Source organism: Xenorhabdus budapestensis (assembly GCF_002632465.1).
Classification (GTDB): domain Bacteria; phylum Pseudomonadota; class Gammaproteobacteria; order Enterobacterales; family Enterobacteriaceae; genus Xenorhabdus; species Xenorhabdus budapestensis.
The window spans coordinates 1-57,671 of sequence record NZ_NIBS01000002.1 but is presented as its reverse complement, the minus strand read 5'-3'; the positions used below and the strand labels follow the sequence as shown (position 1 = coordinate 57,671).

The following is a 57,671-nucleotide window of genomic DNA, read 5'->3' as shown; positions in this document are numbered from 1 at the left end:
GTCCAGAAGTTATCAGTAAATCTAATGCGGTTGGATTGATGCAGATTAAGGCCTCTACAGCAGGGCGGGATGCCTATCGATTGAAAGGAAAATCGGGGCAACCGACGATACGAGAGCTGAAAGATCCTAAAACTAACATTGATCTTGGCACTGCTTACATCAGTATCTTGAAAAAGCAGCATTTGGAAGGGATTATCCATCCTGAAACTTTATATTATGCGACAATAGTCGCTTATGTTAATGGTGCAGGGGCATTACTGAGAACATTTGATTCCAATCGTACTCTGGCGATTAATAAAATTAACCGAATGACTCCGGATGAATTTTATCAATATGTTCAGAATAATCACCCCGCACCGCAAGCACCTCGTTATTTATGGAAAGTGAAGAATGTTTATCGTGCCTTAGAGTAGTGTGATTTTTGGCATGTTTTGAGTATTTATTGTGTTGATGAGATTGACAGAAAACTTCAGTTTTGTTCTATTTTTTCTGTAAGTAGAAAATGCAGTTTATTACTTGTGTTCTGTTAACATATATAAAGAATAATCAGATGTGGTTATTAACGATATGTCGAGGATTTACCTTCGAAGATATTAATATCTTTGGGCTTCAAGAGTTCTGTAGAGTAACAGAGATGGAAGCATATAAAAATAATTTCTAAGTAAGTATATAAGTATATTAAATTATTATATTAGGCCATTTATTCCCGAGAATTGGGGGTAGAAATAAGAGAGACTATGTTAGTTAAACATAGTTATTGGAATAAAATAATTTAATTATCTTACTATCAACAATCATTGATTAGGAAAACCAATGTCATTAAAACAAGAAAAAAGAAGGCCTGAGTTTATTCAACATTGGACACAAAATGAAGAGGAAGAGGGGCCGGCATATCCTGATAGCGATGAAATATTCACTATAGGCTCTGCTCTTGGTGAATCTCTGGGACTAAAGAAAATAGGTATTCATCATGAACGTGTATTGCCGGGTCGCAGAACGTCCTATCCTCACGCAGAGAAAGATGAAGAAGAGTTTGTATATGTCCTCAAAGGAACTCCCGATGTATGGATTAATGGAAAGTTATATCGATTAGAACCTGGGGATGCGGTTGGGTTTCCTGCGGGTACAGGAATTTGTCATACAGTAATTAATAATACTGATTCAGAAGTCAGGTTACTGGTTGTAGGAGAGAAAAGTAAACCTGAACATAAAATTTGGTATCCACTGAACCTGGAATATCAAAAAACTATAAGTAGGGGATGGGATTTTCCTCCTGAGCAGGTCTTTGGTGAGCATGATGGTAAACCCGATAAAAATAGATAAATTATGTTACATTGTTATCCCTAAACCATCTGCTACGCAGGTGGTTTTTTACATAGGTATAGCTCCATGTAACCAGAATGAATTCTGCCAGTAAAAGATAACATGAAAGAGGAAATTTTGAATATGACGTTCATACTATAGTTACCTGATTAAACTATGATGGTGAATGTATGTTTGATGATTTGCTTGATTGGTCAATAAGAAACTACTCTGCGATAGCATCAATATTGTCTGCTTTGACTGCATTTCTTGGCGGAATTTGGGTAATGCTTAAAAATTTCTATAGCAGTTTAAATTTCTTGAGAAATAGGAGAATCACAAACAATATTGATTATCTTGAAAAATATGACGAATATCTGAGTCAGGAAGATAAAAAATATATCAAAAACATTATTACTTCTGAGATTATGTTTAAAGTAACCAGGATTAAATCAAAGGAACTCCGACATCTGGTCATAAAGCTCGTTGCTCTCGGTATTGAATCAGGTTATATATTTGATATTAGAAGATTGAAAAGATATGTGATAGTAAATGCTGATATTGCAAAGATAAAAATTGACGCTTCTTATGTGATAACTTATTGGATTGAAAAGTTAATATCTATCATTATTTTTGCTTTAATGATTTTCATCGTTTTTAAAATACTATATATCGATAATCAAAATATCTCCAGTTGGGAGTTTATAGCAATGATATGCCTCGTTATCATCTTAGAGTTGTTAGGCATTTGCTTTTTAACATTGAGTGTATCTCCCAGACGAATAAAGAAAATAAATACGGAATTAGCTAAACATAAGTTGAATAATTAATGTTCAATGGTTGAAGTTGAGAAATCATAATGAAATTTGCTGCTTTATTTGGCGAAAAGAATTGTGTTAATAGAATGACAATACTTATGTTGTTCTTTTTATTTGTTGCTAAATGATATGGGTGATAACATCCCCTCCCGAGTTAAGGCGGTGTACATGAGTCGTTTGTAATTTTGTGTACTTAACTATGTACATAACTTGCATGGTGCAGCAAGTGCCCGTAATTAACGTATTGAACTTTAAGGTAAAATATTTCATGCAAGTGATCTTTCGTGTGGGTCACCACTGTAGATAAGGATTTTAAATGCCTATAATTACTCTTCCTGACGGTAGTCAGCGTCAATTTGAGCATGCTGTCTCTGTGATGGATGTTGCTCGCGATATCGGGGCTGGGTTGGCAAAAGCGTGTATTGCTGGTCGTGTTAATGGCGAATTGGTGGATGCATGTGAGTTAATCGAAACCGATTCCACTCTTGCTATCATCACCAGTAAAGATGAAGAAGGTCTGGAAATCATCCGCCATTCATGCGCTCATTTGTTGGGGCACGCAATCAAGCAGCTGTGGCCTAATACGAAAATGGCAATTGGCCCTGTGATTGACAACGGTTTCTATTATGATATCGATTTGGATCGCTCTTTGACGCAGGAAGATATTGAGCTGCTTGAGAAACGCATGTTGGAACTTGCCAAGAAAGACTATGATGTTATCAAGAAAAGCGTCACTTGGCAGGAAGCTCGTGATACTTTTGTGGCTCGTGGTGAAGAGTATAAAATCCAGATTTTGGATGAAAATATCAGCCATGATGATCACCCAGGTCTGTATCATCATGAAGAATACGTGGATATGTGCCGCGGCCCTCACGTACCTAACATGCGTTTCTGTCATCATTTCAAATTGCAGAAAGTTGCAGGTGCATATTGGCGCGGCAACAGCGATAACAAAATGTTGCAACGTATTTATGGTACTGCATGGACGGATAAAAAACAGCTTAACGCTTATTTGTTGCGTCTGGAGGAAGCTGCAAAACGTGACCATCGTAAAATTGGTAAGCAGCTTGATTTATACCATATGCAGGAAGAAGCGCCGGGTATGGCATTCTGGCACAATGACGGCTGGACCATTTTCCGTGAGCTGGAAACTTTTGTTCGTGTCAAATTGAAAGAGTACCAATATCAGGAAGTCAAAGGCCCATTCATGATGGACCGCATCCTGTGGGAAAAAACCGGGCACTGGGAAAACTATAAAGAGAACATGTTCACCACATCATCGGAAAACCGTGAATACTGCGTAAAGCCGATGAATTGCCCTGGTCACGTCCAGATTTTCAACCAAGGGTTAAAATCCTACCGTGATCTGCCTCTGCGTATGGCTGAGTTCGGCAGTTGCCATCGTAATGAGCCTTCAGGTGCGTTACATGGTTTGATGCGTGTTCGCGGTTTTACTCAGGATGATGCTCATATCTTCTGTACGGAAGAGCAGATCCTGCAAGAAGTCAGTAACTGCATCAAAATGATTTATGATGTATACGCTACATTCGGTTTTGAGAAGATTGTTGTTAAGCTATCGACTCGGCCGGAAAAACGCATTGGTACTGAAAAACAGTGGGATGAAGCGGAAACTGATCTCGCAGAAGCACTGAAAATGAATGGTATTGAATTTGAATACCAGCCTGGTGAAGGTGCGTTTTATGGTCCTAAAATTGAATTTACTTTGTATGATTGTTTGGATCGTGCGTGGCAATGTGGTACTGTGCAGCTAGATTTTTCACTGCCAGCGCGTTTGAGCGCGTCATATGTCGGTGAAAATAATGAACGTAAGGTTCCTGTAATGATCCACCGTGCTGTTCTTGGTTCCCTTGAACGGTTCATTGGTATCCTGACAGAAGAATATGCTGGGTTCTTCCCAACATGGCTGGCACCTCAGCAGGTGGTTGTCATGAATATTACGGATGGTCAGTCAGATTATGTACAGGAATTGGTTAAAAAACTTCAAAATGCAGGCATTCGTGCAAAAGCAGACTTGAGAAACGAGAAGATTGGCTTTAAAATTCGCGAACACACTCTGCGTCGAGTGCCTTACATGCTTGTCTGTGGTGATAAAGAGGTCGAGTCAGGAAGAGTTTCCGTTCGTACCCGCCGAGGCAAGGATTTAGGTAGCATAGATGTCAGCGAGTTTACAGAGAAACTGCTGGCAGAAATACGCAGTCGTAATCTTCGTCAATTGGAGGAATAAAGTATTAAAGGCGGAAAAAGAATTCAACCGGCGCGCCCAAATCGCATTAATGAAGAGATTCGCGCCTCTGAAGTTCGTTTAACTGGGTTAGATGGCGAACAGATTGGTATTGTCAGTCTGAGAGAAGCTCTTGAAAAAGCTGAGGAAGCTGGTGTTGATTTGGTGGAAATCAGCCCAAATGCCGAACCGCCGGTTTGTCGTATCATGGATTACGGCAAGTTCCTCTATGAGAAGAGTAAGTCAATCAAAGAACAGAAAAAGAAACAAAAGGTTATTCAGGTCAAGGAAATTAAATTCCGTCCTGGTACAGATGAAGGCGACTATCAGGTCAAACTACGCAACCTGGTTCGTTTTCTGGAAGATGGCGATAAAGCCAAAATCACTCTGCGTTTCCGTGGACGTGAAATGGCGCATCAGCAGATTGGTATCGAAATGCTTAACCGCATTCGTGGCGATCTGAGTGAACTGGCTGTAGTCGAATCCTTCCCATCGAAAATCGAAGGCCGCCAGATGATCATGGTGCTCGCTCCTAAGAAGAAATAGTCAGGCAGACAAGTAATAGGTTCTAACCAGTTTGGATGGGGCCTATTCGCCTTACTAGTTCGTTGTAATTAACAATGCGAAGTGGATATTAAAATGCCAAAGATTAAAACAGTACGCGGCGCAGCTAAACGCTTCAAGAAAACTGCAAGTGGCGGTTTCAAGCGTAAGCACGCTAACCTTCGTCACATTCTGACTAAAAAATCAACTAAGCGTAAACGTCATTTACGTCCAAAAGGCATGGTCTCCAAAGGTGATCTGGGCCTGGTTGTTGCTTGTTTGCCATACGCATAAGCAATTTTTTAGATTAGAACTCAGAGACGATAGGAGAAGTATATGGCTCGCGTAAAACGTGGTGTTATTGCCCGTGCACGTCACAAGAAAATTTTGAAACAAGCGAAAGGTTACTACGGTGCTCGTTCGCGCGTTTATCGTGTTGCTTTCCAGGCTGTTATAAAAGCTGGTCAGTACGCTTACCGTGACCGTCGTCAGCGTAAACGTCAATTCCGTCAACTGTGGATTGCTCGTATCAACGCTGCTGCACGTCAAAACGGTATGTCTTACAGCCGTTTCATCAACGGCCTGAAAAAGGCTTCGATTGAAATCGACCGTAAGATTCTGGCTGATATCGCTGTATTCGACAAAGTAGCATTTGCTGCTCTGGTTGAAAAAGCGAAGGGCGCTCTGGCATAAGTCAGGTTAGAAGAGGGAGCAACGCTCCCTCTTTTACTTTTTTCAAAAATATGCTTAGTATTAGCCAAGTTTGCTAATCAGGCTAAAATAGTCGGGTTAGGAAGCATATAGGAGAGAATAAAAATGATAAAATTAGCCTTTTTTCGTTTCTTTTTTTACTTTACCACCTGAAATCAGGGGGCTTTGCGCGTAATAAAAGAAACGAAAAACAGCGCTTGAGCCTCCAGTGTGGAGGCTTTTTTATTTCTATGACCTCATTAAGAGATATACACATATTGATGAAGGCATAGTCGATAACAACTAAAAGGCCATCTGGCCGAAGGAAGAGGAAAACGATGTCACATCTTACTGAGCTGGTTGCGAAGGCAAAAGCAGCCGTAGAAGAAGCCCAGGATGTTGCCGCGTTGGATTTGGTGCGAGTTGAATACCTGGGAAAAAAAGGCCATTTAACTCTCCAGATGTCATCGTTGCGTGACTTGCCTGCCGAGGAACGTCCAGCAGCAGGGGCTGTTATTAATCAGGCAAAACAAGAAGTCCAGGAAGCTTTGAATGCACGTAAGGATAAATTGGAAGCGGATGTTCTGAATGCTCGTTTGGCAGTAGAAAAAATTGATGTTTCATTGCCTGGCCGTCGTATGGAAAATGGCGGATTACATCCTGTCACTCGCACAATTGAACGCATCGAAACTTTCTTTGGTGAGCTAGGTTTTTCTGTTGAGTCAGGCCCGGAAATTGAAGATGACTATCATAACTTTGATGCCCTGAATATTCCTTTGCATCATCCGTCTCGTGCTGATCATGATACTTTCTGGTTTGATGCAACGCGTTTGTTGCGCACGCAAACCTCAGGGGTACAAATCCGCACAATGAAAGATCGTCAGCCACCGATCCGCATTATTGCTCCTGGCCGTGTATACCGGAATGATTATGATCAGACACACTCGCCAATGTTTCATCAGATAGAAGGGTTGATTGTTGATAAAAATATCAGCTTCACCAATCTGAAAGGTACGCTGCATGATTTTTTGAACAACTTTTTTGAAGAAGATATGCAAGTTCGTTTCCGTCCGTCTTATTTTCCATTTACTGAGCCATCCGCAGAAGTTGATGTGATGGGGAAAAACGGCAAATGGTTGGAAGTATTAGGCTGTGGCATGGTGCATCCGAACGTATTGCGTAATGTCGGTATTGATCCTGAAGTTTATTCTGGCTTTGCCTTTGGTATGGGAATGGAACGCTTGACTATGCTGCGTTACGGCGTGACTGATCTGCGTGCTTTCTTCGAAAATGATTTGCGCTTCCTTAAACAGTTTAAATAAGGCGGGAATATCTCATGAAATTCAGTGAACTCTGGTTACGCGAGTGGGCGAACCCTGCCATCAGCAGTGAAGAATTGTCTGATCAAATTACCATGGCAGGTTTGGAAGTGGATGGTGTTGAAAAAGTCGCGGGTCAATTCCACGGTGTTTTTGTTGGTGAAGTTGTTGAGTGTGCTCAGCATCCGAATGCGGATAAATTGCGCGTTACAAAAGTCAATGTAGGCGGCGACCGCCTGTTGGATATTGTCTGTGGTGCGCCGAATTGCCGTCAAGGGCTTCGTGTAGCTGTTGCTACTGTTGGCGCTGTACTACCAGGTGATTTCAAAATAAAAGCTGCCAAATTACGTGGTGAGCCATCAGAAGGTATGCTCTGTTCATTCTCCGAACTGGGAATTACCAGTGATCAGGATGGCATCATTGAACTGCCTGCGGATGCGCCAATTGGCACCGATTTACGTGATTACATGAAACTGGATGATAATGCGATTGAAATTAGCATTACACCTAACCGCGCTGATTGCTTGAGCATTCAGGGCGTTGCACGTGATGTTGCGGTTATCAATAAACTGTCAATGGTTCAGCCAGAGATCGAATCTGTTAAACCATCTACGGATGCAACATTCTCTATCCGTGTTGATGCACCAGAGGCTTGCCCACGTTACCTCGGACGCGTTATCAAGAATGTTAATATTAAGGCAGTGACACCATTATGGATGCGTGAAAAGCTGCGTCGTGGTGGTATTCGTTCTATTGATCCTGCTGTTGATGTGACCAATTATGTGTTGCTTGAATTGGGTCAACCATTGCACGCATTCGATTTAGAACGTCTCAGCGGCTCAATTATTGTGCGCATGGCAGAGCAGGGTGAAAAATTAACACTGCTAGATGGTAATCACGCGGAACTTTCTGCTGATACTCTCGTCATTGCCGATGAAAAGCAACCACTTGCAATCGCAGGAATTTTTGGCGGCGAATATTCTGGTGTTAATGCTGAAACCCAGCATATTCTGCTGGAATCTGCTTTCTTTGCACCACTAGTAATTACAGGTCGTGCCCGTCGTTATGGTTTGCATACAGATGCTTCTCATCGTTTTGAACGAGGTGTTGATCCACAGCTTCAATACAAAGCGATGGAATATGCGACTCAGTTATTGATTGCTATTTGTGGCGGGGAAGCTGGCGAGATCATCGATGTTACCAGTGAATCTCATCTGCCGAAGCCAGCAACTATCATTCTGACTCGCCGCAAATTGGATCGTTTGGTTGGTCATCATATTGCTGATGAACAAGTAACAGATATTCTGACACGTTTAGGTTGCCAGGTAACAAAGCATAATGATTGCTGGGAAGCAGTTGCACCAAGCTGGCGTTTCGATATGCAGATTGAAGAAGATCTGGTTGAAGAAGTTGCTCGTATTTATGGTTATAACAATATCCCTGATGTACCCATATGTGCTGATCTGGTGATGACTTCACATCGTGAAGCGGACTTATCCCTGAAACGTGTGAAAACCATGCTGGTGGATAAAGGTTATCAAGAAGCTATTACCTATAGCTTTGTTGATCCTAAGATCCAGCAATATTTGCACCCACAGCAAGAAGCGTTGCTCCTGCCAAATCCAATTTCAGCTGATATGTCTGCAATGCGTCTGTCTTTGTTGACAGGATTATTGACTACTGTTGTGTATAATCAGAATCGTCAACAGAATAGAGTTCGATTATTTGAAACAGGTCTACGTTTTGTGCCTGATGAAAGCGCAGAATATGGGATTCGGCAGGAATTGATGCTTGGCGGTGTAATCGCCGGAAATTGTTTTGATGAACACTGGTTGATTGAAAAACAAGCAGTTGACTTTTTTGATCTGAAAGGTGATTTAGAATCCGTTTTAGAACTGACGGGTAAACTATCCGAGATTTCCTTTAAAGCAGAAGAACATCCTGCTTTGCATCCCGGACAAAGTGCTGGGATTTATCTGGGAAATAATTATATTGGTTATATTGGGGTTGTTCATCCAGAGCTGGAACGTAAACTTGACTTGAATGGCCGCACCGTGATATTCGAATTGTTGTGGGCCAATCTTGCGGACCGCATAATTCCTGAAATGAAGGAAGTTTCTCGCTTCCCATCCAATCGCCGTGATATCGCGATAGTTGTGCCTGAAAATGTAGCCGCAGAAGATATTCTGGTTGAATGTAAGAAAGTTGGCATAAATCATATAGTTGGCATAAACTTATTTGACGTGTATTGTGGTAAAGGTGTCGCGGAAGGCTATAAAAGCCTTGCTATTAGCTTAATCTTGCAGGATACCTCGCGTACACTGGAAGAAGAAGAGATTGCTGCGACCGTTAACAAATGCGTTGCTGCATTAGAACAGCGATTCCAAGCATCCTTGAGGGACTGAACTTATGGCGCTTACTAAAGCTGAAATGTCAGAAAATCTGTTTGAAAAACTGGGTATTAGCAAACGTGACGCTAAAGATCTAGTGGAAATGTTCTTTGAAGAAGTGCGTCGTTCTTTGGAGAATGGGGAGCAGGTTAAATTATCTGGATTTGGCAACTTTGATTTGAGAGATAAAAATCAACGTCCAGGTCGTAACCCGAAGACTGGTGAGGATATTCCAATTACTGCTCGCCGAGTTGTCACTTTTCGTCCGGGGCAGAAGTTGAAAAGTCGGGTAGAAAGAGTTTTACCAAAAGAATAATGCATAAAAAGACCGCTATTAAGCGGTCTTTTTCTTATTTTCCATTCTGAATAATTTCACTCTCCATGTTACCTACATACTCTTTATCGACACTTTCTATCTCTGAGCTGATCACACGCCAGAAAAAACGTGATTATCGGATGATGGTACTCTTATCCGCCTTGTCAATTGTGTTGTTTATTTTATCACTGTGCGCAGGGGAAATATGGTTCTGGCCCGATCAATGGTTGTCTGATCCTGCACGGCTTTTTGTTTGGCAATTAAGATTACCCAGAGCACTGGCGGTGTTTGCCGTTGGTGCAAGTTTGGCGGCGTCTGGTGCAGTTATGCAGGCACTATTTGAGAATCCATTGGCTGAACCCGGACTATTGGGAATTAGTAATGGCGCGGGAGTGGTGGTTGTTTTTCTGATCCTTGTTTTTCATGGTATTGCTCCATTGTGGATATTAAGTATCGGTGCAGTTTTAGGAGCATTACTTATGACCACGATTTTATTGGCTTTCTCTAAAAGGCATTGGGTGACTAATGCACGTTTATTATTAATTGGCGTTGCTTTCGGTGTTGTATTCGGAGCCATGATGACATGGATGGTTTATTTCAGCACCAGTCTGGACTTGCGCCAATTAATGTACTGGATGATGGGTAGTTTTAGCGGTATTGATTGGCGGCAAATATGGCAAGTGATCGTATTGATCCCTGTTATTTTCTGGTTAAGTAGAACCGGGAAGATACTTAATTATCTTTCCCTGGGGGAATTGCAGGCGCAACAATTGGGAATATCTCATAATAAATGGCGTAATTTATTTGTATCGGCTGTGGGATTATTGGTTGGTTTAAGTGTTGCCCTTGCCGGAGCGATCAGTTTTATCGGTTTGGTGCTTCCCCATATTCTGAGGTTGATTGGTCTTACGGATCATAAGACTTTACTACCAACCTGCACATTGGCGGGAGGGAGTTGCTTGTTATTGGCAGATTTAATTTCTCGTTTATCTTTATCCCATGCTGAAATACCGATCGGTGTTGTCACAGTAACATTAGGAGCTCCCATTTTTATCTGGCTGTTATTAAAAACACCTCGGACATAGCTACATGTTAATCATAGCTACATGTTAATCATAACTACATGTTAATCATAATCATGCATTAATAAGTGACCTAATAGATTACGGAAAAGCACGAAGAGAATAACAAAGAAATAAAAGAGTAGAGAAGATAGCATGATTCATCGACCGCTTTTAGTATTGGATAATATCACCGTCAGTAACAGGCTGGCTTCACTGTCTGCATCAGTGAAAGCTGGCGAGAAAGTTCACTTAGTTGGGTTGAACGGTTCAGGAAAAAGCACTTTGCTTGCAGCAATTGCCGGAGTTTTGCCTCACGGTGGCAGTATTTATATCAATGGCAAAGAATTGCGTGATTATCGACAAAGTGAATTAGCGCAATGTCGGGCATGGTTTTCTCAGTCCGCTTCAGCTCCTGTTATGCCTGTTTTTCAATATTTGGATATGTATCGTCCTGAATTAGCACGATTGCCTGAAGGAGAAGAGGTGTTATATGAACTTTGTCGGCAACTGAAATTAACCACATTACTGTCTTCAACAATTGGGCAGTTATCGGGAGGAGAATGGCAACGGGTCAGGTTGGCTGGTGCTTTTTTGCAGGTATGGCCTGAATTGAATCCGGCTGGAAAATTATTACTTCTTGATGAACCAACTAATAACCTTGATATCACTCAACAAGCTATTTTAGATAAATTAATTAATCAGTTTTGTACATTAGGTGGTTCTGTTTTATTGAGTAGTCATGATCTTAATCATACTTACGAACAAGCTAGTAATGTATGGTTACTTTTACGAGGTAAATTATTTATGTATGGTATTACACAGGATATTATGAATGAAATAAATTTATCTGAAATTTTTGAAATAAACATTAGACATATCCAAAATAATAACTATAAATTATGGAGGGTCAATCATGATTAATTTTCATAAAAACAATCACTTTAATTGATTGTTTTTCAATAATCTATTGATTGCCATGATTTTATTTGCTTGTTATTATTTTTTTAATGGATATTTTCTACTATAAAATAAATCAGGCTACACAAGGCGATTATGGATAATTCTTTACCATTCTCTCGTCCATCAATTGGAAATGAAGAGATAGAAGCAGTAGAAAAAGTTTTACGTTCAGGTTGGATTACAACAGGGCCACAAAACCAGCAATTAGAACAGGATTTTGTTCGTATGTTTGGTTGCAGGCATGCGATAGCTTTGAACTCTGCTACGGCGGGAATGCATTTAGCCTTGCTGTCGTTAGGTATTGGATCTGGTGATGAAGTAATAACGCCTTCCCAAACCTGGGTTTCTACTGTCAATATGATTTGCCTGTTAGGTGCAGAGCCAGTTATGGTCGATGTGGATCGTGATACTCTGATGGTTAATGCCAAAACGATTAAACAGTCTATTACGCCGAGAACTAAAGCAATTATCCCTGTCCACTACGCAGGTGCGCCCTGTGATCTTGATGCCCTGCGTGCGGTTGCAAAAGAAGCTGATATCCCCTTGATTGAAGATGCCGCTCATGCAGTGGGAACCCGCTATAAGAATGAATGGGTTGGTGAACGAGGAACGGCTATTTTTTCTTTCCACGCCATCAAAAATATGACATGTGCGGAAGGCGGCATGTTGGTTACAGATAGTGATGAACTTGCGCAGCGAGTTCGTTGTTTGAAATTTCATGGGTTGGCCGTTGATGCCTTTGATCGGCAGATCCAAGGCAGGAAACCTCAGGCAGAAGTTATTGAACCGGGCTTCAAATATAACTTATCAGATATTCATGCGGCAGTGGCGGTTGTCCAGCTAAGTAAATTGGCATCTATGAATGCCCGCCGCCGGGAGCTGGCAGCACGATATTCTTCTGCTTTAAAAGATACCCCTTTACAGATGTTGAGTGTGCCTGAATATGAACATCGGCACTCTCATCATTTATTCATGGTACGTGTTGATCAAAGTATTTGCGGTATTGACCGCGATGCTTTCATGACACGCTTAAAAGAACGCAATATCGGCACGGGATTACATTTCAGAGCGGCACATACACAAAAATATTATCGGCAACGTTATCCAGCTCTGTCTCTGCCCGAATCTGAGTGGAATTCGGCAACACTTTGTTCGTTACCCCTTTTTCCGGATATGAACAATGATGATGTAGATCGTGTCGTGAATGCCGTGTTGGAAATTCTTGCGGAGTGTAGATAGTGGTGTTTGAAAAAATAAAAAAAGTTTCGGTTGTTATTCCGGTTTATAACGAAGAAGAAAGCTTGCCCCAATTATTGGAAAGGACGATATCTGCATGTCAACAACTTGAGCAGAAGTATGAATTAATTTTAGTCGATGATGGTAGCCGCGATAGCTCCGCCGACATTTTGACTAAAGCGGCTGAAGATCTTAAAAATCATGTCATTGCAATTTTGTTGAACCGTAATTATGGGCAGCACTCTGCAATTATGGCGGGATTCCATCAGGCCGATGGTGATCTTATCATCACCCTTGATGCAGATTTACAAAATCCACCGGAAGAGATCCCCCGTTTAGTGAGAACAGCTGAAGAGGGATATGATGTTGTCGGTACACGCCGTGCCAATCGTCAGGATTCTTGGTTTCGTAAAACCGCCTCTAAGATTATTAATGCAATGATCACGAAAGCAACGGGGCGTTCAATGGGGGATTACGGCTGTATGTTACGGGCATATCGCCGCCATATTGTGCGAGCAATGTTGCAGTGTCATGAACGCAGCACATTCATTCCTATTCTGGCTAACACATTCGCCCGCAAAACAATCGAAATTGATGTAGCTCATGCAGAGCGTGAATTCGGTGATTCTAAATACAGCTTTATGAAGCTGATAAACCTGATGTACGACTTGTTAACTTGTCTGACAACCGCACCGTTACGGTTATTGAGTGTTGTAGGAAGCATTATTGCTGTGACAGGTTTCCTGCTGGCCGTGTTGCTGATCGCTTTGCGCCTTATCTTTGGCTCTATATGGGCTGCTGAGGGAGTGTTTACTTTATTTGCCATCCTTTTCATGTTTATTGGTGCACAGTTCGTTGCGATGGGGTTACTCGGAGAATATATCGGCCGGATATATAACGATGTTCGTGCACGTCCACGCTATTTTATTCAAAAAGTGGTTGGAGCTAAAAATCCAACAGTAATTAAGGAAGAAAAAAAATGAAAGCCGTTATTTTTGCCTATCATGATATTGGTTGTGTCGGGCTTAATGCATTAGTGAGAGCGGGGTTTGATATTCAAGCTGTTTTTACGCATGTCGATAATCCGAATGAAAATAATTTTTTCTCTTCTGTGGCCCATATTGGTGCGAATATGGGCTTACCTGTATTTGCTCCGGAGAATGTGAATCATCCACTCTGGATTGAACGTATTAGTGAAATGCAGCCGGATGTTATTTTCTCATTTTATTATCGCGATCTGCTCAGTCAGGATATTTTATCACTGGCAACAAAAGGAGCATTTAACTTACATGGTTCTTTATTACCTAAATATCGTGGTCGTGCTCCTGTTAACTGGGCGATATTAAATGGTGAGACAGAAACAGGTGTAACACTGCATAAAATGGTAGCTAAGGCAGATGCCGGAGATATTGTTGCTCAACAGGCAGTACAGATTGAGAAAACAGACACTTCATTGGATATTCATGGCAAAATTCGTGAAGCCGCAGTTGAGCTATTGAATAATATTCTGCCTCAGATAAAGGCGAATAATTACTCATCTATTCCGCAGGATGAAAATCAGGCAACCTATTTTGGTCGCAGGACAGCAGAGGATGGGGAAATTTTCTGGCATAAATCTGCCGAAGAGATTAATGACCTCGTCCGGGCGGTGACAGAACCCTATCCAGGTGCATTTACTTTCCTTGGTGAGCGTAAAATTACTATTTGGCGCTCACACCCAATTAATAAAGTTCATGATAAACAGCCAGGAACCGTGATTTCTACGGATCCACTGCTTATTGCGTGTGGAGAAGGGGCATTAGAGATTGTCAGTGGACAGAGTGAATCTGGTATTTATGTGCAGGGTAGCCGACTCGCTTTAGAAATGGGGATTATGGCAGCTATTCGGCTTGGGCCAAAAGTCACAACACAAATCAGCCTTCGTAAACGTGTTTTGATTCTGGGGGTTAACGGATTTATCGGTAATCATCTGACAGAACGTCTGTTGAGCGATGGTAATTATGATATCTATGGAATGGATATTGGCTCTTCTGCCATTGAGCGTTTTATTGGTAACCCAAATTTTCATTTTATTGAAGGAGATGTCAGCATTCACACAGAATGGATCGAATACCACATTAAAAAATGTGATGTTGTGCTGCCATTAGTGGCGATAGCTACACCTATCGAATATACCCGTAACCCGTTGCGTGTTTTTGAGTTGGACTTTGAAGAAAACCTGAAAATTGTTCGCTATTGTGTGAAATACAATAAACGGATTATTTTTCCGTCCACTTCTGAAGTTTATGGCATGTGTGATGATAAGGAATTCGATGAGGATACTTCTCGTTTAATTGTAGGGCCAATCAACAAACAGCGTTGGATCTATTCAGTTTCTAAGCAATTGCTTGATCGTGTTATTTGGGCATACGGTGAAAAAGCCGGTTTGAAATTTACTTTGTTTCGACCATTTAACTGGATGGGGCCAAGGTTAGACAATTTGAACTCAGCCCGTATTGGGAGTTCAAGGGCAATTACTCAGTTAATTTTAAATCTGGTGGAAGGTTCCCCCATTAAGTTGATTGACGGGGGAGAGCAAAAACGCTGTTTCACCGATATTCATGATGGAATTGAAGCGTTATTCAGAATTATTGAGAACCAGAATGGCTTGTGTGATGGTCAGATTATCAATATTGGTAATCCGATGAATGAGGCCAGTATTCGTCAATTAGCTGAAATATTGCTGAATAGCTTTGAAAAACATGAGCTACGTGGATATTTTCCTCCGTTTGCCGGATTCAAGAAAATCGAAAGTAGTAGTTATTATGGTCAGGGGTATCAGGATGTTGAACACCGTAAGCCCAGCATTAAAAACGCGGAACATCTGTTGAGATGGAAACCCACGATCAATATGGAACAAACCATTGATGAGACATTGGATTTCTTCTTGCGTGATGCTGTGAAAGAGCTAAAAAGGAAGAAAGAATATGCAGGGCATATATGATGCAAAAAGTTGGCTTGAGGATTGATGTAGATACTTATCAGGGCACCAGGGAAGGTGTGCCGCAATTACTTAAAACTTTACGGCGTCATCATATTCAGGCTAGTTTCTTTTTCAGCGTTGGCCCAGACAATATGGGACGGCATTTGTGGCGTCTGTTAAAGCCTAAATTTTTGTGGAAAATGTTGAGATCAAATGCCGTATCTCTTTATGGTCTGAATATTCTATTAGCTGGTACAGCCTGGCCGGGAAAGAAAATTGCAAAAGATTTAGGTTATCTGATGAAAAAAACCCTGGATGCAGGCCATGAAGTTGGTCTGCATGCTTGGGATCATCAGGGTTGGCAGGCAAAAGCAGGACATTGGTCAGAATCAGAACTGGCAGAACAAATACAACTTGGTATTAATGCCCTGGAAAAGGCGACAGGACACTCCGTAACATGCTCTGCTGTTGCTGGCTGGCGGGCAGATGAGCGTGTACTGGCAGTCAAACAGCAATTTGGTTTTGACTACAACAGTGATTGTCGTGGAACACATCCATTCAGGCCATTGTTGCCGGATGGGAGCTTAGGTACTGTTCAAATTCCTGTGACATTACCGACTTATGACGAAGTTGTCGGAACGCAAGTCAGTGATGCGGATTTTAATCACTTTATTCTTGATGCAATCAAAAATGCTCAGGGTGTTCCTGTCTATACCATTCATACAGAAGTTGAAGGAATGTCCAAAGCGCCGCAGTTCGAGGAACTATTGGATATGCTCCACCAGCAAGATATTCAGTTTTGCAAGTTATGTGATTTATTACCAGAAAATAGAAACACCTTGCCTGTTGGGAGAATTATCCGTTCAGATTTTCCTGGTCGTGAAAGCTGGTTAGGTTGCCAACAAGAGGTATAAAACAAATATGTCGAATACTTGGACGAGTAGAGCCGGGGCCGTTCTGATGGCTCTTTTTTTTATCTTTACTTACCTTATCCCTCTGAATAGCCGTCTTTTGTGGCAACCAGACGAGACACGATATGCTGAAATCAGTCGGGAAATGTTACAACGTGGAGATTGGATAGTTCCTTATTTTTTAGATATCCGTTATTTTGAAAAACCAGTGGCTGGATATTGGATAAATAATATTAGCCAATGGATCTTTGGGGATAATAATTTTGCAGTGCGTTTTGGTGCTGTATTCAGCATTATAATTAGTGCATTTCTTCTTTATCGGTTAGCTATGATGATGTGGCAGTCTCGCCAGACTGCATTTATTGCTAGTTTGATTTATCTCTCCATGTTTATTGTCTTTTCTGTCGGCACTTATAGTGTTCTTGATCCAATGTTTTCACTATGGATCACGGCAGGAATAGTGAGCTGTTATTGGGCATTAAAGGCCAGTAGTCGCCGTGAACGGATTTGGGCTTGGTCTGTACTAGGTATAACCTGCGGCATGGCGTTTTTGACAAAAGGTTTTCTGGCATTGGCTCTGCCGGTAATATCCATGATACCGATCACGATATACCAGAAACGTTTTTTGGAAATGGTTCGTTTTGGCCTGCTTGCAATTATTTGTGCTGTTTTGATCAGTCTGCCGTGGGTGATCGCAATTGCTTTGCGAGAGCCTGATTATTGGCATTATTTTTTCTGGGTAGAACATATACAGCGTTTTGCTTCTGATCATGCACAGCATTCCGCCCCATTCTGGTATTACCTGCCGGTATTGATTTTAGGTGTTATTCCGTGGCTAGGATTATTACCTGGTGCTTTGCTCAAGAGTTGGCAAGAGAAGAAAAATCATCCTGAGATGTTCTTTCTGTTTTGCTGGTTTTGTGTCCCATTGCTATTTTTTAGCATTTCTAAAGGAAAACTGCCGACTTACATTCTGCCATTTATCGGGCCATTAGCGTTGATGATGGCAAAGTATGCTATTGATAACATGAAGAATGGCAATATGAAGACATTAAAGCTCAATGGGTTGATAAATGTTTTCATTGGATTGATAGCAATACTGGCGCTTGTATTTCTGGAAATTGTTTCCAGTCGTCCTCTTTACCAACCCAATGAATGGGTTAAATGGGTGATAGGGATTTTCACTTTTGGATTTTGGGGGATAGTGGGCTATTTCTGTTTTATACACAATGGCAAACGTTGGCAATGGGCTGCCGCTTGTTCAATTGTGCTGAGTTTATCAATAGGTAGTGCATTACCAGATAAGACAATTGATTCTAAACTACCGCAGGATTTTATCAGGCAAAATGAAAAAGAGCTGGCTGAAAGTAAGTATATTTTGTCTACATCGGTTGGTTTAGGAGCCGCAGTTGCGTGGGAATTGAAACGCAGTGATATTTACTTATTTCAAAACAAGGGTGAATTGAAGTACGGATTGAATTATCCAGATAGTCGCAATAGGTATATAACACAGGAACAATTTCCCTCATGGTTGACCAGTGCACGGAAAGAGGGACAGGTTGCAATTGTTTTCTTATTGCCTACAAAAGAGAGGCTTCCTGAGTTGCCTGAACCTGATTTGATACAGCGTAAATATCGTTTTGTCCTTGTGATTTATAAGAAGCAACCGTGATATGAACAGTAGTATAGGGTTATTGATACTGGTTAGTTTACTAACTTGTGCAGGACAAATTTGTCAGAAACAAGCTGTTACCAGTTGGGGCAAAAAAGATGTCCCCTATAAACTGGCAATTGTAGTGGCATGGCTGATTGGTGCTATTCTTCTGTTGGGTATAGGAATGATATTCTGGCTACATTTGTTGCAAGCTCTACCACTGAGTATTGCTTATCCTATGCTGAGTATTAATTTTGTACTGGTAACGTTGATCGGACAATTTCTGTATCATGAAAAAGCCGGGATAAGACACTGGATAGGTGTGTTTTTAATTATGTTGGGAATTTTATTGATGAGCTTAAATCAATGAAAGGGTATTTTTGGGGAGTGGCAAGCGTCCTGCTAATTACTGTTGCTCAACTATTATTGAAGTGGGGAGTCGTACAATTACCTGAGCTTTCTTTATCATCTGCACATTGGTTAGATATCGATTGGCTTTGGTTGCATCATAAACCTTTATTGATGGTGATGGTGGGATTAGTGAGTTACGCATTATCCATGTTCAGTTGGTTTTTTGCTTTGAAATACCTGCCGTTGAATAAAGCCTATCCGCTTATCAGTTTGAGCTATGTTTTTGTTTATTTATTGGCGGTACTATTACCCTGGTTTAATGAAAATATCTCACTACTGAAAACAATAGGGATCCTGTTAATTTCATTGGGAGTTTGGTTTATTAGCAGACCAGAAGGCAGAGAGGCTGATTGATGATTATAAGAATAAGACATTTATGCTTGTTACTGAGCTTATTTCTGATTGGGTGTTCCAATCCTATTTCGAAGTCAAACTTACCTCCATTGCGAGCAGCACTTTCTGATCCGATTATTGTTATTACACAGTTAAAAGAGCAGCTTACACAATGGCAGGGTACACCTTATCGTTACGGTGGCATGGATCGGCGAGGTGTTGATTGTTCTGGTTTTGTTTATCGTACTTTTTATGATCGTTTTAATATCCTGCTTCCACGGACAACGAGTGAACAGACCCAATTGGGTACACGGATTAATAAAAAGGATCTAATGCCGGGTGATCTGGTTTTTTTCAAAACCGGTAGCGGTGATAATGGGTTACACGTTGGTATTTATGATATCAACAATGAATTTATTCACGCATCGACCAGTAAAGGTGTAATGCGTTCCTCTCTTGATAATATCTATTGGCGTCGTGTTTTTTGGCAGGCCCGCAGAATATGATCCCAGTCTGAGTCACCAATTGAATTAATACATTATGATATCCTAACACACTGTTTTTGCTTTGTTCGGAGACAAATAATGTCCACATTACGCTTACTGCTGTCTGATTCCCACGATCCCTGGTTTAATCTCGCTGTTGAAGAGTGTATTTTCCGTCAAATGTCGCCAGAGCAACGTGTTTTGTTCTTATGGCGTAATACAAATACTGTTGTTATAGGGCGGGCTCAGAATCCGTGGAAAGAGTGTAATACACGGCGTATGGAACAAGATGGTATAAAACTGGCTCGACGTAGTAGTGGCGGTGGGGCAGTTTTTCATGATCTGGGGAATACGTGTTTTACCTTTATGGCGGGTAAGCCAGAATATGACAAAACGGTTTCTACTCAAATCATTCTGGATGGATTAAAAAAATCCGGTATTCATGCGATAGCTTCTGGTCGTAATGATCTGGTTTTGCCTTTATCGGATGGGGAACGCAAAATTTCTGGGTCGGCGTATCGTGAAACTAAGGACAGAGGTTTTCATCACGGCACATTACTGATTAATGCAGATTTGAATCGCCTTGTGGATTATCTCAACCCTGATCCTAAAAAGTTACAGGCAAAAGGTATTCCTTCTATCCGTTCCAGAGTGACAAACTTGTCAGAATTATTGCCGGATATTACACATGAAAAAGTGTGCGAAGGGATTATAGAGGCATTTTCTGAATATTTTGGCGAAGTTGTGCAACCAGAGCTTATTTCTCCACAAGCTTTACCGGATTTATCGGGCTTTGTTGATATTTTTAGCAAGCAAAGTAGTTGGGAATGGAATTTTGGTCAGGCACCTGCATTTAGTCATACACTGGATACCCGATTTCGTTGGGGTGGTATTGAATTACATGTTGATATTGAACGTGGAATTATCAATCGTTGTCAGATTTTTACTGATAGTTTAGAACCTGCCCCATTCGAATTATTAGCAGAAGAACTGATTGGTGTACTGTATCAGCCGGATGCCGTTGGGCAAGTGATCCAGCGCATCAAAGAACAAAATCCTTTGTTGGATATGGAATTGCAGCAATTTGCTCATTGGTTGGTTGATGCGCTGAAATAAAAAATAATTTAGGGGATTTAACAATAAAAAATGGTCAACGACAGGGACGTTGACCAGAAAAGGGGGACACTTACTATAAACACATTTTGTAAATCGGGATTGGACGATTAGTTATCGGTTGTCATTATTCGAACACCTATTTTTCCAATGGCTTACTTTTCACAATGATTTATTCTTCACAATATAAAAATGCCTTCAGCTCAGGTAATTGCCCATTCTCTCTGAACTTAGCCGGTGTTGTATTGAAGTGTTTCTTAAATATCCGGGTAAATGTAGCCTGAGAACTAAAACCATATTGCAGGGCAATATCCAGGATAGGTAAATCATCTTCACGTAAGGATTTAGCGGCTTCATGGAGCCGGCGCCGACGTACATATTGACCAAGTGTGCAACCTTTCAGCTCTTTAAAGATCCGCTGTAAGTGCCATTTCGAATAACCACTTTTATGTGCAATGGCATCTATTTTGATGCTTTCAGTCAGTTGAAGTTGGTTTTCTAACCATTTAACAATATCGTTAATAACACTTTCTAACATATTCACCTCCCACTGGAGTGGGGCTTGTGCTAAAAGAGACCGATATATAAATAATGATTAATATTATCGAAAGGCTCATTTTAAGAATTTATTTTATACCGTATATGCAAAATGTGCGATTTTGAATCAATGAATATTAACTATCGTTATTTTCTGAATTACTGAGTGTTCTTAAAGGGCATGGATGGTATAAAAAAATATTGGTTAGTCAGATAGAATCGACAATTGCACTCAGCATTGGGTGCTTTTTTATTTTATATGCACTGGTAATAGCTGGAATAACAGGATTGTTATTTTTAGATGTTAATTACCTACACAATCGTGTATCTGAAGGCTCACTCACAGAAACTTTTCAGGAACTTTCACTATTTATAATTGCAAGCTTGCTGTTTCATGAAGCTGTACACAATCTGAAACTAAGAGCATCACTTATCCTGATAGCGGGTTTTTTTAGTTGTTTGTTGATTAGAGAATTGGATGCGTGCTTTGATAAAATTTTTCATGGAGCATGGTCATGGTTCGCGATCCCTTTGGCTGTGGTTTGCATTGTATATGCTTGTACACAAAGACAGAAACCGCTTGTTGGGCTTGTTTATTTTACTCGCCACCAAAGCTACGGGATGATGGTTTGTGGTTTATTGTGTGTGCTGGTGTTTTCCCGTTTGTTCGGTATGGGAGCACTATGGCAAGGATTGATGGATGAGCACTTTAATCGCACAGTCAAAAACATGGTAGAAGAGGGCTGTGAAATGTTAGGTTATGTCTTATGCTTGATTGCTACACTCTGGTATTTACCTGCCGCCCGACAGCAACGTATGGCTGACGTTAAATAATCTTTACCTCAGTAAATTGTGGGTATAATTATTTCAGAATCATATAAATTCAAGCCCGGTTTTTTGGATTGGGGAAAAGAAAATTTAATAGAGCGGATGGACTAAGAGTTGAGGACTGGACGCTTGAGTAAGGGACTTATCAAAATGGGATAAGTCAATAAGGGCATAATTCTTTGAATTATGCCCTATTCGCTTAATCTTGATTTTCGATTAAAGATGGATCACGGTCATATTCAACTTTCTTAGCATATAGCATCAGCTTTTTAGGTATTCAGACATGGCCATTATTGCCGGAGGTAAACTTGTGGTTGGTAAGTTTCGGGATGCTGGGTTACGCCTAAATCAGCCCGATACCATTGTTTAAGGATATCATCCCGCAGGACATCCTGTGGTGTGCCGGATGCGACTAACTTTCCTTGATGTAATAGGATAATTTTATCCGCATAGAGTGCAGCCAGATTTAGATCGTGCAATACACAGCAGACAGCAAGAGGGCGTTGACGGGTCAGGTTATGAACGAGTCGCAATGTATGCTGTTGGTGGTAAAGATCCAATGCTGAAGTTGGTTCATCCAAAAACAGACAGGACTTTGTTGGCTCTGGATGCCAGAGTTGAGCCAGAGTCCTTGCCAATTGAACACGTTGCTGTTCTCCGCCAGAGAGTTGCTGATAATTCCGATACCTCAGTTTTTCACACTTTGTTAAGGCAATTGCATCATCAATCGCGATTTTCTTATGAGCGTTTTCATGGGGGACTCGCCCCATTGCAATAATTTCTTCCACGCTGAAAGGAAAATAAAGCGAACTGTATTGCCGCATTACTGCACGGATCCGGGCAAGTTTTTGGGTTGGCCATTGGGGTAAGGGGATTCCTTGTAACAGGCATTCGCCACTGTTTGGTAAAACATAACCTGTTAACAGCCGTAATAGCGTGGATTTGCCTGCGCCATTGGGACCAATAATTGCAACAACCTCTCCTTGATGGATAGAGAGCGAAACCTCTTTGATGATTTGGCGCTGCCCAATGAAGTAGTTCAGATTTTTGGCTTCAAGTAAACTTTTTGACATTATCGGCTCCATTACAAACGGCCTTTTGATGGTTTAAGGATTAACCCTAAGAAATAAGGGGCACCAATTAAACCGGTAATAAGACCGACCGGCATTTCGGCGGGAGCAACTAACGTTCTGGCTAATGTATCCGCAGTTAACAAAAGACATGCACCACCCATTGCTGATATTGGTAGTAACCAGGAATGATCACCACCAAACCGCAATCTGGCAAGGTGGGGAATAACCAGACCAATAAAACCGATAACACCACTCAACGCGACCGCACAGCCAATCAGCAAGGCACTAAGCAGTAGTAATTGAAACTTAGTTTGTTGGACATTAATGCCTAAATAGTGGGCTTCTTCATCACCCAATTGTAGTAGATTGAGTTTTCGAGACTGACTGAGTGCTAACAGGCTGACAGGAATAATAATAGAAGCGGCAATAACTAGTGTCGGCCATTCAATCTGGCTTAGTGAACCCATCATCCAAATGGTAAATTGACGTAATTGCTGGTCATTACTGATATAGCTCAATACACCGATAAATGACATGCACAGTGCATTAATGGCGATACCTGCAAGCAGCAATTTCGATAAATTGCCGTGGCTATATTTATTTAACGAAAAGATCAGCAATGAGACTAATAAACTACCACCAAAAGCTGCAACAACATGACCGTATAACGCAATACTTTCAGGTAACATATTGCCTGGTAAAGAGAAAGGCAAAAAGGTGGGCACAACAATGATTATTGCCACAGTCAGTGCTGCACCACTGCTGATCCCTAATAATCCGGGATCAGCAAGAGGATTACGAAATAATCCCTGCATTATGGCACCGGAAACAGCCAGCGCACCGCCAATCAGAATCGCCAATAGAATACGTGGTAGCCGGATATTTAACCAGATTTGCCACTGTGGGTCATCCAAAGAGGATTCCCACAGCGTTTTAAAAGAAAGAGGCAATGCCCCCATATTGGCTGAACTGATTACCAGAATAAATAGCAATACGCCCAGTAACATCAAACCAAAGCTGGGGGATTGGGTACGACTCATTGCACTTTCTCCGCAGCCTCACGGACTTGTTTCATAACTTCCGGGGTGTGGATACCGAATCCGAGCAAACTCATTTCATCCACAACGACAACCTGTTTTTTCTTTCCTGCCGGAGTAAAGTTCAAGCCCGGAAGTTGCCACAGTTTATCCACACCACCCAGCGTTTTCAGTCCCTCGGTGCTGACCAGCAGCAAATCAGGCTGGCTGGCGATAACACCTTCCTGAGATAAAGGGCGGTATCCTTTAAATCCCTGCATGGCATTTTTGGCACCAATGGCATGAATAATCTTATCCGCAGCGGTTTGTTGGCCGGCTGCCATTGGCATAATCCCTCCGTGACTCATAACAAACATCACTTTTGTGGGAATGTTTGACGTGGTGATTGCAGCCAATTGTTGTTGATATTGAGTGATTAGCTCTTCACCACGTTTTTCCTGATTGACCGCCTTGGCGACGGTCTTGATTTTTTCAGGAACGGCTTCTAACGAGGCTTTGCTGGTCACTTTAATAACTTTTACACCGGAATCTTCGACTTGCTTGAGTGCCAGAGAAGGTTGGGCCAATTCACTAGTGAGCATCAGTGACGGGCGCATAGACAAAATCCCTTCTGAATTCAGCATTCGCATATACCCCACATCTGGCAATGAAAGTATTTCTTTAGGGTTCTGACTGGTACTATCCCTGGCAACAACATGCTGTCCTTCGCCAAGTGCAAAAACGATTTCAGACACATCACCGCCAATTGTGACAATACGTTCAGCGGAGAACGCACTGGAGGAGATGGTAAGCATAAAGGTTAGAAGCCACTTTTTCATGCTACACAAGTTTCCTTTTCTGGTTGCAGTTTAGGTAGTGCGGCAATTTGTTCACGCCATTGTGTTTGCTCAGGAGTACCTTCGGTACGCTGACCATACAGTTGGGCGATTTGGTTACCATCCGCATCGAACAACTCAAGGCTGGTGACGAAACCATCTGTTGTTGGCTTGCGTGTGATCCAGCTTTCAGCAATAGCACTTTCAATCAGGTGCAACGTGAAGTTACGATTAAAAATATTAGCCCATTTCTGGGAAGAGTTTTCTTCCTGATATGGCATCAGACGCTCAAGTTTACCAGTAAAGATCTGGATACAACCGCGATTTCCGACGAAGATCATAATTTCATTTTGGTCTTTGTGTGCAACTTCAAGGATCTGAGTCAGGGCAGAATTCTCTACACGGTAAGCCAAATCATCTTTAACAGCATTGAAAATCTGCTGACGATTCAGATTATGACGTTTCATCATGATGAAGAACTGGTGAACGTCGGTCATTGCACGCCACTCTTCATCCAATTGTGTTTTCAGCTCTTCAGTCACTTTTGCATATTCAGAGACTTCTTCAGGTTTCACTTCCAGCACTGGGTTTTCATCTGTCTGATATTTTTCAATCAGGGCTTCCCATGCAGCCATATCAGTATTTGCGGTTGTATACACTTTATGCAAAGCATCGCCTTGACGATCAAAGAACTGGATGCTGTGACGCATACCATTTTTCGCAGGTTCTACCAGAGAAAAAACACTGTTCCAATGCTCAAAGAACATACGTAAATCTAGTTCACGCGGGTTTAGGATCAGACCAACATGCTGGCTGAACTTCGTGTTTTCGTAACGGCCAACCTGTTCATGAACAGCAAAGTCATTGCGGGTAATGGCCTTGGTTTCACCGACTGTTGCCAGTTCTTGTAGCAGGGTAGGAGCATCAACGTTCAAACGTTTTGCGTCGATACCGACACGACTGTGCAGTAATTCTCCTTCACTGATATTAAGATAAGCGGCTAAGTCGCGTGCATATTTAGCTTTATTATCCGCTTTTGCCTGTAGGTAACGTTCATAAAGTGACTGATTCACAGATACTAGCTCCTTAAAAAAACTGCGTTAAAGGTTAAGAATTAGTGTTGTTATTCTTTACCACTGATAGCTGACAAACAGTTTGGCATTACGGCCACTCTGCGGTGCACCCAGTGATGAGTAATATTGCTTGTCGAAAGCGTTGCCGAGTACGACAGAGGTCGTTACACCTTTTAGCTGGTCTTCACCGTGGTAACTGATGTAAAAATCATTGACGCCATAGCCTGCATATTGGGTAACTTTTTGTCCACGTTCATTTTTGTTACCATTAATGCCTTTGAACTGGGTACGTTGAGTAAACTTACCGATCCAACCAATAGAAAAACCGCTACTGGAAAGAGGAATATCTAGTGTGCTGGTCACCGTATCAGGGCTGAGGGCATCAATAGTTTTGCCAGTTTGTTCATTTCTGCCTGTAGTGCGGTTGTAAGCCAGATCCCACGAGAACCAATCAGTGTTATATGTCATCGATACATCCCAACCCCAAATTTTTGCTTTGGGGATATTCAGGGAAGTCGTAAATCCTTTCCTAAACTCTACGGAAGTGGTGATATAGTCTTTTGCTTTGGTATCAAAATAGCTGGCTTTGAATTTCAGGCCATCATTGTTGGTAAACAGTTCATCGAAACGTAACCCGAAGCCATATTCCAGAGTTTCATTGCTTTCAGGGCGTAAGTTAGGATTAGGTTTCCAGTAATTATTTGGAAAATGTTTGGAATCGTTATACATCTCTCCCATTGTCGGTGAACGGAATGCCTGAGAGTAAGAAGCAAACAGCATTGACCAATCTGTTGGGGTGATACTGATAGCACCTTTTGATGACCATTTATCGGCATTGATATCTTTATATTTATCATTTGATGCTTTGTAATTGTCGTAACGTGTACCGATGATAAATGAAATTGGTAAGTCACGAATGGTTATCTCATCTTGCAACCAACCAGATGCAAAACGGATGTCCGCATTCGGAAATCCATTTATATAATTGCTGCTTGGTTTTTGTTTCTGTTTATATATTTCGCTACCATAAGTAAATTGATGTGCAGCAAAGGAGTTAGCATTCAAGTGCGAACGGTTTTCCAATTTTATACCGTAAGTTTCCTGTTTACGGCCTTCAAAACCATTTTTCTCACTCTTAGCATCAATACTAATGTTGGAATAGTAAATATCTGTTCTGAAATTTAACCAGTTATATTCTGCCGGATTCAACTTGTAAGTCAGTTGCGCATCACGTTGTGTTGTGGTGCGATCAGCCTGTTCTGTTTTATCTGCTGTTTTGACAGATTGTGGGTTCAGTGGCTCATTGGCCTTATTGCGATAATAACGAAGTTCGCCACCAATTGATTGGCTGTCATCAATTTGCCATGTCCCTTTGGTCAGTACATTGCCGATAATTTCATCATTCTGGCCTTTTACCCCGCCGCCATAACGAATATTGCCAACATCACGGGTGCTGAAACTAAATAGACCATCAAGATTATCGGTTTTACCAAATGCGGCTCCGCCGAATCCCCAACTGTGATCCCCAGTTCCGGCACGACTAAAAACACGAAAACCGCTATTTTGCCCTGCCTGTAAGAGATCTGCTGCATCAACCGTCTGATAGGCAATAACTCCACCTAATGCGCTACTGCCATAGAGTAGGGCAGATGGGCCTCGGACAACTTCAACTTGTTTAATCAGTGAGGGATCAAGGAAAATACCATTAATGTGCCCGGTATCAGTACCTTGACGAACACCATCAACCAGCATTAAAACACCTTTTTGAGAGTAACCACGCATACTGATATCTTGCCCGTTAGCACGCCCGTAATCCGCAGTATTAATCCCGGGGATCTTGCTCAGCAAGTCATTTGCATTGCCTGCAACTTTACTGCTGGCTGAGTTACCTTCAATAACTGTTACTATCATAGGTGCTTCAAAACTGTCGCGCTGATTCCCTGTGGCATAAACTGTCAGCGTATCTTTATGAGGTTTACTTTTTTCTGCTGGGGCTGTTTTATCAGTTGGGATGGTTACTGCGTGAGCAGAAGACAACCCTGTCAGAATGACAATACTTAATGCAGACAATTTTAGGTTTGGTGGTTGAATTCGGGTCATATAGGTTATCTCCATAATTTTGCTGTGTTTTAAAGCACATGAATGGTTTTGAAACACTCATATATCGTTTTAATCACCATGAGATGCATCCCGGTGAATTCTCTGAATTGTTATTAAGTCAGAGTAAAGTTATCGGTTTGTGTAGAATCACGATGTAACGCAAGAAGGATCTGTTGTTGCAAAGGATTGATGTGGTAACACAGGCAATCAGTTAATTTTTTCATAACCAATATGAACAATAATTATTATAATATTGAGAATAATTATCGTTTCTGATTTGATTAACTTCAAGCTATTTTTTTATGTAGGTATAACTGACTCAATAGATTGGTTTTGTATGATTTTTCAAAAGGGGGCTGGCTCCTACTCTCATCGTGAACAGAAGCCAGTAAAAACGATATTCAGAACCGACTTTCAACTGCTTCGGCCAGAATATTAAGGAATTGTTCAGTATCTTGCCAACTGAGGCATGGATCAGTAATCGATTGCCCGTAGGTCAGAGGTTCTCCCTGCATGATTTTTTGAGAACCTTCAACTAAAAAACTTTCTGCCATAACACCCGCGATAGCCGTTGAACCAGACTGAAGCTGTTGGCTGATATTTCTGGCTATATCCAGTTGTCGGCGGTGAACTTTCTGACAGTTTCCGTGACTGCAATCTACAATCAAGCGTTCTGGTAAGTCGAATTCACGTAATTTCTGACAAACTTCTGTAATATCTTCAGCACTGTAATTCGGTTTTTTCCCGCCACGCATAATGATATGGCCATAAGGATTTCCACTGGTCTGATAGATGGTCATCTGTCCATCTTTATCTGGTGACAAGAACATATGTCCGGCACGTGATGCTCGTATCGCATCAATAGCAATATGAATATTGCCGTCAGTACCATTTTTAAATCCGACCGGACATGACAATGCGGAAGCCATTTCCCGGTGGATTTGGCTTTCTGTTGTTCTTGCACCGATTGCTCCCCAGCTAATTAAATCTGCAATATATTGCCCGATGACCATATCCAAAAATTCTGTGGCGGTGGGCATTCCCAATTCATTGATATCAATTAATAACTTACGGGCGAGTGAGATCCCTTTATTGACCTGACAGGAGCCATCTAACATAGGGTCTGAAATCAAACCTTTCCAGCCAACAACAGTACGAGGCTTTTCGAAGTAGGTTCGCATTACGATTTCCAGACTGTGCTGATATTTTTCACGTAATACGTGCAGACGCGAGGCATAATCAAAAGCGGCATCAACATCATGAATAGAACAGGGGCCAATGATGACCAGCAAACGTTGATCGTTGCCTGTCAGAATAGCTTCAATACGTCTGCGTGATACCGTCACATTTTGTAATGTTTTTTCTGATATGGGGTATTGTTCAGAAAGTGTTTTAGGTGTTATTAATCTGTCAATTGGGTGGGTTCTTAACTCATCTGTTTTGGGCATATACTTTCTCGAATTCTACTTCATCTTAGGACGCAGTCTGGCGTAATTGAAATTACAATAACTCAACCTCCAGCAAATTCAACAGACAATAATTACAATTATATGAGAAATCGCGAGTATAAGATTGTAATAGTGTTCTGAGATATGCTGGTATTTCCGGGATCAGAACATGCGCCGTTTCAATCCCATAATGTCAATAATTTTGGTTGAAATTTCTTCGACAGAATAATTGGTGGTATTTAAATAATTAATTTTGTTTTTGCGGAATAGAGCTTCAACCTCAGCAATTTCGATCCGACATTGCCGTAATGAAGCATAACGACTATTTTCTCTCCGTTCTTCCCGGATAGCAGCCAGCCTTTCCGGGCTTATTGTCAATCCGAATAATTTCTGCTGGAAAGGTTTTAGATCGGCAGGCAATTGCAGATTATCCATATCATCAGCGGTGAAAGGATAGTTTGCGGCTTGAATGCCGAATTGCATGGCAAGATAGAGGCTGGTGGGTGTTTTTCCACAGCGGGATACACCCAGAATAATCACCTGAGCCTGATCGAGATTGCGTAATGAAACCCCATCATCGTGTGCGAGGGTATAATCAATGGCTGCGATACGGGCATCATATTGACTCAGATTTTTCTTAGATAAACCGTGAGTACGGTGTAATTCAGGTTTGGGTTTCAGTCCGATTTCTTGCTGCAATGGTGCTACGAGAGTCTGGACAATATCCAAGCAAAAACCTTCACTGCTGGTGATAATATTTTTAACTTCACTGGAAATGATGGAATAAAAAACTAGTGGCCTGATTTGTGTTGCCTGATAGATGGTATTTATCTGGCTCCTGGTTTCTTCTGCTCTTATTTTGTTGGTTACAAAGGGTAAGGTATAAGACGTGATAGTAATTGGGAATTGGGACAATACAGCATGACCCAAAACTTCTGCCGTAATTGCTGTGCCATCGGAAATGAAAAATACACTGTGTTCCAGAGTTTCATTGTCCTGAGTCTGAGGGAGTTGGATCTCTATCATTGTGTTTTTCTTTTCTTGTTGAGTTTATAGGGTATTATCAAAATATTAGCTGAATCGTTTTTATTACAAATTACAGCTATAGCTTACGTTCCAAATTATACGCGTAAAAAAATAATATTGTTGGGTTGATCGATTCACCTTTCAATATGTAGCAAAACATTGTGCTAGGCTATTTCCTGTTGTAAAAAACAGCCTTAATTTTCTGATTTGTACCTCCGAATGTAAAAAGGATAGTTTCAATGTCCAATAATGGCCTCACCCCATGTAATGTGCTTTGGTATAACCAATTAGGCATGAATGATGTTAATCGGGTCGGTGGTAAAAACGCCTCTCTTGGCGAAATGATCACTAATCTGGCTGATCTTGGTGTATCTGTCCCCAATGGTTTCGCTACGACTGCACAGGCATTTAATGATTTTCTGGAACAAAGCGGTGTTAACCAGCGTATTTATCAATTACTGGATGAAATTAATGTTGATGATGTTAATCAATTAGCTAAGGCAGGCGTACAGATCCGTCAGTGGGTGATTGATACACCATTTACGGCACAACTGGAAAAAGATATCCGGGATGCTTACTTACAATTGTCTGAAGGTGAGTCGGATGCTTCTTTCGCTGTCCGCTCCTCTGCGACTGCTGAGGATATGCCGGATGCTTCTTTTGCCGGGCAGCAAGAGACTTTTTTAAATGTGCAGGGCATTGATGCCGTGATGATTGCCATTAAACATGTCTTTGCATCTCTCTTCAACGATCGTGCCATCTCCTACCGTGTCCATCAAGGCTATGACCACCGTGGTGTTGCATTATCAGCCGGGGTACAGCGTATGGTGCGTTCCGATCTGGCATCATCAGGTGTGATGTTTACGATTGATACTGAGTCTGGTTTTGATCAAGTCGTGTTTATTACATCTGCCTATGGTTTGGGTGAGATGGTTGTTCAGGGAGCAGTGAACCCTGATGAGTTTTACGTCCATAAACCTACATTAAAAAATAACCACCCTGCGATCGTCCGTCGCAATTTGGGCTCCAAAAAAATACGTATGGTCTATGCAGACAGCAAAGAGCATGGTCAGCAGGTACGTACAGAAGATGTCTCTGAGGAGTTACGCAATCGTTTCTCTCTTACTGACAGTGAAGTTGAAGCATTGGCAAGGCAAGCCTTACTGATTGAAAAACATTATGGTCGGCCGATGGATATTGAGTGGGCGAAAGACGGGTACAATGGCAAGCTATATATTGTACAGGCACGTCCTGAGACAGTCCGTTCAAATCAGCAGGTGATGGAACGTTATCAACTGAATGAACAGGGTCGTGTGTTGGTGGAGGGCCGTGCGATTGGGCACAAAATCGGTGTTGGTACGGTTAAAGTTATCCACAATCTCAGCGAAATGGATCGTATCCAGGCAGGGGATGTATTGGTGACAGACATGACCGATCCAGATTGGGAACCAATCATGAAAAAAGCGGCGGCGATTGTTACCAATCGTGGAGGTCGTACTTGTCATGCTGCTATTATTGCTCGTGAATTGGGTATTCCTGCGGTAGTGGGTTGTGGTGACGCGACAGAACGCTTAAAAGAAGGTGAACAAGTGACTGTTTCTTGCTCTGAAGGGGATACCGGTTTCGTTTATCAGAATAAACTGGATTTCAGCATCCAAAGTTCTCAGGTTGATGAACTGCCAAAGTTGGATGTCAAGATCATGATGAATGTAGGCAATCCGGATCGGGCGTTTGATTTTGCCTGCCTGCCGAATGAAGGTGTAGGTCTGGCACGTTTGGAATTCATTATAAACCGCATGATTGGTGTTCATCCCCGAGCCCTGATTGAGTTTTCCGAACAATCCTCTGAACTACAGGAACAGATTAAATTATTAATGGCAGGTTATGATGATCCTGTTGAGTTTTATGTCGGACGTTTGACGGAAGGTATTGCGACGTTGGCAGCTGCATTTTGGCCTAAGCGTGTTATTGTACGTTTGTCTGACTTTAAATCTAATGAGTATGCGAACTTAGTTGGCGGTGATTTATACGAACCACACGAAGAAAACCCGATGCTTGGTTTCCGTGGTGCTGGTCGCTATGTTTCTGACAATTTCCGTCAATGTTTTGCTCTGGAATGTGAAGCGGTCAAACGAGTGCGTAATGTTATGGGGTTAACTAACGTCGAAGTGATGATCCCATTTGTACGTACAGTAGCACAGGCTGAAGCTGTAATTTCAGAATTGGCATTACAGGGTTTGAAACGTGGTGAGAATGGGTTGAAAGTCATCATGATGTGTGAAATTCCATCAAATGCATTATTAGCGGAACAATTCCTTGAGTATTTTGATGGTTTTTCTATCGGCTCAAATGATATGACTCAATTAGCATTAGGATTAGATCGTGATTCGGGTGTCGTATCTGAATTATTTGATGAGCGTAATGATGCAGTGAAACAATTACTTTCTATGGCAATTCAGGCAGCTAAGCGACAAGGTAAATATGTTGGTATTTGTGGTCAAGGGCCTTCTGATCATGAAGATTTCGCTGAATGGCTAATGAAAGAAGGGATTGACAGTTTATCATTGAATCCTGATACCGTTGTAAAAACCTGGATTTCTTTAGCAGGAAATGATTAATCACAGCTTATTCAGGTATGAAATAAAAAGCCTGTTAAAAATATTTTCAGGCTTTTTGTTCTTTGTAGCATAATCTTTTTTAACATGGGCGATATATTATATATAGAGATAATGGAAATTTTTCCCCCCAAAAAAAAAGCCTATCATGGGCTGACAGGCAAAGACTACACACAGCAATATATATTACTTCACTTATCCCAATTTGTGGCGTATACAAACTAGGACAGCAATTCATGGGAAACATTGTTTCGATGAAAAGAATATTAATTTAATAAGTGAGTTTATTCATTAAGAATTCTCTTAATAAATCAGAATTAGAAAAACAAAACTAAAAAACAACTTTTTTGTAACAAATTTTTGAAGGATTTATTTACTGGCGGGATGAGTTTCTATAGAAATAAGATTATATGTTTACTTTAATGATAATTGCGCGGAAAAATCATATTCCGCGCTATCGTTTATTATTGTATATGGTCTTTTTTGAAATATTGTTCTATATGTTCTGTTTTATTTTCAGGTTTAGGAATCTCATCCATCCAGGCCAGCAATAAGCTATAAGAAACAGCTAATACCACCGGGCCGATAAATAATCCAATCACACCCAGTGAAAGTATACCTCCGATAACACCGGTAAGAATTAAAACCATAGGTAAATCGGCACCGAGGCGAATAAGGAAAGGGCGAAGAACCCCATCCATCGTGACCAGAATTAAACTCCAGACAACTAAAATAGTTCCCCAGGTTGTTTCTCCTGTCCAATAAAGCCAAACAATGGATGGGATAAGGACGAGTAAAGGGCCTAATTGAGCAACACAGAGTACAAACATTATGACTGTTAGGATCATTGCATAAGGTATACCTGCGATTGCTAACCCAATTCCGCCTGCGATAGCCTGTATGAGTGCTGTAACAACCACACCTAAAGCAACAGCACGGATGGAGCGAGCAGCCAGTAGTACAACAGCATCACCACGTTTGCCTGCCAGTCGGATGGCGAAATGGCGAATGCCCAGCATGACGTGTTCACCTTTCCAATAAAGCAGGACACTGAACAGTACCATGAGTGCTAAGTGAAACAGAAAACGGCCTGCATTGGCGGCCTGAGCAAAAAACCATGTTGCTGCTTTACCAATATAAGGAGGAATTTTGGCCAGAAGCATGTTACTGCCCTCAGCAATGGTGTCTTGCCATTTAAGATATAAGTCATTACCAATGAACGGGATTTTATTGAGCCATTCCAATTGAGGCAGATGTATATTGGATGGAGATGTTGCCCATGCAATTAGTGGTGCGCTGTTTTCCAGCAGGCTGCTAACCAGCAAGGCAATGGGGATAACAAATAATAAAATCAATAATAGTGTCATGATGGAAACTGCGATCCAGCGTTTTTCCCATAAACGTTGTTGTATTTTTTCCATTAATGGCCAAGTTGCGATAACCACCATTCCTGACCAGATGAATCCCAAAATAAATGGACTCAAAACCCAAAAGCTGGTCGTAATGAGTAGTAAAATGAAGAACAGTACAAATAGCAGTTTGGGTAAATCGTGGTGTGGTTGCGATTTTTCCATGAAATGATTTCTCTCGGCAATTGAAAATATTGTCAGAATCAACAATGGTAAATAAATATAACGTTATTTCACAGATTGCTCAAAATTGTTAAATATTGTGATATTGTTGAAAAACTGCCTGTTCAGATCCCTGTCTGAATTGACGATTAAAGTAGTATATAAATAAAGCAATGTGGACACTTATTAGAAAAAGGGGCAATGAGCCAATGATCCCACGTATACCACAAGCCCCCCAAGTCAGTGAACTGGTAAAGGAATATTTGACTGTATTAAAGGAAACTGGTTTTACTGGCGATACTGCCAGCAATTACGCAGATAGACTGACTATGGCGACAGATAATAGTATTTATCAGTTGTTACCACAAGCGGTTATCTTTCCGCGTTCCAGTGCCGATGTCGCATTGTTGGCGAGGATTGCAGGAGAAGAACGCTTCCGTTCTCTGACATTCACCCCCCGAGGTGGGGGAACGGGTACGAATGGTCAAGCCCTCAACAATGGTATTGTTGTAGATATGTCCCGGTATATGAAAAGAATTCTGGAAATTAATCCAGAACAAGGCTGGGTTAAAGTTGAAGCAGGTGTTATTAAAGATCAACTCAATCAATACCTAAAACCTTTCGGTTATTTTTTCTCTCCTGAATTATCAACCAGTAATCGTGCTACGTTAGGCGGGATGATCAATACCGACGCATCCGGTCAGGGGTCGTTAGTGTATGGTAAAACGTCAGATCATGTACTTGGTGTCCGTGCTGTTTTATTGGGAGGAGAAATACTTGATACCCGCCCTATGAGCACAACACTGGCGGAATCGATTGCGGAAGAAAAATCGGTTATCGGCCATGTCTATAAAACGGTACTTGAGCGTTGTCGTGAGCAACGGGAATTAATTATTGAGAAGTTCCCGAAACTCAATCGATTTCTGACAGGTTATGATTTGCGTCATGTTTATAGTGATGATATGCAAGCATTTGACCTGACGCGCATATTAACGGGATCTGAAGGCACTCTGGCCTTTATTACCGAAGCAACACTGGATATTACGCCATTGCCGAAAGTCAGACGGCTCGTGAATGTAAAATATGATTCTTTCGATTCAGCCCTGCGTAATGCTCCGTTTATGGTTGAAGCCAAAGCGCTTTCTGTTGAAACAGTAGACTCAAAAGTTCTCAACCTCGCACGTGAAGATATTATTTGGCATTCAGTGAAAGAATTGATTGCTGATGTTCCAGACAGAGATATGCAAGGCTTGAATATCGTTGAATTCAGCGGAGACGATGAACAGCAAATCGATCAACAGATTAACTCTCTCTGCTTGCGTCTTGATGAATTGATGGTAAACAATCAGGCAGGTGTTATCGGTTACCAGACTTGCCACCACTTGGATGATATTGAACGCATTTATGCCATGCGAAAAAAATCTGTCGGATTGTTGGGTAACAGTAAAGGTGCAGCTAAACCTATCCCGTTTGTTGAAGACACTTGTGTACCTCCTGAACATCTTGCTGATTATATTGTCGAATTTCGTCAGCTTCTTGATAGCTATCAACTTGATTATGGTATGTTTGGTCATGTGGATGCTGGAGTTTTGCATGTTCGGCCTGCATTGGATATGTGCGATCCTCAGCAAGAAATTCTTATGAAGCAGATTTCCGATGATATAGTCCACTTGACGGCTAAATATGGCGGGTTGTTATGGGGAGAGCATGGCAAAGGTTTTCGGGCAGAGTACAGTCCGGCTTTTTTTGGTGAAGTCCTGTATGATGAATTACGTCGGGTAAAAGCGGCATTTGATCCACTCAACAGGTTGAATCCGGGAAAAATTTGTCTGCCAATGGGAATAGACGGCCCGATGATGCAGGTCGATGCCGCTAAGCGTGGTACTTATGACAGAATTATTCCTGTTAATGTCAGAAGCACATTCCGCGGAGCAATGGAATGTAATGGCAATGGCCTGTGCTTCAACTTTGATGTAAAAAGCCCGATGTGCCCTTCAATGAAAATCAGCCAGCATCGCATTCATTCGCCTAAAGGTAGAGCAACCCTTGTCAGGGAGTGGTTGCGGCTTCTAACGGAGCAAGGTGTTGAACCTAAGTTATTAGAACAAGGATTTGATCAGGCCCGATCCGGTTTACATGGAGTAAGCTTGCGTGGATTGATTGAGAAAACGCGTCATAGCTGGAAAGCATGGCGGGGAGAGTATGATTTTTCCCATGAAGTAAAAGAGGCGATGTCGGGTTGTCTGGCATGTAAAGCCTGTTCAACACAATGCCCGATTAAGATTGATGTACCATCATTTCGCTCCCGGTTTTTGGCTCTGTATCACAGCCGTTATTTACGCCCGTTGCGTGATCATATTGTTGCCAATGTTGAAAGCAGTACCCCGTTAATGGCAAAGGCTCCTCGGGTATTTAACTTTTTCTTGCGGCAGCCATGGCTACAAAAACTCAGTCAACATACTATTGGTATGGTTGATTTGCCACAGCTTTCCTATCCGACATTACAGCAGCAATTCGTAAGTCATTATGCAGCCCGGACGACATTAGAACAGCTCGAAACGTTATCTCCAACCCAGCGTAAGCAGCATGTACTTATCGTCCAGGATCCTTTCACCAGTTATCACGATGCAAAAGTTGTCACTGATTTTGTGCGGCTGGTCGAAAAGCTCGGATATCAGCCAGTGTTGTTACCATTTTCTCCTAATGGGAAAGCACAACATGTTAAAGGATTTTTAAATAAATTTGCCAAAACTGCCAGGAAAACGGCTGATTTCCTGAACCGGGTAGCACAACTGGATATTCCTATGGTGGGTGTTGATCCTGCTTTCGTTCTATGTTACCGGGATGAATACAAAGATATTCTGGGCGAACGGAGAGGAAATTTTAACGTTCAATTGGTTCACGAATGGCTGGTGAATGTGTTGCCGGAAATTGCCTCAAAAGAAAAACGTAACGATGTAGCATTCAGTCATGATTGGTATTTATTGGGACATTGTACCGAAGTGACAGCGTTACCTAATAGCGGTACACAATGGATTGATATTTTTCACCATTTTGGCTGCAAGTTAAACAACCTCAATGTGGGGTGTTGTGGTATGGCAGGCACATATGGTCATGAGAAAAAGAACTTTGATAATTCGATTGGCATTTACAAACTTTCATGGGCGTCTGTACTGAATAATCTGGCTTTGGAACATTGCCTCAGTACTGGATATTCATGCCGTAGTCAGGTGAAGCGCATAGAAGGAAAAGTACTTAAACACCCATTACAAGCTTTATTGGAGATAATGCAGTGATTTGGAAACGTCATCCAGATGTAAACATGTTAAATCAATTTGGTATTGATTGTATCTTGAAGCATATCGGAATAGAAATTACCCAGCTTGGAGATGATTTCATTGAGGGAACAATGCCTGTTGACCAACGAACCAAACAACCATTTGGTATTTTGCATGGTGGAGCATCAGTGGTATTAGCTGAGACTCTGGGTTCCTTTGCCGGTTATCTCTGTTCTGAAGGAGAGCAGAAAGTTGTAGGGGTAGAAATTAATGCCAACCATATCAAAGCCGTGCGCGGGGGAATAGTTAAAGGGATCTGCAAACCAATCCATCTTGGGCGTACTCATCAGGTCTGGCAAATTGATATCTATAACGGACAACAGCAATTATGTTGTACATCCCGCCTGACTACAGCTATTTTAGATTAATATTCAAATAATTATAGCGTAAATTGATTAGCTTAAGTTCCTGTTGATATTTGTTGGCAGGAACTTTTTGGGTTTATCTGATTATTTGGTTGGTTTCAGCTAATTCATTCTGAATATGGCAGAAAATAACACATAGCCTGTTTTACGTCAGATTTTGACTATTGATATGTTAGTCTAGTGTAATTACATTGCCATCAGTTGTAAGATGCGTTGTAGTCTGAATACTGTTCAAATTTAGCTTTGATTGTGGCAAAGGGAATAGAATAGTCTCCCAGAATAGACTATTAATTAACCACTGGCATTCAAATAACATTGAGGAAGTGTGTATGAAGCGATTTTTGACTTTTATCAGTACTTTCTTGATCGGCATGTTATCGTTCTGCGGGGCAGCTAATCTAGCTTATGCAGTGGAATATCCACTACCACCTGCTAACAGTCGCCTGATTGGTGAGAACTCCATCTATGTTGTACCTGATGATGGTCTCCCGTTGGAAACCATTGCCACCAAATACCAAATAGGTTTGCTGGCTATGTTGGAAGCCAATCCTGATGTTGACCCTTATTTACCCAAACCCGGTACAAAACTCACTATTCCGTCACAGATGTTGCTTCCTAATGCCCCCCGTCAGGGGATTGTCATTAACCTGGCTGAGCTGAGACTCTATTATTATCCAAAAGGAAAGGATCATGTCATTGTTTATCCAATTGGAATTGGGCAGCTTGGGCGCAATACACCAACAATGACGACATCAGTTAGTCAGTTAATCAAACATCCGACATGGACACCTACTGCTAATATCCGTAGAGATTATGCAAGTCGCGGTATTATCTTGCCAGCGGTAATACCCGCAGGCCCGGATAACCCAATGGGTGATTTTGCTCTGCGTTTGGCAGCAGGGCGTGGAGAATATCTGATACATGGTACTAATGCGAATTTTGGTATTGGCATGCGAGTCAGTTCGGGTTGTATCCGTTTGCGCTCTGATGACATTGAGGCACTATTCTACAACGTTCCGAAGGGAACCCGTGTTCAGATTATTAATGAACCAATCAAATATGTGGTAGAACCAGATGGCAAACGCTATGTTGAGGTTCATCAACCACTTTCAAAGACAGATGCTGATGATCCTCAAACAATACCAATTAAGCGTACAGAAGGGTTATTAAAATTTATTGAGAATAGTAATACGAATGCTGTTTTGGTAGATCAGGCAATAATTCGTCGTTCTGGTATGCCTGTGGTAGTCAATAAGGGAATTATTTCATCCGGTAAGCAGAAAAAAGAGTCCCCAAGGCTGATGGGAGAACATGAAGAAGCGACTCTCAATATTCAGCCCATTAAATTACCACCGTTGAGCCAGCCTGCTCCAATCTATCAAACTAAATCCTAACTGAGATAGTGAATTGGGAACATAAAGAATGGCGTACTTTTGTAAGTACGCCATTCTTGAATATACTACAAATTTATTTTTTGTAGGAACGAACTTGGTTATCAAGACGTTGATTCGCACGAGCGGCTTCGTCTCTAGCTGTTTGTACATCAGAATGCATTGAGCTAACCTCATTGCTCAGTTGGTCAACTTTTGAACCCAGAGTTTGAACCTGAGAGGAAAGCTGGTCAACTTTAGGCGGGCTTGTACAACCCGCTAACATAGTAGAAGCAAGAATTACTGCGCCAAGTACAACTTTAGTACGATTCATCACAATACCCTCTAGATTAAGTTAATCCCCAAGTAGCTATCTAATTATTACACAAACTTTTTTGGAAAGAGAATAATTTTTTGTCGGGAGAAACAAATTCTACTGTTTTTTATTCTAAAATAAGTTAATAATTTTTAGATAATCGCAATAAAACGATAGTGCGATGAGTAATTAAATCAGAAAAATCTCAAACAATACGTGATGTATCTTCCAGTTTTCACTGCTTGAATGAAATAAACCAGAACGGCCTATTTTTTCTAATATATCAAATAATTATCTACCAGTATCTGAAAATTAATCTAATGAGATTTTATTATAACCAATATTATTATAAATGATTTTAAAATAAACGGAGTGTTTTTTATGCTCAGTGTTTTGGATTATTTCAGTGTGAACGTTTGTTTATTATTGAGGTGTGGCTAAAAGGCAGGAGTTATTTTTGCTTGACAAGCTGCTCATTAATTGGGCAGCTTGTCTTGTGTTCAAAAATAATTACAGTACATGAACAGAAGAAGTATTTGTTGTACCACTTGGTACTAATGCACCGGATACCATTACAACTATCTCTCCTTTGCTTGCCATACCGCTGGCCAATGCAGCTTCTTTACCAATACGGTAGAAATCATCGGTAGAAGCAATTTCTTTGACAACTTGCGTAGAGACACCTTTGACCAGCAACAATTGACGAGCGGTAATTTCATTGGTAGTCAGTGCAAGAATAGGGGCATTAGGGAAGTATTTACGGATAGATCTTGCAGATTTACCACCATAAGTCGCTACAACAATCAGAGGTGCTTGCAATTTTTCAGCAATTTCTACCGCACCACGGCAAACCGCTTCGGTAACACGCAACTTCTGCGTTTTAGTATTTTCGATTCGACTACCCATGACACGATCTGTACGTTCACAGATAGTTGCCATAATGGAGACCGCTTCAACAGGGTATTTCCCTTTTGCACTTTCGCCGGAAAGCATCACTGCGTCAGTACCATCCAAGATTGCATTGGCAACGTCGCCTGCTTCAGCGCGGGTAGGGCGTGGATTTTTGATCATGGAATCCAGCATTTGAGTCGCAGTGATGACAACTTTGCGTGCAGAATTACATTTTTCTATCATCATTTTCTGCGCGAAAATCACTTCTTCTACGGGGATCTCAACACCCAAATCACCACGGGCAACCATGATACCGTCTGAAGCTTCCAGAATTTCATCAAAATTATTCAGACCTTCCTGATTTTCAATTTTGGAAATGATTTGGATGTGTTCGCCACCGTGGGATTTTAAGTGTTCGCGGATTTCCAGAACATCAGAACGCTTACGAATGAAAGACGCTGCAATAAAATCAACACGTTGCTCACAACCAAAGATAAGGTCTTGCTTGTCTTTTCCTGCCAGTGCAGGCAGGTTGATAGAAACATTTGGCAGATTGACGCCTTTGTTTTCACCTAACTCACCGTTATTTAACACTTCACAAATGACTTCAGTTTCGGTGATATCTTTTACTGTCATGGCAATCAGGCCATCGTCAATCAATACTGTATTGTCCACAGATAAATCCGCTGGTAAACCTGAATAGGTTACGGCAACACATTCTTTATTACCGATGACGGATTGATCTGTTGTGAAGGTGAAAGTCTGACCTGCCGTCAGAGAAACATCATTACCACCTTCCAGCTTCATGGTTCGGATTTCAGGGCCTTTAGTATCCAGTAAGATAGCTGCTTTTTTGCCGGTTTTGGCAGTAACTGCACGAAGATTTTTAATGCGTTGGCCATGCTCTTCGTAGTTGCCGTGAGAAAAATTCAGGCGCATAACATTCATGCCTGAGTTAAGCAATTCGGTTAGTTTTTCTTCGGATTCAGTTTTCGGCCCGATAGTACAAACAATTTTAGTTTTTTTCATGACAATCTATCTACTGGTTTTTATGAATTAAAAAAAGTGAATCACCAACCATTGACATTATAAGCTAGCATCATCTGGCTTTGTAATTTGGCATTTTTAGTTGCGCAACATAATGGAAAACGGGTGGCAGAAAGTGTCAAATGGTTGTTTTTCATGAAGCCAGGCATGTATGGACATGTGGACTTGGAACGATTAATCATCTGTAACTTTTTCTGAGTTCGGTAAATCAATTGGCTGAAACCATTCAACATATGACAATGCGTATTATAGAGGTTAATTTCTGTGAAATGAATTAAAAAAATAGTTCTCGAAAAGATTTATGTTACAGGAATAAAAAATATTCACGCACACGCTAGAAAAATCAGTAAGTTGTTGCACGATAGTATCGAATCGAATATTTGTTATTTCGGTTAGGTATGAGGATAAGTATGGGACAACCAGTACCAATTTTATGACAACTAATCATCGGGATAACCAGATTAGAAATGAAGAGAGTTAAAAACGAAAAAATAAAGAAAAACTATAAAGATATGGTGCGTCCGAGTGGACTCGAACCACCGACCCCCACCATGTCAAGGTGGTGCTCTAACCAACTGAGCTACGGACGCACATAAAAATGAATTTTTTGTCAACCGGATATTTGGTGCGTCCGAGTGGACTCGAACCACCGACCCCCACCATGTCAAGGTGGTGCTCTAACCAACTGAGCTACGGACGCAATCTAAATTTCTGTGGCTGACAACGGGGACGAATATTAACGATCACTGAGCTGTCTGGCAAGGGGAAAAATGCAAATTCGTGCTCGATTGCTCGCATTTACATCTATCAGTGTGAATTTACAACTTTTTCCCCTTTAGATGATAATCTAATGTACTGAATTAACGAGTAGAATGTGCCAGAACAGTATAATCAGGCTGCTTTTGTAACCACCAAATCCGGCTGCCCATCATGATCGCAGCTACAGTTAACCCGATAATAAACCCAATCCAGAAACCTTGTGGCCCCATCGGCTCAGTAACATAGTTGGTCAATGCCAGTATATAACCACTAGGTAATCCGAAACCCCAATATGCGATGAAAGTAATAAAGAAAATGGAACGCGTATCTTTATACCCGCGCAATACCCCGGAGCCAATCACCTGAACTGAATCTGAAAGCTGATAGATAGCAGCAAACAGCATCAAATGAGATGCCAAAGTGACAACTTCAGGATTATTGTTATACATTATTGCAATTGGTTCACGGAATAGAATCGTGAAGGTTGCTGTTATACAAGCAATTACCAAGCCAACAACAAGACTGGTATAAGCTGATATTTTGGCGCCTTCAGTTGATTCCTGTCCTAAGTTATAACCTACACGGATAGTTGCCGCTATGCCAAATGACAACGGGAACATAAACATCAGTGAGCTGAAATTGAGAGAAATTTGATGTCCTGCAACGGCAATTACGCCGAGAGGGGAGACCAGTAGGGATACAACAGCAAATAATGTAACCTCAAAGAACATAGCCAGAGCGATAGGTAAACCAAGCAAAGTAATGCGTTTTTGAGCATGCCAGTTAGGACGGGCAAAATTGTCAAATGTATGGATATCTTTCTGAGAAGGTGAGTGTTTGACATATGCAAGCAGTAACAGGAACATTACCCAGTAAACGGCTGCTGTTGCAACACCACAACCCACACCACCAAGTTCCGGTGCACCGAATTTACCGTAAATGAAAATGTAGTTGACGGGGATATTAACCAATAATCCTAAAATACCAATAACCATTGCTGGTTTGGTTTTTGACAGCCCTTCACACTGACTGCGTAAAACCTGATAGTACAGGCAACCAGGCGTTCCCCACATAATAGCGTGAATAAAATCTACAGCTTTTTGTGCCAGGATAGGATCCACATTATGTTGCGCTTCTATAATGAAACGGCAGTTATACAATATTGTAATAATGAAAATAGCGAGGAGCGTTGCTAGCCAAAAACCTTGTTGAATTTGACTTGCGACATTTTTTCTCTGGCCTGAGCCATTCATATGTGCAACGATTGGTGTTAAAGCCATCAACAAGCCTTGACCAAACAGAATCGTCGGCAGCCAGATTGATGTCCCGATAGCAACCGCTGACATCTCGATTGTGCCAGCTTTACCAGCCATAACTGTATCTACGAAACCCATCGCAGTTTGTGAAAATTGAGCGATGATGACGGGGATCCCCAGAGCGAGCAAACTACGCGCTTCATTTAAATATTTCTGCACGTACTACACCTTTTTTGATTAAAAATTAATTAGAAGAACAAGAAACATTTTTGCGAGCAAAAGAAGTTGTTTGAAAAGTAATCTCTTGTTAACTCAAGTATTGTATAGGACTCATTTTATTAAGCCAATCGTTGCACGATATTTATGCCAAATCGAAGATAACTCTCAACCGGAATAGTGTCTAAAAGAGATGAGTGCGTTACACTAACTTATCATGCAAAACGATAAAAGAGGTTTCCCATGTTTACAGGCATCGTCCAGGTAAAAGCGCCTATAGTTGCTATTGAAGAAAAAATACACTTTCGGACTCATGTAGTTAAATTTCCGGCTGAATTATTATCTGAAATTGAAACGGGGGCTTCCGTTTCCCATAATGGCTGTTGTTTGACTGTCACTAAAATAGATGGCGATTTGATTAGTTTCGATTTGATGAAAGAGACACTGCGCTTGACTAATCTCGGCGAGCTTAAGATTGGCGATTTAGTTAATTTGGAAAGGGCTGCAAAATTTGGTGATGAAATTGGTGGGCATTTGATGTCCGGTCATGTCATTACAACGGCTGAAATTGCTAAAATTTTTACTGCGGAAAATAACCATGAAATATGGTTCCGTATTTATGATAAGCAGTTAATGAAATATATCCTGCATAAAGGTTTTATTGGTATTGATGGGATCAGCCTAACGATTGGAGATGTCGTGAATAATCGTTTCTGTGTTCATTTGATTCCTGAAACGTTGGAACGTACGACACTGGGCAAAAAACGCATTGATCAAAAAGTAAATATTGAAATTGACCCGCAAACACAAGCAATTGTAGATACTGTTGAACGGTTCATGGCGCAAAAAGAACAGGAAAGAGTATTATCCCAATTGGAAGAGTAGTTAACGTTACTTATATTAATAAAAAATATTAATGAAAAAAGCTACAGAGATGTTCACTGTAGCTTTTCAGCAGCCTTAGAAAGCTGTTGTAAACAATATCATCGAGGAACTCTCAGTCCATTTTCAATTCCATGCGGGCTGAACATGACTTGCCATAGTTGAATATCTCTGGCACGGAATGCGCCAGCGCAGGCATTCAGATAATAGCTGAACATCCGTTTGAAACGAGGGCTGTAGTTATTTTCTATCTTACTCCAGTTTGCGATAAAACGCTCATACCATGCCATCAGGGTACGATCATAATCAGCCCCAAAGTTGTGCCAATCTTCCATAACGAACTTTCCTGTGCTGGCTTTGGCGATCCTTGCAATTGATGGTAAGTAGCCATTAGGGAAAATATATTTACTGATCCATGTATCGACACTTACTTTATCTCGATTGGAACCAATAGTATGAAGTAAGAACAACCCATCAGGTTTCAGGTTTTTACGGACTATATCGAAATAATTGGCGTAATTTTTATGACCAACGTGTTCAAACATGCCAACGGAAACAATTCTGTCAAACTGGAGATTCAGGTTACGATAATCTTCAAGGATAATTTTAACATCCAGATCCTTACAGCGGTCTTGGGCGTATTTCTGTTGCTCTACCGAAATGGTAACGCCAGTGACGGAGGCATCATAGTGTTTGGCAGCATAGGCGGCCAGCCCACCCCATCCACATCCGATATCCAAAAGAGTCATGCCCGGTGATAACTGTAGTTTTTCGCAAATTAACTGGAGTTTATTAGATTGAGCTTCTTCCAGAGTATTTGCATCTTTCCAGTAACCACAGGAATATTGCATATAGGGATCAAGCATGAACGTGAATAGGTCATTACCTAAATCATAATGCTCTTTACCCACAATCCAAGCTCGCTTGGTAGATTGTAAATTAAATACGCGGGAGGTAATAATCTTCAGAATGTCTTTGATATTTTTAGGGATTCTGTGTTCCAGACCCACTCTTAAAATTTTATAAAAGAAAATGTCCAAACGTTCACAATCCCACCAACCATCCATATAACTTTCACCTAATCCCAAAGAGCCTTGTTTTAACACTCTTTTATAAAAATCAGGGTTTTTGACTTGTATATCAAAAGGACGTTTACCGTTGATTTCAACACCAGCTTCTTGAAGCAAGTCATTGGCGATCCTATGCCACTGGTCAGTAATTGTTTTTTTTCCTTCAACGAAAGATGAACTCATAGACTCTCCAACATTTGTTTGATGGAATTTTGAGGTATATCTTTGTGATAGATTGTTTATTATCCTAAAACAAAAATGGATTGACTTGAAATTAAGCAGAAAATGTTTCAAAGGCACAGAATGCCGATTCATCCTGAAATGAAAGAGAGCTTCATTGCCCTTAGAAACCTCAAATTCCGAGTTTTTTAGAATAATGAATCTGTATGAGTATATGAGTGAAATAATATTTAAACAATAATCTAAAGGCCATATTATGGTATGGCCTTTAGATGATAATATTCTTAGTTATTATCTTTGGGGGTAATTTTTTAATTTATAACTAATGACCATTGTTTACTTCTTTCTTTTGTAAAGAATAGCCTATTATCATTGGGATAATAGTAGAAACCATCACTGTTGTGGTAGACAGAAGAGGGTCTTTTATGAACATAGCAACAAGCATGCTGGCAATAAAGCAAAGACCCAATTGTAAAGCATTTTGTAATGCAGCCGCTTTACCACCGTCTTTGGGATAAACAGAAAGTGCATTTGCTACAGCAATAGGGTAAGAAGCACCATTCATGACGGCCATAAAACAGAAAGGAACAAGAATAAGCATGAAAGAAGGATAAATTAGGGCAATTAAATAGATGAGTGCCATGCTTACAGCATAACCTACCAGCAAAATTGGAAATATGGTTTCACTTTTGATTTTTTCCAATAAAAGACGGCAACCATACCCACCGAGCATAAATGCCAAAGTTTGTGGAATATAGCTTAAGCCAATATCTGTGGCATCATAACCCATATTGATCAAAATCATTGGTGAACCCGTTAGCCAGGCAAAAAAACCAGCACTACAGGAAGCATAAATCAACACATTTCCGCTGAAAGTTGAAGACTTCAATAAGGTGAAGAAAGAAATTTTATTTTCATTGATATTGGTGTCAATAGGTGCACGTTTACTAGCCAGTAAAAATGTTGGTACAAGCAAAACTAGTGTTACAGCCATTAAAACAAGAAAAATAGTTCTCCAACCTGTATGTGACAATAACCATGCACCGAGTAAAGGGGCAAGGGCAGGGGAAAGTGCAACCAGCGGCATAATCATGGCAAAAACGCGTTTTGTGCGTTCAGCGTTATATCTATCAACGACTAAAGCTTGCCAGGAAACAGCAGCAGAACAGACACCCACAGCCTGAATAAATCGCAGAATAAGTAATTGAGTTGCATCTGTTATCCAAAGCATTCCTAAACAGCTAAGACAAAACAGAGATAAGCCGATAAGCAGAACAGGTTTTCTTCCTAGGCGATCAGACAGTTGTCCCCATAAAAGCTGGGCAACAGCAAAACCAGCAAGAAAAACGCTGAGGCTTGCACTAATAGCCCCTTCTGATGCACCTAAGTCTTTCGCCATAGCATCAAAAGCGGGTAGATACATATCAATGGCTAAGTAGCCAAGCATACTTAGGCCAGCGAGATAAAACATAAATGGCATGGAATTTTTATTTGTTGTCATTGTGTCAATAAATTGATGTGATAATTGATAAGAAAATATACGGTTTATTTTATATGGCGTAATTTTTACTTGTGAAACGGTATTATTTGCATAATGCTGTGAAAAAAATTAAAAGGAAGAAATATGTGGTCTGAATATTCTTTGGAAGTTGTTGATGCTGTGGCCAGAACAGGAAGTTTCAGTGCGGCTGCGTCAGAGCTTCACCGCGTACCTTCTGCCATTAGTTATACAATAAAACAACTTGAAGAATGGTTGGCAGTTCCCCTATTTGAACGTCGTCATCGCGATGTGGAATTAACCGAGGCAGGGGCTATCTTTGTAAAGGAAGCGCGTTCTGTTATCAAAAAAATGCATCATACTCGTCATCAATGTCAGCAGGTGGCTAACGGTTGGCGTGGGCAGCTTAGTATTGCTGTTGATCAAGTGGTGAAACCAGAACGGACACGCCAGCTTATTCTGGATTTTTACCGCCATTTTCCGGATATTGAGTTATTTATTTACCCTGAAGTTTTTAATGGGGTATGGGATGCGCTGGTAGATGGGCGCGTTGATGTTGCTATTGGTGCCACACGCGCCTCTCCAGTCGGGGAGCGATATAGTTTCAGGGACATGGGGTTCATGCCGTGGCTATGTGTTGCCAGTCCTGGGCATGAGTTGACCGTTATAATAGAAAGATTAAATGATGATCAATTGAGGGCTTACCCTAGCTTGTGCCTTGAAGATACTTCACGTAATTTACCCAAGCGTAATACATGGACTTTGGATAATCAACGGCGGTTAGTTGTCCCTGATTGGAATGCCGGGTTGGCTTGCCTGATGGAGGGGCTGTGTGTGGGAATGGTGCCCAAACATCGTGCTTTGCCGCTTATTCGTCAAGGAAAACTCAGTTTGCTTGAACTTGAGCAACCATTACCTGATAGCCCATGTTGCCTGACATGGTCGCAAAAAAGCCATTCACCTGCATTAAGCTGGTTGCTTGATTATCTTGGAGATAGTGCAACACTCAATACTGAATGGCTACAAGAGGATTAATCGTTAACGACGATAATCAATGAAAGGGCCATCTGCAACAGAGCGACGCTCAACAAGACGCGGATGGACTTCGATAGTTTGTGCATCTTGACGTTTATTAATGATCCTATCAAGTAACGTGGAAAAAGCCATCTGTCCTAGACGCTCTTTAGGTTGATGAATCGTTGTCAGCGCTGGTGTGAAATAACGGGCATTGCGAATATTGTCATAACCAATGACAGAAATATCTTGTGGAACGCGTAACCCCATCTCGTCAGCAGCACAGATCGCCCCCATTGCCATCACATCTCCTCCACAAAATACGGCCGTAGGGCGGTGTTTTTGGCTTAAGATTTTATACATCGCCTGATATCCGGATTCGGGTTCAAAATCCCCCTGAACAATCCATTCTTCCCGAATAGTGATATTTGCTTCTTTTAGTGCCTTGAGGAAACCTTGATGACGTCCGCCTCCAGTATTTCTGGCCAATGATCCGGGAATAGCAGCAATATCACGGTGACCACGTTCAATAAGATATCGGCCGGCCAAATAACCACCATGGAAGGCATTATCGATAATTGCATCAGTGAAATCTCCTCTGGACTCTCCCCAATCCATGACTACCATGGGAATGTTGCGATAGTCTTCCAGCATTCCCAACAGTTGTTGAGGATATTCAGAACACATAACCAGTAAACCATCTACGCGTTTTTGCGCCAGCATAGAGAGATAAGCTTTTTGTTTGTCGAGATTGTTATGGGAATTACATAAAATCAAAGTATAGCCTTTGCTATAACAACTATTTTCGACAGACTCAATGATTTCAGCAAAATAAGGCGCTTCACTTGATGTTGCCAGTAGTCCGATAGATTTGGTGTGATTAACCTTTAAGCTACGGGCAACAGCACTGGGGGAATAATTCAGTTCCTTAATGGCAGCCCATACTGTGGTCTTTGTATCTTCGGCGACGAAACGGGTTTTATTGATAACATGGGATACGGTTGTGGTTGAAACACCAGCGCGTTTGGCCACATCTTTAATCGTTGCCATGATAAAAAGGACTCCTGACCTTAGGTCTAAATTTGTATACCCTTCATCTGGATATAGATCTTTGTTAATCATTTGCCAGTGTTATATTTATATATAGGAAGATAACTGACAATAATTTAGCGATAAACCCTGAATTTTGTCTGATCTAGCGCAAAAGTGAAAGTAGTAATCAATGCTATAAAGTATATGCATTAAATACCACAGTATGGTTTTTTAACCTCTGAGGTAAATAACCAGTCAAAATTTATGGTGTCGCTGAGCCTGAGTCTTAATTTTCATGGTGAGGATGGTTTATGGATACAGATCTGAAATTGGGATTATTGACTGCCTGTAGTGCGTTAATCGTGATTGTTTTTCTGGCGAGTCTTTGCCTGATCTAGCCAAGGTCGAGAAACAATATCAAGGTGAAATGCTATCTGCCTTACTTTAAAGGTAAGTTTTTCACTATTCAAAGGGCACTTATAAATGAAATACATTTACTTAATCATTTTTAATCATTGATGATCAGGAATAGTCATCTATTTTAAATTAATTATTTGATTTATATCATAATTTAATTTATTTTTTGCTTTACTTAATCATAAATAGTCACAGCGATTCATTTAGTGTCATGAAAAAAATGTACATTACGGTGTACATGAACTACATTAAAGCTATGTTATTTTTTTGAGGAAAAATGATATGGCAATTACCGACTCATGGCTCCGCTCTGCCAGTGGTAAGCCCCAAGAAAAAATCACGACTAAATCAGACAGGGATGGCTTATCTGTCCGTGTCACGCCTAAAGGAAAAATCATATTCCAATTTAGATATCGCTGGAACGGCAAGGGGGATCGGATTGACATAGGAACCTACCCGGCAACGAGCCTAAAAGATGCCCGTGACTCAGTGCTTTTCTATCGTGGGGAATTGGAACAACTCCGTAATCCTAAGATAGTTAAGCGTGTTCGTAAAGAGTCTGCCTTAAGTGCGGTTACTGTAGAGGGGCTGCTTCGTGAGTGGTGGGAAAAGACAATGCGGGGTTCAAAAGTTAAAGCGGATGAGATATTGCGATCTTTCGAAATTTACGTTTTCCCTAAAATCGGCAAGCTGCCTCATGATGAGGTGACATTGCATGTTTGGCTTTCCTTAATTGAAGACGTTACCAAACAAGCGCGCTCAATTGGTGCTCGCATCTTGATTTATTCTAAGACTGCGCATCGGTGGGCTGTCAGGCGAGGAATGACCAGTCTCACTCCATTATCTGACGTAATAACAGGTGATCTCGGAGGAAAAGACACTAAAACTGATATTGGTTTAAATGCTGATATGAGCGAAAGGGCATTAGACGAAGAAGAGCTGGTGCTTCTCTTTAATGTTATCAATGCGCCTGATTATAACCCGCGAAACGCGTTAATAATAAAACTGTGCCTTTTGTTTGGGTGCCGCATTGGTGAACTGCTAAAAGCTAAAGTTAATGATTTTGATTATGAAAAAGATATTTGGGTTGTTCCACCCTTAAATCACAAAACAGGCAGAAAATCCAAGAAGCCTATCATCAGGCCGATTATCCCGGCAGCAAAAGAATTGATTGAGCAGGCGAAAAAATTAAATCATGAGAGTGAATATCTGTTTACTGTACGCCGAGGGGAACCTCTAACACAAGGAACACATTGCAACATGGTAGAAGCTCTTAATAAAAAAATGGCCCTTTATTCACCTGATTGTGAGCATTGGTCAATTCACGATCTGCGTAGAACTATGCGGACTGGTGTATCTGAATTAACCGCACCGCATGTGGCTGAAATTATGGTAGGACATAAATTACCCGGAGTATGGCAGGTGTACGATAAGCACACCTACCTAAGCGAACAGAGAGAGGCATACGAACTCTGGTGGGAAAAGCTGACTAAAATTGTTTCCCGTTCTCCCAGTCAAAAATATCTTGCCGAAGGAAGTTAAGCTGGTCAGATTTAAATTTGGGTTTTGGGAAGCCTTCTCGCTTTTGCTTCCCATTACCGCACCACAATCTTATCGTATGCGGCTTTACATCATATCGGTCTGCCAGTTCCTTTGTTTTGATATAAGGTGATTGACTCATTATTTATCCCCTTTCCGATACCCTTTCCCCAAAATCACCTTGGCCACTTTCGCCGGTGTTGCTTTTCCTTCCCATGTCGCATCAAAAATAATGCTGTTCAGTTTCATTACGTCGATAACCAGTGCAGCAATGTCTTCTTCCTTCCGTTCTGGCTTACGGTATCCAGCCTGCCAGACTGCATGGGTGATATCAGCAGGATCGCCCCAGACCGAGGCGATGATTTGTGTCAGGTGGAATGAGTTATTGATCATTGCTCACCTCGTCATATTCAAATTTAATATATTGAAGCCCCTCCGATTGTGCTCTGCATAATTCTTCAATAAATTGCTTCTTTGAGTACCCAAGGGATTTAGCTACAATATGTAGTGCTTTTTCATTCTCGAGTAGTTCATCTATCCCCATTGTTATTTCATTTTTATTGCTCACACCTGACTCATCCGCCTTCTTCAATAACCACTCTGTCCACTCACGCCCATCATCAATGTGACCGGGCAACCCAATTTCATTCTGTGCGTTATCGATGCTGATCATTGTTTTTTTCCTCGTTTTACGCTTTTGTTATTCTTCACGGGTGTTATCTTCACGCCTGCCACTTTGGGTGCGGGTGGCAGATGAGGGCAGACGCCCTCGTGAATGTAAAAGTTTTGTCTCATGCGGTGAACGATTCGCTGTGTGTAATCCCTTGCCACCTTCCGCCTTGCGTTCTCGAATTCGTTAGTCATGGATATTGACAGTGACGTCTTCCGGTTTTATTCCCTGAAATCCCCATCGCTTCAGAATAGTTTTGATGTCACCACGGATGAGTTCTTGGTATTCAGATTCCGGGACAGGATAATCACTGTTAACATATTCGCGTACTTCCGGTTTGGTCATATCAATTGTTACTATCACGCTATTTTCCTTATTTCGTTATTGCCTATATTGAATAGGTGTTCTTTATCGACAGTGGTTATTAATTTGCGTGGAGTAATGAACGGTCGCCAAATTAAAATCTTGGAGCCTTTTGTATTACTCTTGCCTATTATTTTCTGTTCCGCTGGAATAAATGAAATTCTCCCTCCCGTAATTATCCTGACCTCATCAACTGTCTCCAGCGCTAACTTAAACCAGCCCACAGAGAAATCAGAAGGAACTAACATCACAACTGGTTGTAATTGCTTTTGGCATTCGATAGCGGCTTTCTCTATCCACGGCCTAATATTGGAATAAGGCGGATTACACCAAATAGCACCGAGACTTATCCAGTCAGACTCCAGTGCATTATCTCGTTCCGTGAGATAATGTGCGCACAGAGTGTTTTGATCGGATGCAGCCGCATCAAGGGTAAATCTAAATTCAAGGTCGAGTGCTTTAAATAACGGGAGGGGAGTTTGCCATAAATCTTTAAATTTGGGTGGAGTGTTACTACCTCCGAAGTCAGCTTTCATTCTCCATATCCTTGTTGCTACTTATATTGAATGGCAATCCATCAGCCTCCATAGGTTTAATATTTGCAAAATCACATGGAATAATGCCACCACCAAACTCTTGAGCCATCATTAATGCTTGTTTGGCTTTTAGTGCAATAATATTTTTTGGTAACACTATTTGATAAGTTACTCCATCAATTAAGACTAAAGTTGTCATTGCTTGGACTTGTCTCATAGCTATATTCTCGTTATTTGTTTGGGTGACGGTAGAGAGGGATTATCTTGCAACAACATACCCGCCGATAAAATGATAAGGATTGTTCCGCTTCTTCCTTATTGTCCTTATACGCCATAGGTTCATTGAAATTCTCATCAAATATCATATAGGCCACAGGCTCCATATTTTCATATTCAGCGAGTTTCTTGTGTAGGTTTTCTATTTCCCTACAAATTTTCACTATATTTTCTGCATTAATTAAATAGTGACCAAAAAATATAGTTGGGTATTCCCCTATTAACTCACGCTCATTTTCTAATGATGAGCGCAATTTTTTCGCTAACTCAATCACATCATTGCTCATTATTTTTCCTCGTTGCTCTGAAATCAGGACTGTAATCCAATTCAACACTAAATGTTCCCAGAGATTCACCATTATTAAATACTGTTATCTCAATAGGCCAACTATCCTCTTGTCCATCACAATAATCTAGATAGTGTTCTGCGCATTCCTCAGCTAAAAAATAAGGATAATTTTCATCCCATTCAGGATCTTCTAATTCATACCTATCTTTTGGGTCAAATAAATTATTAGTTCCTTTTATTGCATATTCGATCATCACCCAATCCTCCTGCATAAATCTGAATCAGTCATTATCATCACCTGTATGTTTAATTTTAACTGCTAATCTATCAGCTTCTTGTTCTTGATATTTAAGCTTATCCATAAATTCATCGCTGAACTCGATATGATAATCTTCTTCACGCTGCAATATTGTTCGTTATAGATATAGGCCTCTTCCTGACAGCCGGGGCAATATTTACTGCCGCGTTTATTAGTTCCGCAATTTACACAATAATTACTCATTTAAACCCCCTGCATATATGCTTTTATAAATTCTTCCGCGACTGGCGCAACAATGGCATTTCCATAGGCGCGGAGGCGTCCCACTCGATTGGAAGTCCCATTAATTTCCTTGCCATAATTGGGTGGTACAATTCTAATTTTCTCATCTGCTCCCTGGTTGGGTTTCCATTCATTCCAAACGTGTGTAGCCACATTTGACGATAGAGCGTATCGTTTCGAATCTTGCCACCCTTCCTGATGAACGATTTCTCCATATCTCCGCAGTCCTTGTGGCATCTGGTTGTTGGCGTGGCCCACCCAATAGAGGCGCTGCCTGATGTGCGGTGCACCGATGCCCGCAGCGCAGATATCGGTCGCCCCGACGGAGTAATTCGTTCCTTCCAGGTCAGTGTGTACAAGGTCGAACCAAGCAAGGCCGTCCCTGCTTGCAACCTGTTCACCAAACACAACACGAGGTCTGTACTGTTCGATGAGGTGGAAGAATGCAGGCCATAAGTGCCGCTCGTCAGTAAACCCAGCTCCTTTGCCTGCCGCGCTGAAAGGTTGGCATGGACAGGAACCCGTCCAGACTGGCTTATCATCAGGCCATCCGGCATTTCTGAGTGCAAAACTCCAGACGCCAATTCCGGCGAAAAAGTGGCATTGGGTGTAATTTCGTAGGTCATCAGGCTTCACATCCTCTATTGAACGTTCATCAACATCGCCGGGTGCTATATGTCCGGCTGCAATTAAATTTCTCAGCCATTGCGCTGCGTAGGGGTCTATCTCGTTGTAATAGGCGGTCACTTAATCCCCCTGCATATATTCGCTGCCTTCTCGCACATTTCAATATCGAACCAGCCGAAGTGGCACTTGTTGAAACTGATACCCAGTTGCCATGCTAACCATCGGTACGCATCCGCGCGTTCCCAGTTTATGATTTGTCGCATTCGTTCAAATTTTTCCTTACTGTCTTTCCTTGCTATACGTGTCTGCTTATCTGCCAAATAGCCCAATGGGATATCGGTGTAAGGGTGCATACCGACTCGCGCACCGCATGAGGTACACAGATATAACCAGGGCCATTTGTTGTTATTATGGATACGCCCAAACACTTCTTCGTGATGGGCTATGGTGACCAATCCGTGACAGTAGTGACATTTAGTCGGGATTGGCAGTTGATCATTGACCCGCTGTATTGCTTTGGGGTTGGGGTTCCACGGTGTGTGCATGCAATCTCCTTAACGCTTCTTTCACGGCATTTAAACGAGAGTCCATCCTTTTGTATTTTTGAATTTTAGTTTTCAGTGAGTGGTCTAGGTATCCAGTGAGGTATCCGTTATCAGCCTTGAGAATAAAATCAGATAGTGAACATCCCATCGATGACCAGAATGCAGTCCATGATTCACCATATTCAGCAATTGTTATTCGTCCCGCCTTGTTACCGTAATCCTCCAGATAAACATGAATGGGGTCATGTCGCGGTACGTCCGTAATTTGTATTTTTATGACATCCGATGTTTCGATATGCACAATTATCCTCCCGCCACTGAGGTAGCGTTAGTTAATGGGGTGGGTTAGAAGGTTCTGTTTGGATTGCCGAGCGGCGTTAGAATGGGGAGCCAAACTCGTCATAATCAGCAGACGGGATATTCTGCTGAACGTAGAATTGAGAACCAGAACTGGCTGATTTCCGTTCATCTCTATCTTTCAGATTTGCAACCATTTTATCGATGGCGGTAGCCGTTTTCCCCTCTACTTTTTCGGCGATGGTCTGGCGAGTATCAGGATAGAACGGGATGCGGATATCCATGCCGTAAGTATCGTCACCGTTATTTTTCGTCCTGAGTACCTTTTGTAGCACCAATCCCACTCGCTTGCCTGTGAATTCGGGTGCAATCATATTGTTGACTGAAACCATGTGGCTTGTGATCTGACGAACGCCACAACATCCCATAATGGCCTGCACCATACTGTAACCAAATGTATTGACTGAACCATCTTTTTTCTTGCAGCAGATACTGAGGTAGCTTACTTTGCGTCCGTCATCCGCCGTGAATAAATCCAGTGCCGTTGCCTGATCGATAACGACTAATTCATTTGTCATTTTTTGTCCTTTTTTATTTATAGGAGCTATTAATTAAGAGTGAGTAGTAATAGAAACTATCGGGAATCATTTTTGTTTAGTCAGGGAAATAAGCGCCTTGGCGTGGAGTTCGGCAGAATCTTTTTCTAAGTGAATTAGCCCGCGCTTTAATAACAACCTGTCATTTACACCATTAATCCAAAGTGAAGATTTATAAATAGTTTTACCTGACAAACAAGGATAAAAATATTTTTGGTCATACTTCAACGATTCTCTCGCTGGCTCAGGAACATCATATTCCCCGATTCTGATAGTGCGGGGTTTTAGTCTGTACTCAGTAATTAAATCTGCGTGAATGTGTTTAGCCATTGTTATTCTCCTGTCGGTGGTTGGGGTAGTGGCATCCAGTGGGTAATACCTATGCTGAGATACTATTTAGTCCAGAGCTGATTACCTTTTTCATCGACACCAGCAGTAATGTCTCCGAAAGCGTCTTCAATATGAATCACGTCAATGGCCCCAGTTGTTGGGTATTCAGCATTACCAAAGTAAACAAGGACTGATTCATCCTCTAATTCTGGCAACCTATCACTACATTTAATCCACTCCATAATCTTTCCTCTATTCAGGTAATAAAAAGCCCCGCATTGGCGAGGCTGGTGTTAATTATTTTTCTCGATTTCCCTTCGAATTACATTGATAATTTCCTCGGTCTTGTCGAGAGAAAATAATAATGATTCTTCATCGTCACATGTTAATGATGAGGTATCCCCGAGATCAATAAATTCAAATACCTAACGTCTTCATTTGCAGTATCTCTAATAGCCAACAGTTCAAATTGTTTCCCACGGAAATAAGGATAATACATAGTTTGTTACTCCCATAACAATGCCTCATTAAGAGGAACT

Annotated in this window: 57 protein-coding genes, 2 tRNA genes, 1 pseudogene and 1 other annotated feature (1 of these 61 running past the window's edge); of the genes and pseudogenes, 29 read left to right on the top strand and 31 right to left on the bottom strand. The window is 41.3% G+C overall.

The annotated features are described in order from the left end of the window. From Xbud_RS02950 to lplA, 21 genes are all read left to right on the top strand, one after another. Window positions 1-413: the 3' portion of a transglycosylase SLT domain-containing protein gene (locus Xbud_RS02950; protein ID WP_244589842.1), read on the top strand. The gene continues 262 nt to the left of window position 1, outside the view; only the last 413 of its 675 coding nucleotides appear in the window; its start codon lies off the left edge, out of view; the stop codon is at window positions 411-413. 400 nt (window positions 414-813) lie between these two features. Further along, entirely contained in the window at window positions 814-1,323 is a 510-nt protein-coding gene (locus Xbud_RS02945) for a cupin domain-containing protein (protein WP_099134668.1), read from the top strand. Window positions 1,324-1,493: 170 nt separating this feature from the next. Beyond that, window positions 1,494-2,132, top strand: coding sequence for a hypothetical protein (locus Xbud_RS02940; protein ID WP_099134667.1), 639 nt, complete (start codon window positions 1,494-1,496; stop codon window positions 2,130-2,132). 304 nt (window positions 2,133-2,436) lie between these two features. Then, window positions 2,437-4,365 (top strand): threonine--tRNA ligase, encoded by a 1,929-nt coding sequence (thrS, locus tag Xbud_RS02935; RefSeq protein ID WP_099134666.1) that lies wholly within the window; start codon window positions 2,437-2,439, stop codon window positions 4,363-4,365. A 3-nt stretch (window positions 4,366-4,368) separates the two neighbouring features. Further along, on the top strand, window positions 4,369-4,908 hold the full coding sequence (infC, locus tag Xbud_RS02930; protein WP_099134665.1) for a translation initiation factor IF-3: 540 nt from the start codon (window positions 4,369-4,371) through the stop codon (window positions 4,906-4,908). 93 nt (window positions 4,909-5,001) lie between these two features. Then, on the top strand, window positions 5,002-5,199 hold the full coding sequence (rpmI, locus tag Xbud_RS02925; protein WP_006118955.1) for a 50S ribosomal protein L35: 198 nt from the start codon (window positions 5,002-5,004) through the stop codon (window positions 5,197-5,199). Between the two features lie 42 nt (window positions 5,200-5,241). Beyond that, window positions 5,242-5,598 carry a 50S ribosomal protein L20 gene (gene rplT / locus Xbud_RS02920; RefSeq protein WP_010847342.1) on the top strand — a complete coding sequence of 119 codons (357 nt, stop codon included), beginning with the start codon at window positions 5,242-5,244 and terminating at the stop codon, window positions 5,596-5,598. A gap of 120 nt (window positions 5,599-5,718) precedes the next feature. Continuing rightward, window positions 5,719-5,843: a sequence feature (Phe leader region), on the top strand. A 90-nt stretch (window positions 5,844-5,933) separates the two neighbouring features. Beyond that, window positions 5,934-6,917: a phenylalanine--tRNA ligase subunit alpha gene (gene pheS, locus Xbud_RS02915; protein WP_099134664.1), complete on the top strand. Its 984-nt coding sequence runs from the start codon at window positions 5,934-5,936 to the stop codon at window positions 6,915-6,917. A 14-nt stretch (window positions 6,918-6,931) separates the two neighbouring features. After that, a complete protein-coding gene (gene pheT, locus Xbud_RS02910; RefSeq protein ID WP_099134663.1) occupies window positions 6,932-9,319 on the top strand; it encodes a phenylalanine--tRNA ligase subunit beta in 2,388 nt (795 codons plus the stop codon). A 4-nt stretch (window positions 9,320-9,323) separates the two neighbouring features. After that, window positions 9,324-9,620 (top strand): integration host factor subunit alpha, encoded by a 297-nt coding sequence (gene ihfA / locus Xbud_RS02905; protein WP_099134662.1) that lies wholly within the window; start codon window positions 9,324-9,326, stop codon window positions 9,618-9,620. Window positions 9,621-9,685: 65 nt separating this feature from the next. Further along, the gene (gene btuC / locus Xbud_RS02900) at window positions 9,686-10,705 is read left to right on the top strand and encodes a vitamin B12 ABC transporter permease BtuC (protein ID WP_099134661.1); all 1,020 of its coding nucleotides are present in this window, start codon (window positions 9,686-9,688) and stop codon (window positions 10,703-10,705) included. Between the two features lie 132 nt (window positions 10,706-10,837). After that, window positions 10,838-11,605, top strand: coding sequence for a vitamin B12 ABC transporter ATP-binding protein BtuD (btuD, locus tag Xbud_RS02895; RefSeq protein ID WP_099134660.1), 768 nt, complete (start codon window positions 10,838-10,840; stop codon window positions 11,603-11,605). Window positions 11,606-11,737: 132 nt separating this feature from the next. After that, window positions 11,738-12,883, top strand: a complete 1,146-nt coding sequence (arnB, locus tag Xbud_RS02890; protein WP_099134659.1) for a UDP-4-amino-4-deoxy-L-arabinose aminotransferase — start codon at window positions 11,738-11,740, stop codon at window positions 12,881-12,883. After that, window positions 12,880-13,863 carry an undecaprenyl-phosphate 4-deoxy-4-formamido-L-arabinose transferase gene (arnC, locus tag Xbud_RS02885; RefSeq protein WP_169923023.1) on the top strand — a complete coding sequence of 328 codons (984 nt, stop codon included), beginning with the start codon at window positions 12,880-12,882 and terminating at the stop codon, window positions 13,861-13,863. Before arnB ends, arnC begins: the two co-directional genes overlap by 4 nt. After that, a complete protein-coding gene (gene arnA / locus Xbud_RS02880) occupies window positions 13,860-15,863 on the top strand; it encodes a bifunctional UDP-4-amino-4-deoxy-L-arabinose formyltransferase/UDP-glucuronic acid oxidase ArnA (protein WP_099134657.1) in 2,004 nt (667 codons plus the stop codon). The genes arnC and arnA overlap by 4 nt, the downstream gene beginning before the upstream one ends. Next, the gene (gene arnD, locus Xbud_RS02875; RefSeq protein WP_099134901.1) at window positions 15,863-16,756 is read left to right on the top strand and encodes a 4-deoxy-4-formamido-L-arabinose-phosphoundecaprenol deformylase; all 894 of its coding nucleotides are present in this window, start codon (window positions 15,863-15,865) and stop codon (window positions 16,754-16,756) included. The genes arnA and arnD overlap by 1 nt, the downstream gene beginning before the upstream one ends. A gap of 7 nt (window positions 16,757-16,763) precedes the next feature. Next, the gene (gene arnT / locus Xbud_RS02870) at window positions 16,764-18,425 is read left to right on the top strand and encodes a lipid IV(A) 4-amino-4-deoxy-L-arabinosyltransferase (RefSeq protein WP_099134656.1); all 1,662 of its coding nucleotides are present in this window, start codon (window positions 16,764-16,766) and stop codon (window positions 18,423-18,425) included. 1 nt (window position 18,426) lies between these two features. After that, the gene (gene arnE, locus Xbud_RS02865; RefSeq protein WP_099134655.1) at window positions 18,427-18,777 is read left to right on the top strand and encodes a 4-amino-4-deoxy-L-arabinose-phosphoundecaprenol flippase subunit ArnE; all 351 of its coding nucleotides are present in this window, start codon (window positions 18,427-18,429) and stop codon (window positions 18,775-18,777) included. Further along, complete coding sequence (gene arnF / locus Xbud_RS02860) at window positions 18,774-19,172, top strand: 4-amino-4-deoxy-L-arabinose-phosphoundecaprenol flippase subunit ArnF (protein WP_099134654.1); 399 nt, start codon at window positions 18,774-18,776, stop codon at window positions 19,170-19,172. The genes arnE and arnF overlap by 4 nt, the downstream gene beginning before the upstream one ends. Continuing rightward, entirely contained in the window at window positions 19,172-19,657 is a 486-nt protein-coding gene (locus tag Xbud_RS02855) for a C40 family peptidase (RefSeq protein ID WP_099134653.1), read from the top strand. Before arnF ends, Xbud_RS02855 begins: the two co-directional genes overlap by 1 nt. 78 nt (window positions 19,658-19,735) lie before the next feature. Then, window positions 19,736-20,752 carry a lipoate--protein ligase gene (lplA, locus tag Xbud_RS02850; protein WP_099134652.1) on the top strand — a complete coding sequence of 339 codons (1,017 nt, stop codon included), beginning with the start codon at window positions 19,736-19,738 and terminating at the stop codon, window positions 20,750-20,752. Between the two features lie 169 nt (window positions 20,753-20,921). Here lplA and Xbud_RS02845 read toward each other — a convergent pair whose 3' ends face one another. Continuing rightward, on the bottom strand, window positions 20,922-21,287 hold the full coding sequence (locus Xbud_RS02845; RefSeq protein ID WP_099134651.1) for a helix-turn-helix domain-containing protein: 366 nt from the start codon (window positions 21,285-21,287) through the stop codon (window positions 20,922-20,924). 278 nt (window positions 21,288-21,565) lie between these two features. On the opposite strand from Xbud_RS02845, the gene Xbud_RS02840 reads away from it, so the two are divergent. Then, window positions 21,566-22,120: a hypothetical protein gene (locus Xbud_RS02840; protein WP_422645757.1), complete on the top strand. Its 555-nt coding sequence runs from the start codon at window positions 21,566-21,568 to the stop codon at window positions 22,118-22,120. A gap of 284 nt (window positions 22,121-22,404) precedes the next feature. On the opposite strand, the gene Xbud_RS02835 is transcribed toward Xbud_RS02840, so the two are convergent. The 7 genes from Xbud_RS02835 to ppsR all read right to left on the bottom strand — a co-directional run bounded on the left by Xbud_RS02835 (window position 22,405) and on the right by ppsR (window position 30,686). After that, complete coding sequence (locus tag Xbud_RS02835; RefSeq protein ID WP_416778694.1) at window positions 22,405-23,190, bottom strand: heme ABC transporter ATP-binding protein; 786 nt, start codon at window positions 23,188-23,190, stop codon at window positions 22,405-22,407. 8 nt (window positions 23,191-23,198) lie between these two features. Next, complete coding sequence (locus tag Xbud_RS02830) at window positions 23,199-24,227, bottom strand: FecCD family ABC transporter permease (RefSeq protein ID WP_099134649.1); 1,029 nt, start codon at window positions 24,225-24,227, stop codon at window positions 23,199-23,201. Next, window positions 24,224-25,042 (bottom strand): heme/hemin ABC transporter substrate-binding protein, encoded by an 819-nt coding sequence (locus tag Xbud_RS02825; RefSeq protein WP_099134648.1) that lies wholly within the window; start codon window positions 25,040-25,042, stop codon window positions 24,224-24,226. The genes Xbud_RS02830 and Xbud_RS02825 overlap by 4 nt, the downstream gene beginning before the upstream one ends. Then, the gene (locus Xbud_RS02820; protein ID WP_099134647.1) at window positions 25,039-26,112 is read right to left on the bottom strand and encodes a hemin-degrading factor; all 1,074 of its coding nucleotides are present in this window, start codon (window positions 26,110-26,112) and stop codon (window positions 25,039-25,041) included. Before Xbud_RS02820 ends, Xbud_RS02825 begins: the two co-directional genes overlap by 4 nt. A gap of 57 nt (window positions 26,113-26,169) precedes the next feature. Continuing rightward, on the bottom strand, window positions 26,170-28,212 hold the full coding sequence (locus tag Xbud_RS02815; RefSeq protein WP_099134646.1) for a TonB-dependent hemoglobin/transferrin/lactoferrin family receptor: 2,043 nt from the start codon (window positions 28,210-28,212) through the stop codon (window positions 26,170-26,172). A gap of 401 nt (window positions 28,213-28,613) precedes the next feature. After that, on the bottom strand, window positions 28,614-29,660 hold the full coding sequence (locus Xbud_RS02810; protein ID WP_099134645.1) for a 3-deoxy-7-phosphoheptulonate synthase: 1,047 nt from the start codon (window positions 29,658-29,660) through the stop codon (window positions 28,614-28,616). 162 nt (window positions 29,661-29,822) lie between these two features. Next, window positions 29,823-30,686 carry a posphoenolpyruvate synthetase regulatory kinase/phosphorylase PpsR gene (ppsR, locus tag Xbud_RS02805; protein ID WP_099134644.1) on the bottom strand — a complete coding sequence of 288 codons (864 nt, stop codon included), beginning with the start codon at window positions 30,684-30,686 and terminating at the stop codon, window positions 29,823-29,825. A 239-nt stretch (window positions 30,687-30,925) separates the two neighbouring features. Here ppsR and ppsA point away from each other — a divergent pair, with 239 nt between their 5' ends. Beyond that, window positions 30,926-33,304 (top strand): phosphoenolpyruvate synthase, encoded by a 2,379-nt coding sequence (ppsA, locus tag Xbud_RS02800; protein WP_099134643.1) that lies wholly within the window; start codon window positions 30,926-30,928, stop codon window positions 33,302-33,304. Window positions 33,305-33,765: 461 nt separating this feature from the next. On the opposite strand, the gene ydiK is transcribed toward ppsA, so the two are convergent. Beyond that, window positions 33,766-34,875 (bottom strand): AI-2E family transporter YdiK, encoded by a 1,110-nt coding sequence (gene ydiK / locus Xbud_RS02795; protein ID WP_099134642.1) that lies wholly within the window; start codon window positions 34,873-34,875, stop codon window positions 33,766-33,768. Window positions 34,876-35,081: 206 nt separating this feature from the next. On the opposite strand from ydiK, the gene ydiJ reads away from it, so the two are divergent. From ydiJ to Xbud_RS02780, 3 genes are all read left to right on the top strand, one after another. Further along, a complete protein-coding gene (ydiJ, locus tag Xbud_RS02790; RefSeq protein WP_099134641.1) occupies window positions 35,082-38,168 on the top strand; it encodes a D-2-hydroxyglutarate dehydrogenase YdiJ in 3,087 nt (1,028 codons plus the stop codon). Further along, window positions 38,165-38,578, top strand: coding sequence for a hotdog fold thioesterase (locus tag Xbud_RS02785; RefSeq protein ID WP_099134640.1), 414 nt, complete (start codon window positions 38,165-38,167; stop codon window positions 38,576-38,578). Before ydiJ ends, Xbud_RS02785 begins: the two co-directional genes overlap by 4 nt. A gap of 326 nt (window positions 38,579-38,904) precedes the next feature. Continuing rightward, the gene (locus Xbud_RS02780) at window positions 38,905-39,969 is read left to right on the top strand and encodes a L,D-transpeptidase family protein (RefSeq protein ID WP_099134639.1); all 1,065 of its coding nucleotides are present in this window, start codon (window positions 38,905-38,907) and stop codon (window positions 39,967-39,969) included. Window positions 39,970-40,042: 73 nt separating this feature from the next. Here the strand turns inward: Xbud_RS02780 and Xbud_RS02775 are convergent, their stop codons facing one another. The 5 genes from Xbud_RS02775 to Xbud_RS02750 all read right to left on the bottom strand — a co-directional run bounded on the left by Xbud_RS02775 (window position 40,043) and on the right by Xbud_RS02750 (window position 44,433). Beyond that, the gene (locus Xbud_RS02775; RefSeq protein ID WP_099134638.1) at window positions 40,043-40,279 is read right to left on the bottom strand and encodes a major outer membrane lipoprotein; all 237 of its coding nucleotides are present in this window, start codon (window positions 40,277-40,279) and stop codon (window positions 40,043-40,045) included. Between the two features lie 492 nt (window positions 40,280-40,771). Then, window positions 40,772-42,181: a pyruvate kinase PykF gene (gene pykF, locus Xbud_RS02770; RefSeq protein ID WP_099134637.1), complete on the bottom strand. Its 1,410-nt coding sequence runs from the start codon at window positions 42,179-42,181 to the stop codon at window positions 40,772-40,774. A gap of 531 nt (window positions 42,182-42,712) precedes the next feature. Continuing rightward, window positions 42,713-42,789 (bottom strand) — tRNA-Val (locus Xbud_RS02760). 33 nt (window positions 42,790-42,822) lie between these two features. After that, window positions 42,823-42,899 (bottom strand) — tRNA-Val (locus Xbud_RS02755). A 160-nt stretch (window positions 42,900-43,059) separates the two neighbouring features. After that, window positions 43,060-44,433 (bottom strand): MATE family efflux transporter, encoded by a 1,374-nt coding sequence (locus Xbud_RS02750; RefSeq protein ID WP_099134636.1) that lies wholly within the window; start codon window positions 44,431-44,433, stop codon window positions 43,060-43,062. 240 nt (window positions 44,434-44,673) lie between these two features. Here Xbud_RS02750 and Xbud_RS02745 point away from each other — a divergent pair, with 240 nt between their 5' ends. Next, window positions 44,674-45,315, top strand: a complete 642-nt coding sequence (locus tag Xbud_RS02745) for a riboflavin synthase subunit alpha (protein WP_099134635.1) — start codon at window positions 44,674-44,676, stop codon at window positions 45,313-45,315. A 98-nt stretch (window positions 45,316-45,413) separates the two neighbouring features. Here the strand turns inward: Xbud_RS02745 and cfa are convergent, their stop codons facing one another. Continuing rightward, window positions 45,414-46,565 (bottom strand): cyclopropane fatty acyl phospholipid synthase, encoded by a 1,152-nt coding sequence (gene cfa / locus Xbud_RS02740; RefSeq protein ID WP_099134634.1) that lies wholly within the window; start codon window positions 46,563-46,565, stop codon window positions 45,414-45,416. Window positions 46,566-46,884: 319 nt separating this feature from the next. Next, the gene (gene punC / locus Xbud_RS02735; RefSeq protein ID WP_099134633.1) at window positions 46,885-48,063 is read right to left on the bottom strand and encodes a purine nucleoside transporter PunC; all 1,179 of its coding nucleotides are present in this window, start codon (window positions 48,061-48,063) and stop codon (window positions 46,885-46,887) included. A 123-nt stretch (window positions 48,064-48,186) separates the two neighbouring features. Here punC and punR point away from each other — a divergent pair, with 123 nt between their 5' ends. Beyond that, window positions 48,187-49,095, top strand: a complete 909-nt coding sequence (punR, locus tag Xbud_RS02730; RefSeq protein WP_099134632.1) for a DNA-binding transcriptional activator PunR — start codon at window positions 48,187-48,189, stop codon at window positions 49,093-49,095. Between the two features lie 3 nt (window positions 49,096-49,098). On the opposite strand, the gene purR is transcribed toward punR, so the two are convergent. Then, window positions 49,099-50,124 (bottom strand): HTH-type transcriptional repressor PurR, encoded by a 1,026-nt coding sequence (gene purR, locus Xbud_RS02725; RefSeq protein ID WP_099134631.1) that lies wholly within the window; start codon window positions 50,122-50,124, stop codon window positions 49,099-49,101. Between the two features lie 681 nt (window positions 50,125-50,805). Between purR and Xbud_RS02720 the strand changes: the two genes are divergently transcribed. Beyond that, window positions 50,806-52,065 carry a tyrosine-type recombinase/integrase gene (locus tag Xbud_RS02720; protein ID WP_099134630.1) on the top strand — a complete coding sequence of 420 codons (1,260 nt, stop codon included), beginning with the start codon at window positions 50,806-50,808 and terminating at the stop codon, window positions 52,063-52,065. 138 nt (window positions 52,066-52,203) lie between these two features. Here Xbud_RS02720 and Xbud_RS02710 read toward each other — a convergent pair whose 3' ends face one another. From Xbud_RS02710 to Xbud_RS02645, 14 genes and pseudogenes are all read right to left on the bottom strand, one after another. Beyond that, entirely contained in the window at window positions 52,204-52,455 is a 252-nt protein-coding gene (locus Xbud_RS02710) for a hypothetical protein (protein ID WP_099134628.1), read from the bottom strand. Next, on the bottom strand, window positions 52,445-52,735 hold the full coding sequence (locus Xbud_RS02705; RefSeq protein ID WP_099134627.1) for a hypothetical protein: 291 nt from the start codon (window positions 52,733-52,735) through the stop codon (window positions 52,445-52,447). Before Xbud_RS02705 ends, Xbud_RS02710 begins: the two co-directional genes overlap by 11 nt. A gap of 183 nt (window positions 52,736-52,918) precedes the next feature. Beyond that, the gene (locus tag Xbud_RS19735) at window positions 52,919-53,095 is read right to left on the bottom strand and encodes a hypothetical protein (RefSeq protein WP_169923018.1); all 177 of its coding nucleotides are present in this window, start codon (window positions 53,093-53,095) and stop codon (window positions 52,919-52,921) included. Further along, the gene (locus tag Xbud_RS02695; protein ID WP_099134625.1) at window positions 53,092-53,631 is read right to left on the bottom strand and encodes a phage N-6-adenine-methyltransferase; all 540 of its coding nucleotides are present in this window, start codon (window positions 53,629-53,631) and stop codon (window positions 53,092-53,094) included. The genes Xbud_RS19735 and Xbud_RS02695 overlap by 4 nt, the downstream gene beginning before the upstream one ends. Continuing rightward, the gene (locus Xbud_RS02690; RefSeq protein ID WP_099134624.1) at window positions 53,621-53,848 is read right to left on the bottom strand and encodes a hypothetical protein; all 228 of its coding nucleotides are present in this window, start codon (window positions 53,846-53,848) and stop codon (window positions 53,621-53,623) included. Before Xbud_RS02690 ends, Xbud_RS02695 begins: the two co-directional genes overlap by 11 nt. A 13-nt stretch (window positions 53,849-53,861) precedes the next feature. Continuing rightward, a complete protein-coding gene (locus Xbud_RS02685; RefSeq protein ID WP_099134623.1) occupies window positions 53,862-54,194 on the bottom strand; it encodes a hypothetical protein in 333 nt (110 codons plus the stop codon). Then, window positions 54,184-54,450 carry a hypothetical protein gene (locus Xbud_RS02680; RefSeq protein ID WP_099134622.1) on the bottom strand — a complete coding sequence of 89 codons (267 nt, stop codon included), beginning with the start codon at window positions 54,448-54,450 and terminating at the stop codon, window positions 54,184-54,186. The genes Xbud_RS02685 and Xbud_RS02680 overlap by 11 nt, the downstream gene beginning before the upstream one ends. A 27-nt stretch (window positions 54,451-54,477) precedes the next feature. Next, the gene (locus tag Xbud_RS20895) at window positions 54,478-54,603 is read right to left on the bottom strand and encodes a hypothetical protein (RefSeq protein ID WP_280176099.1); all 126 of its coding nucleotides are present in this window, start codon (window positions 54,601-54,603) and stop codon (window positions 54,478-54,480) included. A gap of 95 nt (window positions 54,604-54,698) precedes the next feature. Then, window positions 54,699-55,484: a DNA cytosine methyltransferase gene (locus tag Xbud_RS02670; RefSeq protein WP_099134621.1), complete on the bottom strand. Its 786-nt coding sequence runs from the start codon at window positions 55,482-55,484 to the stop codon at window positions 54,699-54,701. Further along, complete coding sequence (locus tag Xbud_RS02665; RefSeq protein ID WP_099134620.1) at window positions 55,481-55,909, bottom strand: zinc-finger-containing protein; 429 nt, start codon at window positions 55,907-55,909, stop codon at window positions 55,481-55,483. Before Xbud_RS02665 ends, Xbud_RS02670 begins: the two co-directional genes overlap by 4 nt. Continuing rightward, on the bottom strand, window positions 55,860-56,210 hold the full coding sequence (locus Xbud_RS21560; protein ID WP_479688253.1) for a phiTE_072 family protein: 351 nt from the start codon (window positions 56,208-56,210) through the stop codon (window positions 55,860-55,862). Before Xbud_RS21560 ends, Xbud_RS02665 begins: the two co-directional genes overlap by 50 nt. A gap of 76 nt (window positions 56,211-56,286) precedes the next feature. After that, on the bottom strand, window positions 56,287-56,784 hold the full coding sequence (locus Xbud_RS02660) for a DUF669 domain-containing protein (RefSeq protein WP_099134619.1): 498 nt from the start codon (window positions 56,782-56,784) through the stop codon (window positions 56,287-56,289). A gap of 66 nt (window positions 56,785-56,850) precedes the next feature. Next, a complete protein-coding gene (locus tag Xbud_RS02655; RefSeq protein WP_099134618.1) occupies window positions 56,851-57,132 on the bottom strand; it encodes a hypothetical protein in 282 nt (93 codons plus the stop codon). 2 nt (window positions 57,133-57,134) lie between these two features. Further along, window positions 57,135-57,374 (bottom strand): annotated as a pseudogene (locus tag Xbud_RS02645) (DUF551 domain-containing protein). Window positions 57,375-57,671: the final 297 nt, after the last annotated feature.

Coding starts and splice junctions, on each gene's coding strand:
- arnD (WP_099134901.1), top strand. CDS start 15,863: ATGCAAAAAGTTGGCTTGAGGATTGATGTAGATACTTATCAGGGCACC.
- Xbud_RS02695 (WP_099134625.1), bottom strand. CDS start 53,631: ATGAAAGCTGACTTCGGAGGTAGTAACACTCCACCCAAATTTAAAGAT.
- pheT (WP_099134663.1), top strand. CDS start 6,932: ATGAAATTCAGTGAACTCTGGTTACGCGAGTGGGCGAACCCTGCCATC.
- Xbud_RS02825 (WP_099134648.1), bottom strand. CDS start 25,042: ATGAAAAAGTGGCTTCTAACCTTTATGCTTACCATCTCCTCCAGTGCG.
- ihfA (WP_099134662.1), top strand. CDS start 9,324: ATGGCGCTTACTAAAGCTGAAATGTCAGAAAATCTGTTTGAAAAACTG.
- ppsR (WP_099134644.1), bottom strand. CDS start 30,686: ATGATAGAGATCCAACTCCCTCAGACTCAGGACAATGAAACTCTGGAA.
- Xbud_RS02680 (WP_099134622.1), bottom strand. CDS start 54,450: ATGATCGAATATGCAATAAAAGGAACTAATAATTTATTTGACCCAAAA.
- arnF (WP_099134654.1), top strand. CDS start 18,774: ATGAAAGGGTATTTTTGGGGAGTGGCAAGCGTCCTGCTAATTACTGTT.
- arnB (WP_099134659.1), top strand. CDS start 11,738: ATGGATAATTCTTTACCATTCTCTCGTCCATCAATTGGAAATGAAGAG.
- arnT (WP_099134656.1), top strand. CDS start 16,764: ATGTCGAATACTTGGACGAGTAGAGCCGGGGCCGTTCTGATGGCTCTT.
- thrS (WP_099134666.1), top strand. CDS start 2,437: ATGCCTATAATTACTCTTCCTGACGGTAGTCAGCGTCAATTTGAGCAT.
- pykF (WP_099134637.1), bottom strand. CDS start 42,181: ATGAAAAAAACTAAAATTGTTTGTACTATCGGGCCGAAAACTGAATCC.
- btuD (WP_099134660.1), top strand. CDS start 10,838: ATGATTCATCGACCGCTTTTAGTATTGGATAATATCACCGTCAGTAAC.
- Xbud_RS02690 (WP_099134624.1), bottom strand. CDS start 53,848: ATGAGACAAGTCCAAGCAATGACAACTTTAGTCTTAATTGATGGAGTA.
- ydiK (WP_099134642.1), bottom strand. CDS start 34,875: ATGGAAAAATCGCAACCACACCACGATTTACCCAAACTGCTATTTGTA.
- punR (WP_099134632.1), top strand. CDS start 48,187: ATGTGGTCTGAATATTCTTTGGAAGTTGTTGATGCTGTGGCCAGAACA.
- ydiJ (WP_099134641.1), top strand. CDS start 35,082: ATGATCCCACGTATACCACAAGCCCCCCAAGTCAGTGAACTGGTAAAG.
- Xbud_RS02845 (WP_099134651.1), bottom strand. CDS start 21,287: ATGTTAGAAAGTGTTATTAACGATATTGTTAAATGGTTAGAAAACCAA.
- Xbud_RS02810 (WP_099134645.1), bottom strand. CDS start 29,660: ATGCCCAAAACAGATGAGTTAAGAACCCACCCAATTGACAGATTAATA.
- Xbud_RS02665 (WP_099134620.1), bottom strand. CDS start 55,909: ATGCACACACCGTGGAACCCCAACCCCAAAGCAATACAGCGGGTCAAT.
- Xbud_RS02720 (WP_099134630.1), top strand. CDS start 50,806: ATGGCAATTACCGACTCATGGCTCCGCTCTGCCAGTGGTAAGCCCCAA.
- arnE (WP_099134655.1), top strand. CDS start 18,427: ATGAACAGTAGTATAGGGTTATTGATACTGGTTAGTTTACTAACTTGT.
- Xbud_RS02655 (WP_099134618.1), bottom strand. CDS start 57,132: ATGGCTAAACACATTCACGCAGATTTAATTACTGAGTACAGACTAAAA.
- btuC (WP_099134661.1), top strand. CDS start 9,686: ATGTTACCTACATACTCTTTATCGACACTTTCTATCTCTGAGCTGATC.
- Xbud_RS02710 (WP_099134628.1), bottom strand. CDS start 52,455: ATGATCAATAACTCATTCCACCTGACACAAATCATCGCCTCGGTCTGG.
- cfa (WP_099134634.1), bottom strand. CDS start 46,565: ATGAGTTCATCTTTCGTTGAAGGAAAAAAAACAATTACTGACCAGTGG.
- arnA (WP_099134657.1), top strand. CDS start 13,860: ATGAAAGCCGTTATTTTTGCCTATCATGATATTGGTTGTGTCGGGCTT.
- Xbud_RS02685 (WP_099134623.1), bottom strand. CDS start 54,194: ATGAGCAATGATGTGATTGAGTTAGCGAAAAAATTGCGCTCATCATTA.
- rplT (WP_010847342.1), top strand. CDS start 5,242: ATGGCTCGCGTAAAACGTGGTGTTATTGCCCGTGCACGTCACAAGAAA.
- punC (WP_099134633.1), bottom strand. CDS start 48,063: ATGACAACAAATAAAAATTCCATGCCATTTATGTTTTATCTCGCTGGC.
- Xbud_RS02830 (WP_099134649.1), bottom strand. CDS start 24,227: ATGAGTCGTACCCAATCCCCCAGCTTTGGTTTGATGTTACTGGGCGTA.
- Xbud_RS02815 (WP_099134646.1), bottom strand. CDS start 28,212: ATGACCCGAATTCAACCACCAAACCTAAAATTGTCTGCATTAAGTATT.
- Xbud_RS02940 (WP_099134667.1), top strand. CDS start 1,494: ATGTTTGATGATTTGCTTGATTGGTCAATAAGAAACTACTCTGCGATA.
- ppsA (WP_099134643.1), top strand. CDS start 30,926: ATGTCCAATAATGGCCTCACCCCATGTAATGTGCTTTGGTATAACCAA.
- Xbud_RS02780 (WP_099134639.1), top strand. CDS start 38,905: ATGAAGCGATTTTTGACTTTTATCAGTACTTTCTTGATCGGCATGTTA.
- Xbud_RS02745 (WP_099134635.1), top strand. CDS start 44,674: ATGTTTACAGGCATCGTCCAGGTAAAAGCGCCTATAGTTGCTATTGAA.
- Xbud_RS02855 (WP_099134653.1), top strand. CDS start 19,172: ATGATTATAAGAATAAGACATTTATGCTTGTTACTGAGCTTATTTCTG.
- Xbud_RS02945 (WP_099134668.1), top strand. CDS start 814: ATGTCATTAAAACAAGAAAAAAGAAGGCCTGAGTTTATTCAACATTGG.
- Xbud_RS02660 (WP_099134619.1), bottom strand. CDS start 56,784: ATGACAAATGAATTAGTCGTTATCGATCAGGCAACGGCACTGGATTTA.
- Xbud_RS02705 (WP_099134627.1), bottom strand. CDS start 52,735: ATGATCAGCATCGATAACGCACAGAATGAAATTGGGTTGCCCGGTCAC.
- lplA (WP_099134652.1), top strand. CDS start 19,736: ATGTCCACATTACGCTTACTGCTGTCTGATTCCCACGATCCCTGGTTT.
- pheS (WP_099134664.1), top strand. CDS start 5,934: ATGTCACATCTTACTGAGCTGGTTGCGAAGGCAAAAGCAGCCGTAGAA.
- purR (WP_099134631.1), bottom strand. CDS start 50,124: ATGGCAACGATTAAAGATGTGGCCAAACGCGCTGGTGTTTCAACCACA.
- Xbud_RS02775 (WP_099134638.1), bottom strand. CDS start 40,279: ATGAATCGTACTAAAGTTGTACTTGGCGCAGTAATTCTTGCTTCTACT.
- rpmI (WP_006118955.1), top strand. CDS start 5,002: ATGCCAAAGATTAAAACAGTACGCGGCGCAGCTAAACGCTTCAAGAAA.